Annotated in this window: 57 protein-coding genes and 1 riboswitch (2 of these 58 only partly in view); of the genes, 42 read left to right on the top strand and 15 right to left on the bottom strand. The window is 35.7% G+C overall.

Features of this window, described 5'->3' with window-relative positions:
* Positions 1-282 carry the 3' portion of a teichoic acid glycerol-phosphate primase TarB gene (gene tarB, locus KM149_RS10690; protein ID WP_214971582.1) on the top strand. The gene continues 810 nt to the left of window position 1, outside the view, so only the last 282 of its 1,092 coding nucleotides appear in the window; the start codon falls outside the window, past its left edge; the stop codon is at positions 280-282.
* 95 nt (positions 283-377) lie between these two features.
* Positions 378-776 carry a glycerol-3-phosphate cytidylyltransferase gene (gene tagD / locus KM149_RS10685; protein WP_050331692.1) on the top strand — a complete coding sequence of 133 codons (399 nt, stop codon included), beginning with the start codon at positions 378-380 and terminating at the stop codon, positions 774-776.
* Positions 777-882: 106 nt separating this feature from the next.
* Here tagD and pbp4 read toward each other — a convergent pair whose 3' ends face one another.
* Positions 883-2,160: a penicillin-binding protein PBP4 gene (gene pbp4 / locus KM149_RS10680; RefSeq protein WP_050332003.1), complete on the bottom strand. Its 1,278-nt coding sequence runs from the start codon at positions 2,158-2,160 to the stop codon at positions 883-885.
* Positions 2,161-2,443: 283 nt separating this feature from the next.
* On the opposite strand from pbp4, the gene KM149_RS10675 reads away from it, so the two are divergent.
* A complete protein-coding gene (locus KM149_RS10675) occupies positions 2,444-4,189 on the top strand; it encodes an ABC transporter ATP-binding protein (RefSeq protein WP_165545113.1) in 1,746 nt (581 codons plus the stop codon).
* 172 nt (positions 4,190-4,361) lie between these two features.
* Here the strand turns inward: KM149_RS10675 and KM149_RS10670 are convergent, their stop codons facing one another.
* From KM149_RS10670 to KM149_RS10660, 3 genes are read right to left on the bottom strand one after another with little or no spacing between them, the layout of a single operon-like run.
* Positions 4,362-4,520 carry a FeoB-associated Cys-rich membrane protein gene (locus KM149_RS10670; RefSeq protein ID WP_050331690.1) on the bottom strand — a complete coding sequence of 53 codons (159 nt, stop codon included), beginning with the start codon at positions 4,518-4,520 and terminating at the stop codon, positions 4,362-4,364.
* A 14-nt stretch (positions 4,521-4,534) separates the two neighbouring features.
* A complete protein-coding gene (gene feoB, locus KM149_RS10665; protein WP_215021675.1) occupies positions 4,535-6,529 on the bottom strand; it encodes a ferrous iron transport protein B in 1,995 nt (664 codons plus the stop codon).
* The gene (locus KM149_RS10660; RefSeq protein WP_050331688.1) at positions 6,522-6,758 is read right to left on the bottom strand and encodes a FeoA family protein; all 237 of its coding nucleotides are present in this window, start codon (positions 6,756-6,758) and stop codon (positions 6,522-6,524) included. The genes feoB and KM149_RS10660 overlap by 8 nt, the downstream gene beginning before the upstream one ends.
* 469 nt (positions 6,759-7,227) lie before the next feature.
* On the opposite strand from KM149_RS10660, the gene KM149_RS10655 reads away from it, so the two are divergent.
* The 8 genes from KM149_RS10655 to KM149_RS10620 all read left to right on the top strand — a co-directional run bounded on the left by KM149_RS10655 (position 7,228) and on the right by KM149_RS10620 (position 16,293).
* On the top strand, positions 7,228-8,454 hold the full coding sequence (locus KM149_RS10655; protein ID WP_060830323.1) for a NupC/NupG family nucleoside CNT transporter: 1,227 nt from the start codon (positions 7,228-7,230) through the stop codon (positions 8,452-8,454).
* Positions 8,455-8,945: 491 nt separating this feature from the next.
* Positions 8,946-9,779, top strand: a complete 834-nt coding sequence (locus KM149_RS10650) for a YitT family protein (RefSeq protein WP_016424395.1) — start codon at positions 8,946-8,948, stop codon at positions 9,777-9,779.
* A 353-nt stretch (positions 9,780-10,132) separates the two neighbouring features.
* Positions 10,133-10,936: an ABC transporter ATP-binding protein gene (locus tag KM149_RS10645; protein WP_016424396.1), complete on the top strand. Its 804-nt coding sequence runs from the start codon at positions 10,133-10,135 to the stop codon at positions 10,934-10,936.
* 24 nt (positions 10,937-10,960) lie between these two features.
* The gene (locus tag KM149_RS10640; RefSeq protein ID WP_214971592.1) at positions 10,961-11,965 is read left to right on the top strand and encodes a FecCD family ABC transporter permease; all 1,005 of its coding nucleotides are present in this window, start codon (positions 10,961-10,963) and stop codon (positions 11,963-11,965) included.
* Positions 11,962-12,978 carry a FecCD family ABC transporter permease gene (locus KM149_RS10635; RefSeq protein WP_165545108.1) on the top strand — a complete coding sequence of 339 codons (1,017 nt, stop codon included), beginning with the start codon at positions 11,962-11,964 and terminating at the stop codon, positions 12,976-12,978. Before KM149_RS10640 ends, KM149_RS10635 begins: the two co-directional genes overlap by 4 nt.
* Before the next feature lie 166 nt (positions 12,979-13,144).
* Positions 13,145-13,642 carry a hypothetical protein gene (locus tag KM149_RS10630; protein WP_050331683.1) on the top strand — a complete coding sequence of 166 codons (498 nt, stop codon included), beginning with the start codon at positions 13,145-13,147 and terminating at the stop codon, positions 13,640-13,642.
* Between the two features lie 515 nt (positions 13,643-14,157).
* Complete coding sequence (locus tag KM149_RS10625; RefSeq protein ID WP_060830320.1) at positions 14,158-15,225, top strand: YkvI family membrane protein; 1,068 nt, start codon at positions 14,158-14,160, stop codon at positions 15,223-15,225.
* 42 nt (positions 15,226-15,267) lie between these two features.
* A complete protein-coding gene (locus tag KM149_RS10620) occupies positions 15,268-16,293 on the top strand; it encodes an alpha/beta hydrolase (RefSeq protein WP_214971596.1) in 1,026 nt (341 codons plus the stop codon).
* Positions 16,294-16,452: 159 nt separating this feature from the next.
* Here KM149_RS10620 and KM149_RS10615 read toward each other — a convergent pair whose 3' ends face one another.
* On the bottom strand, positions 16,453-16,980 hold the full coding sequence (locus KM149_RS10615; RefSeq protein WP_165545106.1) for a GNAT family N-acetyltransferase: 528 nt from the start codon (positions 16,978-16,980) through the stop codon (positions 16,453-16,455).
* Positions 16,981-17,124: 144 nt separating this feature from the next.
* Here KM149_RS10615 and KM149_RS10610 point away from each other — a divergent pair, with 144 nt between their 5' ends.
* The 7 genes from KM149_RS10610 (at position 17,125) to KM149_RS10580 (ending at position 24,810) form a co-directional block, all read left to right on the top strand.
* Positions 17,125-18,045 (top strand): NAD(P)H-binding protein, encoded by a 921-nt coding sequence (locus KM149_RS10610; protein WP_165545105.1) that lies wholly within the window; start codon positions 17,125-17,127, stop codon positions 18,043-18,045.
* A 5-nt stretch (positions 18,046-18,050) separates the two neighbouring features.
* Positions 18,051-18,731 (top strand): response regulator transcription factor, encoded by a 681-nt coding sequence (locus KM149_RS10605; RefSeq protein ID WP_050346017.1) that lies wholly within the window; start codon positions 18,051-18,053, stop codon positions 18,729-18,731.
* A complete protein-coding gene (locus KM149_RS10600; RefSeq protein WP_182281322.1) occupies positions 18,718-19,740 on the top strand; it encodes a sensor histidine kinase in 1,023 nt (340 codons plus the stop codon). The genes KM149_RS10605 and KM149_RS10600 overlap by 14 nt, the downstream gene beginning before the upstream one ends.
* Before the next feature lie 104 nt (positions 19,741-19,844).
* Positions 19,845-20,606 (top strand): ABC transporter ATP-binding protein, encoded by a 762-nt coding sequence (locus tag KM149_RS10595; protein WP_060830317.1) that lies wholly within the window; start codon positions 19,845-19,847, stop codon positions 20,604-20,606.
* A complete protein-coding gene (locus tag KM149_RS10590) occupies positions 20,596-22,494 on the top strand; it encodes an FtsX-like permease family protein (RefSeq protein ID WP_214971598.1) in 1,899 nt (632 codons plus the stop codon). Before KM149_RS10595 ends, KM149_RS10590 begins: the two co-directional genes overlap by 11 nt.
* A 682-nt stretch (positions 22,495-23,176) precedes the next feature.
* Positions 23,177-23,794 (top strand): DUF47 domain-containing protein, encoded by a 618-nt coding sequence (locus tag KM149_RS10585; RefSeq protein ID WP_016424409.1) that lies wholly within the window; start codon positions 23,177-23,179, stop codon positions 23,792-23,794.
* 14 nt (positions 23,795-23,808) lie between these two features.
* Complete coding sequence (locus KM149_RS10580) at positions 23,809-24,810, top strand: inorganic phosphate transporter (protein ID WP_050331674.1); 1,002 nt, start codon at positions 23,809-23,811, stop codon at positions 24,808-24,810.
* Between the two features lie 195 nt (positions 24,811-25,005).
* Here KM149_RS10580 and KM149_RS10575 read toward each other — a convergent pair whose 3' ends face one another.
* From KM149_RS10575 to KM149_RS10565, 3 genes are all read right to left on the bottom strand, one after another.
* On the bottom strand, positions 25,006-25,830 hold the full coding sequence (locus KM149_RS10575; protein ID WP_281060239.1) for a LysM peptidoglycan-binding domain-containing protein: 825 nt from the start codon (positions 25,828-25,830) through the stop codon (positions 25,006-25,008).
* Positions 25,831-26,327: 497 nt separating this feature from the next.
* Positions 26,328-27,572 carry an aminoacyltransferase gene (locus KM149_RS10570; protein WP_060830315.1) on the bottom strand — a complete coding sequence of 415 codons (1,245 nt, stop codon included), beginning with the start codon at positions 27,570-27,572 and terminating at the stop codon, positions 26,328-26,330.
* A gap of 651 nt (positions 27,573-28,223) precedes the next feature.
* Entirely contained in the window at positions 28,224-28,562 is a 339-nt protein-coding gene (locus KM149_RS10565; RefSeq protein ID WP_037559186.1) for a helix-turn-helix domain-containing protein, read from the bottom strand.
* A 78-nt stretch (positions 28,563-28,640) separates the two neighbouring features.
* Between KM149_RS10565 and KM149_RS10560 the strand changes: the two genes are divergently transcribed.
* The 4 genes from KM149_RS10560 to KM149_RS10545 all read left to right on the top strand — a co-directional run bounded on the left by KM149_RS10560 (position 28,641) and on the right by KM149_RS10545 (position 31,548).
* Positions 28,641-29,321, top strand: coding sequence for a type 1 glutamine amidotransferase domain-containing protein (locus KM149_RS10560; RefSeq protein ID WP_050346013.1), 681 nt, complete (start codon positions 28,641-28,643; stop codon positions 29,319-29,321).
* A 14-nt stretch (positions 29,322-29,335) separates the two neighbouring features.
* Positions 29,336-30,004 carry an SDR family oxidoreductase gene (locus KM149_RS10555; protein WP_241415389.1) on the top strand — a complete coding sequence of 223 codons (669 nt, stop codon included), beginning with the start codon at positions 29,336-29,338 and terminating at the stop codon, positions 30,002-30,004.
* Between the two features lie 137 nt (positions 30,005-30,141).
* A complete protein-coding gene (locus tag KM149_RS10550) occupies positions 30,142-31,146 on the top strand; it encodes an NADP-dependent oxidoreductase (protein ID WP_241415388.1) in 1,005 nt (334 codons plus the stop codon).
* Positions 31,147-31,188: 42 nt separating this feature from the next.
* Positions 31,189-31,548 carry a DoxX family protein gene (locus tag KM149_RS10545; RefSeq protein WP_050331668.1) on the top strand — a complete coding sequence of 120 codons (360 nt, stop codon included), beginning with the start codon at positions 31,189-31,191 and terminating at the stop codon, positions 31,546-31,548.
* A 91-nt stretch (positions 31,549-31,639) separates the two neighbouring features.
* On the opposite strand, the gene KM149_RS10540 is transcribed toward KM149_RS10545, so the two are convergent.
* Both KM149_RS10540 and KM149_RS10535 read right to left on the bottom strand, forming a co-directional pair.
* Positions 31,640-32,329, bottom strand: coding sequence for a response regulator transcription factor (locus tag KM149_RS10540; protein ID WP_050346010.1), 690 nt, complete (start codon positions 32,327-32,329; stop codon positions 31,640-31,642).
* Positions 32,330-32,350: 21 nt separating this feature from the next.
* Positions 32,351-34,966: a sensor histidine kinase gene (locus KM149_RS10535; protein ID WP_241415387.1), complete on the bottom strand. Its 2,616-nt coding sequence runs from the start codon at positions 34,964-34,966 to the stop codon at positions 32,351-32,353.
* Positions 34,967-35,133: 167 nt separating this feature from the next.
* Between KM149_RS10535 and kdpF the strand changes: the two genes are divergently transcribed.
* The 14 genes from kdpF (at position 35,134) to KM149_RS10470 (ending at position 47,997) form a co-directional block, all read left to right on the top strand.
* Positions 35,134-35,214, top strand: a complete 81-nt coding sequence (gene kdpF / locus KM149_RS12045) for a K(+)-transporting ATPase subunit F (RefSeq protein ID WP_081635118.1) — start codon at positions 35,134-35,136, stop codon at positions 35,212-35,214.
* A gap of 25 nt (positions 35,215-35,239) precedes the next feature.
* Positions 35,240-36,916, top strand: coding sequence for a potassium-transporting ATPase subunit KdpA (gene kdpA / locus KM149_RS10530; RefSeq protein ID WP_214971606.1), 1,677 nt, complete (start codon positions 35,240-35,242; stop codon positions 36,914-36,916).
* A 15-nt stretch (positions 36,917-36,931) separates the two neighbouring features.
* Positions 36,932-38,956, top strand: coding sequence for a potassium-transporting ATPase subunit KdpB (gene kdpB, locus KM149_RS10525; protein ID WP_182280961.1), 2,025 nt, complete (start codon positions 36,932-36,934; stop codon positions 38,954-38,956).
* A 10-nt stretch (positions 38,957-38,966) separates the two neighbouring features.
* Positions 38,967-39,530, top strand: a complete 564-nt coding sequence (gene kdpC, locus KM149_RS10520; protein ID WP_182280962.1) for a potassium-transporting ATPase subunit KdpC — start codon at positions 38,967-38,969, stop codon at positions 39,528-39,530.
* A 524-nt stretch (positions 39,531-40,054) separates the two neighbouring features.
* A complete protein-coding gene (locus tag KM149_RS10515; RefSeq protein WP_050331662.1) occupies positions 40,055-40,681 on the top strand; it encodes a Bax inhibitor-1 family protein in 627 nt (208 codons plus the stop codon).
* Between the two features lie 19 nt (positions 40,682-40,700).
* A riboswitch (TPP riboswitch) is annotated at positions 40,701-40,808 on the top strand.
* A gap of 74 nt (positions 40,809-40,882) precedes the next feature.
* Positions 40,883-41,467, top strand: a complete 585-nt coding sequence (locus KM149_RS10510) for a thiamine phosphate synthase (RefSeq protein WP_241415386.1) — start codon at positions 40,883-40,885, stop codon at positions 41,465-41,467.
* Positions 41,468-41,472: 5 nt separating this feature from the next.
* The gene (gene thiS, locus KM149_RS10505; RefSeq protein WP_016424425.1) at positions 41,473-41,673 is read left to right on the top strand and encodes a sulfur carrier protein ThiS; all 201 of its coding nucleotides are present in this window, start codon (positions 41,473-41,475) and stop codon (positions 41,671-41,673) included.
* 2 nt (positions 41,674-41,675) lie between these two features.
* On the top strand, positions 41,676-42,443 hold the full coding sequence (locus KM149_RS10500; RefSeq protein WP_241415600.1) for a thiazole synthase: 768 nt from the start codon (positions 41,676-41,678) through the stop codon (positions 42,441-42,443).
* Positions 42,443-43,450, top strand: a complete 1,008-nt coding sequence (locus KM149_RS10495; RefSeq protein WP_214971622.1) for a ThiF family adenylyltransferase — start codon at positions 42,443-42,445, stop codon at positions 43,448-43,450. The genes KM149_RS10500 and KM149_RS10495 overlap by 1 nt, the downstream gene beginning before the upstream one ends.
* A 75-nt stretch (positions 43,451-43,525) precedes the next feature.
* Positions 43,526-44,239 carry a YebC/PmpR family DNA-binding transcriptional regulator gene (locus tag KM149_RS10490; protein WP_050331999.1) on the top strand — a complete coding sequence of 238 codons (714 nt, stop codon included), beginning with the start codon at positions 43,526-43,528 and terminating at the stop codon, positions 44,237-44,239.
* A gap of 23 nt (positions 44,240-44,262) precedes the next feature.
* Complete coding sequence (locus tag KM149_RS10485) at positions 44,263-44,739, top strand: cupin domain-containing protein (RefSeq protein WP_165545093.1); 477 nt, start codon at positions 44,263-44,265, stop codon at positions 44,737-44,739.
* Positions 44,740-45,110: 371 nt separating this feature from the next.
* On the top strand, positions 45,111-45,674 hold the full coding sequence (locus tag KM149_RS10480; protein WP_165545092.1) for a ribonuclease FAU-1 family protein: 564 nt from the start codon (positions 45,111-45,113) through the stop codon (positions 45,672-45,674).
* 123 nt (positions 45,675-45,797) lie between these two features.
* Positions 45,798-46,664, top strand: coding sequence for a LysR family transcriptional regulator (locus KM149_RS10475; RefSeq protein ID WP_016424431.1), 867 nt, complete (start codon positions 45,798-45,800; stop codon positions 46,662-46,664).
* 127 nt (positions 46,665-46,791) lie between these two features.
* Positions 46,792-47,997, top strand: coding sequence for a sugar efflux transporter (locus KM149_RS10470; RefSeq protein WP_060830306.1), 1,206 nt, complete (start codon positions 46,792-46,794; stop codon positions 47,995-47,997).
* 254 nt (positions 47,998-48,251) lie between these two features.
* On the opposite strand, the gene KM149_RS10465 is transcribed toward KM149_RS10470, so the two are convergent.
* A complete protein-coding gene (locus KM149_RS10465; RefSeq protein WP_050346001.1) occupies positions 48,252-48,935 on the bottom strand; it encodes a DUF1129 family protein in 684 nt (227 codons plus the stop codon).
* Between the two features lie 97 nt (positions 48,936-49,032).
* Between KM149_RS10465 and KM149_RS10460 the strand changes: the two genes are divergently transcribed.
* From KM149_RS10460 to KM149_RS10445, 4 genes are all read left to right on the top strand, one after another.
* A complete protein-coding gene (locus KM149_RS10460; RefSeq protein ID WP_241415385.1) occupies positions 49,033-49,488 on the top strand; it encodes a GNAT family N-acetyltransferase in 456 nt (151 codons plus the stop codon).
* A 190-nt stretch (positions 49,489-49,678) separates the two neighbouring features.
* Entirely contained in the window at positions 49,679-50,059 is a 381-nt protein-coding gene (locus KM149_RS10455) for an SA0632 family lipoprotein (protein WP_207554664.1), read from the top strand.
* A 129-nt stretch (positions 50,060-50,188) separates the two neighbouring features.
* Complete coding sequence (locus KM149_RS10450) at positions 50,189-50,488, top strand: hypothetical protein (protein ID WP_016424436.1); 300 nt, start codon at positions 50,189-50,191, stop codon at positions 50,486-50,488.
* Positions 50,489-50,574: 86 nt separating this feature from the next.
* The gene (locus KM149_RS10445; RefSeq protein WP_050331655.1) at positions 50,575-51,150 is read left to right on the top strand and encodes a GNAT family N-acetyltransferase; all 576 of its coding nucleotides are present in this window, start codon (positions 50,575-50,577) and stop codon (positions 51,148-51,150) included.
* A gap of 126 nt (positions 51,151-51,276) precedes the next feature.
* On the opposite strand, the gene KM149_RS10440 is transcribed toward KM149_RS10445, so the two are convergent.
* The 4 genes from KM149_RS10440 to KM149_RS10425 form a co-directional block, all read right to left on the bottom strand.
* On the bottom strand, positions 51,277-51,843 hold the full coding sequence (locus tag KM149_RS10440; protein WP_165545152.1) for an LOG family protein: 567 nt from the start codon (positions 51,841-51,843) through the stop codon (positions 51,277-51,279).
* 151 nt (positions 51,844-51,994) lie between these two features.
* Positions 51,995-52,444 carry a YaiI/YqxD family protein gene (locus tag KM149_RS10435; RefSeq protein ID WP_165545090.1) on the bottom strand — a complete coding sequence of 150 codons (450 nt, stop codon included), beginning with the start codon at positions 52,442-52,444 and terminating at the stop codon, positions 51,995-51,997.
* Positions 52,445-52,447: 3 nt separating this feature from the next.
* Positions 52,448-53,164 carry a hypothetical protein gene (locus KM149_RS10430; RefSeq protein WP_060830302.1) on the bottom strand — a complete coding sequence of 239 codons (717 nt, stop codon included), beginning with the start codon at positions 53,162-53,164 and terminating at the stop codon, positions 52,448-52,450.
* A 190-nt stretch (positions 53,165-53,354) separates the two neighbouring features.
* Positions 53,355-54,206, bottom strand: a complete 852-nt coding sequence (locus KM149_RS10425; RefSeq protein WP_016424441.1) for an undecaprenyl-diphosphate phosphatase — start codon at positions 54,204-54,206, stop codon at positions 53,355-53,357.
* A gap of 366 nt (positions 54,207-54,572) precedes the next feature.
* Here KM149_RS10425 and KM149_RS10420 point away from each other — a divergent pair, with 366 nt between their 5' ends.
* Together KM149_RS10420 and cydC are read left to right on the top strand one after the other, a co-directional pair.
* Positions 54,573-56,207, top strand: coding sequence for an ABC transporter ATP-binding protein/permease (locus tag KM149_RS10420; protein WP_241415384.1), 1,635 nt, complete (start codon positions 54,573-54,575; stop codon positions 56,205-56,207).
* Positions 56,208-57,671, top strand: the 5' portion of a protein-coding gene (gene cydC, locus KM149_RS10415) for a thiol reductant ABC exporter subunit CydC (protein WP_241415383.1). 225 nt of this gene lie beyond the right edge of the window; 1,464 of the gene's 1,689 nt are visible here — the first part of the coding sequence; it begins with the start codon at positions 56,208-56,210; the stop codon falls past the right edge of the window.

Here is a 57,671-nt window from a genome sequence, read left to right as displayed (position 1 = left end):
TTAATTATTACAGATTATAGCTCACTTGCTATAGAAGCGAGTATCATCGATACGCCTGCACTCTTTTATGTCTATGATGAGGCTGAATATGATGAGGTCAGAGGGCTCAATGAATATTATCAAGCCATTCCACAAGATTACAAAGTTTATAATGAGCATGACTTATATGCACGTATTAGAAAAGGAAACTTAAAACCACTATTTGAAAAGTGGCACCAATTTAATACAAGAGAGAGTCTCAATCAGGTGGTCAATTATGTAGAAAAACTCGTGAGGATTTAAAATCTATATTCATATATTTTAGGAATTAAGAATTGTTTATGCTATAATTTTAACAAAATGTAAATATATTAATAGATTATTAAGGAGATGTAAAGATGAAACGTGTCATTACATATGGAACATACGATCTTTTACACTATGGACATATTGAATTACTACGACGTGCCCGTGAAATGGGAGATTATTTAGTTGTTGCGCTCTCAAGTGATGAATTCAATCGAATCAAAAATAAAAAGTCATATTACAATTTTGAACAACGTAAAATGATGTTAGAATCGATTCGTTATGTAGATCTTGTGATTCCTGAAAATGATTGGGGTCAAAAAGAAACTGACGTAGAAAAATATGAAATTGATACTTTCGTAATGGGTCATGACTGGGAAGGCGAATTTGATTTCTTAAAAGACAAATGTGAAGTGATTTATTTAAAACGTACAGAAGGCATTTCTACAACTCAAATTAAGAAAGAGTTGTATGGTAAAGATGCAAAATAGTCATAAATTAAAAAAGGCTTAGAAATTTTGAAGTTACCAAAATTTCTAAGCTTTTTTGATTGTCGCATAGGTTGCTTGAGACTCCGTGTAAAACAACGAGTTTATTTTATTTACGACGGAATCGGCTCATAAGACTGTAAAATACGATAGATAGAAAGACGACAATAACACCGAAAGCGAGGATTGTCATCCATGGATGTGTTTGCCAACTTGAAATGACGACAGATTTAGATTCATAAATAAATGGATTTTCTACCTCTACTTTAGGGGGGCCATCATGTTTTGTGATGAATTTACGATCATAATCAAGATGTACTTGGTTGTCATCAATTATAAAATGATAAGGTTTTTTTAGGTTTTTAGGAACGACGTCATATAAATCTTTTGTGACGTAATATGTTTTACCATCGATTTTATGCTTTCCTTTAGAGAGGACTTTTTTATAGTCATATAATGCAAAACTATAATTAATCGCACTCGCGCTCATCATATTCCGTTGTTTTTCGCCACCGAGATGTTTGTAATCGCCAGCCCCCATAATGATGTGAAATATACGAAATTTCCCACGTTTTGTTGTTAAGGAATTATTATAATCTGCAATATCACTGGAACCTGTTTTTAACCCATCCGTGCCTTCTAAGCTCATATTGCCACCTTCTAGTAAATCATTAAAAGTATAATAGGTTACGCCGTGTTGAGTAGGCGCAATTTGCTTAGTGAAATGTAAAATTTTAGGTGTATCTTGAACGGTATGTTGCGCTAAAATGGCGTAATCATGGGCTGTTGAAGTAGAGGAAGACTCATTTTGGTATCTTTTAGGAACAAATTCTAATAATAGTCGATTTTCTGCACCAGTTGGATTCACGTAATGCGTGTGATTCATACCTAAAGATTTTGCAGTCTGGTTCATTTTATCTACAAAATCAGATGTATTGTCAGAAACTTGATTAGCCAAAATAAGTGCAGCCGCATTACTTGAAGCAGAAACAGTAATTTGAAGTAACTCTGCTATTGTATAAGTCTCACCCGGATAAAGCTTTGTATTACTTAATTCCGGTAGTGTTGACATTCTATAATGCTCAGGTGTGATTTTAACTGTGTCATTTAATGATAATTTTTTCTCTTTTACCGCTTGAAGTGTTAAATACATTGTCATAAGTTTTGTCATTGAGGCTGGATACCATTCTTTTTGACTATTATAGTCGTATAAAATTTGGCCAGTTTGACTGATATTGATGACACCTTCAGGTTGGAACGGCAAAGTCACCGGATAACCACTTTGTTGTGCAAGTTCAACAGGTGAAGGTGTATATGCACGCGCGAAAGGTGTTATAATTGTGGTAGCGAAGAATACAACCACGATAGATAGTATTAATTTTTTCATTTGCATACAGACTCCTCAATCTAAAACTATAAATAGATAAACAACAAACGTCATTTTATCATAAAGCTTGTTGTTAATAAATCGGTACTTTGGCTGATTTTTTGCAAAGGTGCCCTTGTTTTAGTTACGAGTCATAGACATTGTGGTTTAACAAAAAATACCGATTTTAATCATGGTAGGTAAAAATGACTAAAATTTAATGAGGTAGACTGCACGCACAAAGAAGGAAGACTCACGGATTACTTATTGCGAAGAAAATTACGAATAAATGAGGTATGTCACTATGAGAAAAGATAACCCACTCCTATATTTATTGAAAAAGATTTCATGGCCGGTGGGTCTCATTATTATCGCTGTGATTATCGCTTCATTAGGAAGCCTTAGCGGCCTGCTCGTTCCACTCTTTACTGGGAAGATGGTAGATAAATTCACAGTTGCATCAATTAATCCTATTTTCATTGTTATATTGCTCGTCGTGTTTATCTTAAACGCATTATTAAGTGGTATCGGATATTATTTGTTGAATAAAATTGGTGAAAAAATCATTTACGCTATCCGTTCAGTGTTGTGGCAGCATATTATTCATTTAAAAATGCCATTTTTTGACAAAAATGAAAGTGGCCAATTGATGAGTCGTTTAACTGATGATACGAAAGTGATTAATGATTTTATATCGCAAAAATTGCCTAACTTTTTCCCATCCATTATTACGTTGATTGGTTCTTTAATTTTATTGTTTGTTTTAGATTGGCAAATGACGTTATTAACATTTATAACAATACCTATATTTGTATTGATTATGATACCACTCGGTAAGATTATGCAAAAAATCTCAACGAATACGCAAACCGAGATTGCCAATTTTAGTGGGTTATTGGGACGTGTTTTAACTGAAATGCGCTTAGTGAAAGTAGCAAACACAGAAAAGCGAGAATTAAATCTTGCACATGATAATTTACTTAAAATTTACGGATTAGGATTGAAACAAGCCAAGATAGCAGCAATTGTTCAACCTGTTTCTGGCATTATAATGTTATTAACAATTGGGATTATTTTAGGTTTTGGTGGCTTGCGTATTGCTTCTGGTGCCATTTCTGCTGGGACACTTGTAGCCATGATATTTTATGTATTAAATTTATCAGTGCCACTTATCAATTTATCCACACTTATCACGGATTATAAAAAAGCAGTAGGGGCAAGTAGTCGAATTTATGAAATACTACAAGAGCCAATGGAAGTCATTGATGATCCGAGTGAGACACATCTAATTGAATCAGGAGATTTATCATTTGAACACGTTGATTTTAGCTACGATGTTGCGCCTGTTTTAAAAGACGTCTCATTTAATGTCGTTCGAGGTGAAGTGACAGCGTTCGTTGGACCATCAGGTTCAGGGAAAAGTACAATCTTTAGTTTGATTGAGCGTATGTATGATGTTAACGGTGGCGATATTACATATCATAATCGATCTATTTACGATCTTTCCCTAACGGATTGGAGAAGAAAAATAGGTTACGTTATGCAAAGTAATGCGATGATGAATGGAACGATTAAAGACAATATTTTATATGGTATTGATCGCGAAGTTTCTGATGAAGAGCTTATCCATTATGCACGACTTGCACATTGTCATGACTTTATTATGGAATTTGAGCAAGGATACGATACTATTGTGGGTGAACGTGGTTTGAAATTATCAGGAGGTCAACGTCAACGTATTGACATTGCACGTAGTTTTGTAAAAAATCCAGATATTTTATTACTGGATGAAGCAACGGCGAATTTAGACAGTGAAAGTGAGCGTAAGATTCAGGAAGCATTAGATGTATTAATGGAAAATCGCACTACGATTGTCATTGCACACCGTCTATCTACAATTAAAAAAGCAGGACAAATCATCTTTTTAGATCAAGGACGTGTTACAGGTAAAGGCCGACATGAAGTACTAATGCAGACCCATAAAAAATATCAACAATTTGTAGAAACACAAAATTTAACTGATTATAAAACAACAAAGCGTGATGCGTAATTTTGTGGAGGGTTTTATCCATCAAGCGTTTTTATGGCATACCCTTGTTGCAATTGACGTGCTTCGTGGCGAGATGTTGTTGGGTGGTATGTTGTTTCGTTTCAACGTTTCACCTCATCAATTGTTAGATCAATAAAGGAGAATTTCAGCGAATGAAATTCTCCTTTTTGTATTACTGCAAATGTTTTGGTAACTGTTTAGTAGAACAAGATTTGTTGACCTCACAAGCGCTACATTGTCCTTGCTTAGATTTTTTAATATATCGTATCGTTACTAAGACAACGTAACAAAAAATAAGTGCAATGAGTAGTAAGTTTAAAAGTAATGCCATTAATGATTTCCCCCTTAAAAGAAAACTGAACCGATTTGATAAACTGCGAGTGACAAGACATAAGCAATTGTAATTGGGTAAACGAGTGCGAGTAAGGTCCATTTCCATGATGTTGTTTCTTTACGAATCGCCGCGACAGTAGCTAGACAAGGTGTATATAGCAAAATAAAAACCATAAATGAATAAGCGGATAAAGCTGTAAAATGTGATGAAATCATTGAAACAAGGGCGTTTTCATCTACTGAATAAATAATCGCCATAGCACTGACTACGACTTCCTTGGCTAAAAATCCTGGTATTAATGTAGCAGCCGTTTGCCATGAACTAAAACCTAAAGGGGCGATAAGAGGTGCAATAGCAGCCCCGATTAAATGCAAGAAGCTTTGTTCTACCGGTATATGAAACCCTGATGGTCCAGAATAATTGAGCAACCAAATGATAACAGAACCAGCAAAAATAAATGTTCCTGCTTTTTTAACAAATCCTTTTCCTTTTTCCCAAGTGCTTCTCCATAAAGTTTTAATAGATGGCAAGCGATATGGAGGTAATTCGACTACAAAAATAGAGGTGTCTTTTTTCAAAATTGTTTTTGAAAGGCCCCAGCTGACAAATAGAGCTACGATGATACCAAGCACATAAAGACTTAAAACAACGAGTGCTTGATGTTGCGCGAAAAATATAGCGACAAACAATCCATATACAGGAAGCCTTGCCGAACAAGACATAAAAGGGGCAATCAGAATTGTTGTTAAACGTTCCTTTTCTTCTTCGATACTTCTTGCGGCCATAATTCCAGGTACATTACAACCAAACCCGATAATCATAGGGATAAAAGACTTTCCGTTTAGTCCAAATTTTTCCATAATTCGATCCATTATGACTGCAATTCGTGCCATATAGCCAGAATCTTCTAACAAAGATATGAAGAAAAACAAGACAAGAATCTGAGGAACAAAGACAAGCACACCTCCGACACCAGCGATAATTCCGTCTGTGACTAAATCTTGAAGTGCTGGATATATACCGAGATGTGTCATAGCATCTCGTGCAGAGTCAGTTAAAGGACCACCGAAAAACTCATCTAGTTGATCTGATAAGGGTGTGCCTATCCATGTAAATGTGGTTTGAAAAATCAGCCACATGATACCAAGAAAGATAGGAATCCCTAAAATTTTATGTGTCAGTAACGCATCTATGCGTTCTGTAACATAGTGTCGTTGCGTATCTGGATATTGAACAATGTCAGCCAATATAGCGTCAATGTAGGATTGTCTACACTGAACAATATGATGTTCAATGTCTATTGTATGTGTAGACATAAATGCATTTTTAATGTTATTTAATGCGTCGCACGTTTGAGAATCTAAGTACGTTAAAACAGATGGATTTTTGAGTAAATATTGAATCGCTAAAAATCGATATTGTGCCTTTTCTAATTTCAATTGAGAAGGCATTGCATGTTGTAATTGTTGAAGCAAGTTTTCAATCGCTTCACCATAGTTGATTTTTAAAGGACGTTGCTTTGAAATATGATGATCTGTCAGGGCGTTAAGCATATCATCGCTACCCTTTCCAGTTCTTGCAATGACAGGAATGACAGGGACGTGTAATTTCCTCATGAGTTTCTGATAGTCAATCCGAATGCCACGCTTATTAGCAACATCTATCATGTTTAAACCTATGAGAATCGGTGCGCCGAATTCTAACAATTGTATTGTTAAATTAAAATTACGTTTGACTTGTGCGGCATCTATAATATTAATCATGCCATCGAATGATTCATGTAATAAAAAGTCAGTTACAACAGTTTCGTCACGTGAAATAGGAACTAAATCGTAAATGCCGGGTAAATCAATTAAATGACCATTTTTCTTTTTTAATTGACCGACCTTTTTTTCAACGGTGACACCACTCCAATTGCCAACATAAGCATAAGAGCCGGTAAGTGCATTAAACAATGATGTTTTCCCGACATTAGGGTTTCCTAAAATACAATATGCATTACTCATAGGCTTGCTCCAATAGGATGTCACAAGCATCACAATTTCGTATACAAATTTGTTGGCCATTAATTTTTAAAGTACAAGGCCCTTTAAATAAACCTTTTTGATGAATAGATAAACAACAACCCTCCACACATCCAAGTGCGCGTAAACGATGCTTCAAATTAATGTTTTGCGTTTCTAAAGCTTTGACACGATAGTTTCTTCCAACCTCAGCATTTGCAACATGTAACATATTCCCACCTACTTATCGTTAATGATAATCATTTTCATTTAATTATAGAATACCTTGAATTATATTTGTAAGCAATAGTGATTTTAGAAAGAATATGTAAAATTATTGAATTTAATCAAAAATTTTGTTTGGGCTGGAACGACATTTAGCCGGACTTTAGAGTCTAAGTGACGTGAAATAGTCAAGTTTTACTCGTCATTTCATTTAAGGCGGATGCACAATCCGTTCAGTTTAACAATGTGCGAATCAGTTTGGATATGTGTGTGTGATAGGTAGCTAGGTCGGCATGACTCGATGAACCGCATTGTTCATCTCGACACATGAGAAAGTCGTTTGTCGTGGTCTATACATAATGGAAGAAAGAGGGGATTTTGACCTAAATATTATTAAAAAAACATATTCTCACTATCTCATACGCATGGTATACTTGTTGTGTTAAAAACAGTTGAAAGGTAAGAGGTAAATCCTTATGTATTTAATCATTAACATTATTGGTTTGTTTGTATTTTTGGGTGTTGCATATCTGTGTTCACGTGACCGTAAAAATATACAATGGGGTTCTATAGCTGTCTTAGTTGTATTGAACCTTATCTTAGCTTGGTTTTTCGTATACTTCCCTGCTGGAACTTTAGCCGTTAAAAAAGCAGCAGAAGGTATCTCTTGGGTAATAGATGCTGCATTTGCAGGTATAGGTTTTGCATTTAAGAGTTGGATAGAAGTCAAACAGTTAGATATGGCTGTTGCTGCGCTTTTCCCTATTTTATTAGTTGTGCCTTTGTTTGACATTTTAATGTATTTCCGTATTTTGCCATGGATTATGCGTGCAATTGGTTGGGTTTTAGCCAAAATTACACGTCAACCTAAATTTGAAGCATTCTTTGGTATTGAAATGATGTTTTTAGGTAACACTGAAGCACTTGCGGTTTCAAGTGAACAATTAAAGCGCATGAAAGAAACACGTGTGTTAACGATTGCAATGATGTCAATGAGTTCTGTTTCTGGTGCGATTGTTGGGGCTTACGTCACAATGATTCCAGGCGAATTAGTATTGACAGCCATCCCATTAAATATTGTTAATGCGATGATTGTAGCTTCAATTTTGAATCCAGTTAAAGTTGAAGTAGATGACGATGTTATTTATGACTTACGTGAAAATGAAGCGCGTCAACCGTTCTTCTCATTCTTGGGAGATTCAGTATTAAATGCTGGTAAGCTTGTATTAATTATTATTGCTTTCGTTATTAGTTTTGTTGCTTTAGCAGAATTGGCAGACCGTTTGATCCACCTTATCAGTAGTGGTATTGCACACTTATTCCACTTAAAAGGAAGCATTGGTCTAGATCAAGTTTTAGGTGTATTTATGTGGCCGTTTGCATTCTTATTAGGTTTACCGTCAGATGAAGTGTGGAAAGTTGCACAAAATATGGCGAAGAAAATTGTAACAAACGAATTTGTTGTAATGGGTGAAATTACTGGTGAAATTAATAGTTATACACCGCATCACCGCGCTGTTATTTCTACATTTTTAATTTCTTTCGCTAACTTCTCAACAATTGGTATGATTATCGGTACATTAAAAGGGATTGTTAATGAAAAGACGTCTGATTTTGTTTCTAAATATGTCCCAATGATGTTATTAGCGGGTATTTTAGTTTCGTTATTAACAGCAGGTTTTGTAGGTTTATTCGCTTGGTAATTGTGATTCCGGTGAGCGACGGAATGAAAAAAGAGGGAGCAGGACATGATTGTCCGCTCTCTTTTTTATGTGTAAGTGATTATGTTAAAAGATTAATGCCTTAAACTGTGAGTGATCCATATCAGCTTATCATCTTAAATGAAATTAGAGCATAAAAGAAGCAGCTCAGCGCTTGCTGAACTGCCTTAGACGGGAAATGAATAATTTAGATTGATATTCGAGCATGATATCAACCTCGAGCAAAAAATCTCTCTTACTATAAAAAACACAAAGGAGATGGCCTCTTGTTGACTAGTAAACTAGCAACAAATAAGGTAATTCATATTATACACACTTTTACACCACAAGTAAACTAAATATTCAGAAATTTAAAACTTTAATAAAATCTTTTACATTAACTCGGAATTCAAGGGTACGAATTGTCATAAAGTTGTGATAATATGGCTAATGACAATATAAAAAGACAATCTTAAGATGAAGGGAATGGTTTGGTGAGCAGAACAATTAGAGATTTAATTTTAGTCGTTTTAGGTGCGTTTATATTTTCAGCCGGTGTAAATGCATTTATTATCACTGCGGATCTTGGTGAAGGCGGTGTAACAGGGCTCGCAATCATTTTATACTATGCATTTCACTTATCTCCAGCCATCACTAACTTTGTGGTGAATGCGATTTTAATCGGTGTGGGGTATAAATTTTTAAGTAAAAGAAGTATGTATTTAACAATACTAGCGACGGTATTGATTTCTATTTTCCTTAGTTTAACTGAGTCATGGCATGTAAAAACAGATGATGTTATTATTAATGCGATATTCGGTGGTTTTTCTGTAGGATTAGGAATCGGTATTATTGTATTAGCGGGAGGTACGACTGCAGGGACAACCATTTTGGCACGTATCGCAAATAAATATTTAGATGTGAGCACACCTAATGCCTTACTCTTCTTCGATTTAATTGTTGTGCTAATCTCGTTGACAGTCATTCCTTTAGACCGTGCATTGTTAACAATTATTAGTTTGTACATAGGTACAAAAGTAATGGACTTTGTTATAGAAGGTTTAAATCCTAAAAAAGCTGTAACCATCATCTCTAAAGAGCCAGATCGCATTGCTAAAATGATTGATGAAGATATAGGTAGAGGTATCACTATACTCAACGGTCGCGGTTATTTTTCAAAAAAAGAAACAGATGTGTTGTATGCAGTGATTAGTAAAACGCAATTATCACGGACGAAGCGCATGATTCGAAAGATTGATGAAAACGCGTTTGTAGTCGTCCATGACGTTCGTGATGTATACGGCAATGGCTTTTTAGTAGAAGACTAATTTAAAAGAACATTTTTAAGAAAAGTGGATATAAGTAGTATGAGTGGGATAGTTATCAAATGGTTTGGACTATCCTGCTTTTTTATTTTTATTAAATAAAAGCATCTATCGTTTAACAAACAGACGTTTTTCGTTTTGTTTAATGTATGTATATCAATTAAGTTTCAGTTAGAAATTTCTAGCAAAGAATGATATACTAACAAATATATGATAATGATTATCAATTGGATGAAATAGATCTACAAAATAGCGTGATATTAATAAATAACTGGTCACGTCTATCTCGTAAAGTACAAATAACGCTTTTCATAATATGAATTGAAGCGGAATCGTTTTAAGAAAGAAGGATGACGATGAACAGATTAATAGGTAAAGAAGTTTCTATCGGATATGGTGAACGTGTTATTGTGAACAACTTAGACGTTGCTATACCAGATGGGAAAATAACGTCCATTATAGGCCCAAATGGTTGTGGGAAGTCTACGTTACTGAAAGCCTTATCACGATTACTGAATACTAAAAGTGGCGAAATCTCTTTAGATGGTAAAAATATTCATACACAATCTACAAAAGAAATTGCGAAAAAAATCGCGATATTACCTCAATCACCAGATGTAGCAGATGGGCTAACTGCGGGTGAATTGGTTTCTTACGGTCGATTTCCACATCAAAAAGGGTTTGGTCGCCTTAATGAAGAAGATAAAAAAGAAATTGATTGGGCGATGCGTGTAACAGGAACAATTGATTTTAAACATCGTGCAGTCAATGATTTAAGTGGTGGTCAACGTCAACGCGTATGGATTGCGATGGCTTTGGCTCAAAAAACAGATATTATTTTTCTAGATGAACCGACAACTTATTTAGATATTTCACATCAACTTGAAATTTTAGAGCTCGTACAAGAACTGAATGCGAAACATGGGACAACGATTATTATGGTCTTACATGATATTAACCAAGCGATTCGTTTTTCTGACCATCTGATTGCGATGAAAAATGGTGATATTGTTAAGCAAGGTGAAACACATGAGGTGTTAACGAACGAGATTTTAGAAAAAGTATTTAATATTGATGCGGAACTAAGCACTGATCCTCGCACAGGTAAGCCGATGCTTGTGACTTATAATTTATTATGTAAGCACTATGAGAAAGCATAAAGCAGTAAGGCATGGCGTATTCAAATGTTAAATAAAAATAAATTTGTTAAATTAAATTATACATTCCAACTGATTTGTGCACTTGTAATACTCACATTTGTGTTTATTCTTTCTATTTTATTGGGAGAGGCGCAAGTGAATATGTCAACGATTGCTGCAGCCATATTTCATTATGATCCATCGATTCAAGCACATAATATTATTTCTGAAATTCGTATTCCGCGTAATATTGGAGCGGTATTAGTAGGGGTTGCTTTAGCCACATCGGGTGCAGTGATTCAAGGCGTCACAAAAAATGGATTAGCAGACCCCAGTTTAATTGGTTTAAACGCTGGGGCTGCTTTTGCGTTGGCAGTGACTTATGCCTTTATCCCCTCTGTGCCTTTTACGGTGCTTATTTTGGCCGGATTTATAGGCGCTATTTTTGGTGGTACAATCGTAATGATGATTGGCTCGTCAAGGCGTGATGGATTTAATCCAATGCGGCTGATTCTTGCGGGTGCCGCGGTTAGTGCCCTTTTGACTGCATTAAGTCAAGGGATTGCATTAATTTATCGTCTGAATCAGTCTATTAATTTTTGGAGTGCTGGCGGTGTGTCCGGTACAAACTGGCAACAAATTATGATTAGTGCGCCCATTGTGTTAGTTGTTTTAGCTTTATTTATTCTTATAAGTCGTCAACTGACGATTTTGAGTTTGGGTGAAACTTTGGCAACCAGTTTAGGACAAAATGTAAAATGGATTCGTACACTCGCTTTAGTGCTTTCAATGTTATTAGCGGGTATATCAGTGGCAATGGTAGGTCAGATTGCCTTTATAGGATTGATTGTGCCCCATATCGTACGTTATTTAGTAGGGACTGATTATATTAAAGTACTCCCAATGGCAGCAATCATGGGAGGAACGTTAGTCCTATTGGCAGATTTAGTTGCAAGATTACTGGGAGAAGCGCCTATGAGTGCTATTATTTCTTTTATAGGTGTCCCTTATTTCTTCTACCTCATTCGAAAAGGAGGTAGTACGATATGATCCATCCAAAATTGAAACGGAAGCAACGCATTGTTTTAGTGACTGCTATTATCGTGCTCTGTTTAGCTATAGTCTGGAATCTAACGACTGGAGAATATGCGATGTCCTATCGTCGTATTATTCAAACGTTTTTCGGCCAAGGCAATGCAGCAGATCAATTGATATTGATTGATTTCCGATTGCCGCGTATGTTGATTACACTTATGGCTGGTATCGCTTTAAGTTTGAGTGGCGTGATTTTACAAAGTGTGACTAATAATCCATTAGCAGAGCCTGGTATTTTAGGTATTAATGCAGGGAGTGGCTTTGCTATTGCATTGTTTATCTCAGTTGGTCAAATCCAAGCGGATCAGTTTGCTTATGTCTTACCTATCATCAGTATGATAGGTGGACTTTTGACAGCTTTTGCAATTTTTATCTTGAGTTACCAAGGGAATAAAGGTCTTTCTCCGGCAAGTATGGTATTGATTGGTGTCGGAATGTCGACTGCGTTGTCAGGTGCAGCACTTACGCTGATGTCGACATTTGACAAAGATCAATCTGAATTTATAGCCACTTGGTTGGCAGGCAATATTTGGGGTGATACATGGCCTTTTGTGTTCGCGTTTTTACCTTGGCTTATTATTTTAGTGCCCATTGTTATCTTTAAATCTGAAACTTTAAATATTTTAAATACCAGTGATACAATTGCTAAAAGTGTGGGGGTTCCGCTTAATAAAGCGCGTATTTTATTAATATTGATTGCTGTTCTCTTGTCTAGCGCTGCGGTGTCAGTGGCTGGTGCAATTGGATTTATCGGCTTAATGGGACCTCATATCGCGAAGTCAATGGTAGGGCCAAGACATCAATTATTTATACCTATTTCAATCGTCATCGGCGCTTTACTGCTGATTGTTTCAGATACATTAGGGAAAATTTTATTACAACCAAGCGGCGTACCAGCAGGTCTCGTCGTAGCTGTGATTGGTGCGCCTTACTTTTTATATTTAATGTATCGAACACGTTCTGTATGATTTCAATCCTTAGACTGAGCGTAAAAGATATAAAATATGTTAGAATATGAATATATGAGATGATACGATAAAAATATAACTTAATGTGGCAGGTCAAACTGCAATCTTAATGTAATTATGTTAAGATAGTGGTAAATGGACATAGGCACATTCAGGAGGACAAGCCATGCAAGATTTAATAAAGAAACATGTCTTAAACGGCGAATTTGAAGCGGTAAAAAACTTAATGTCTGCAACTGACTTTTTAGCTTTTGAAGAAGCGTATATCTCTAGTGCACATGAAGAAGAAAGTGTCATGTATTATACATGTTTGCTTGATATGATTAAAGCGGAAGAAACAGCAGAAATTCATGATTTAGCTTTCTTATTACTTGTATATCCGTTGAGTGATGTGCCAGGCGCATTAGATGCTGCATATTACCATGCTAAATCGTCAATTGATTTGACTGAAGGTAAAGAAGTAAAAAGTTTATTACAAATGTTACTGTTGCATGCAATTCCAGAGCCTGTTATTTCTGATAAAAAGGCTTTTAGTGTTGCAAAACAAATCTTAAAGCTTGATCCAAATAATAAAGTGGCTAGAAATGTATTGAAAGAAACAGCGAAACGTATGGATCAAGTGGTGGTTGATTTTGATCAGTTAAATAATTATAAAGATGCATAAAGCAATGTACGATCGCAAACGAATGTATGAACGAGACGGAAATTTTATCCAACAAGATTTCTGTCTCGTTTTTTATTTCATCACCTTGATTCAAAGTACGCATCATCAATATTGTTGAGTCTGCTTGATACATTTATAAATAGATTTTTTTACCTCAGGGTGAGTGAAGGTTAAATTTAAATCATAATCTTTGAAACCTAAAATGATTTAAAAATACTCTAAAAGTGTACATAAAAACTTTTAGGCTCAAAAAATACCTGTAAAATTTTAAGAATTCTATGAAATCTTTTGTTGAATCTATTCATAATTAGAATAAATATGCAAAAATGACAGCCTTTAACGTTTTTTTTATTCATAAAAAAGTATAAAAAACTGTAAGAAAATCATTTAATATTGCGCTTAGAGTTGTCATATCAAGCTTTTCAGATAGTTGATAGGTGTATCATAATTTGAAATTAATGAAGTAATATGTTTTAATGTTTAACGTGTTTTGCTAACGAGGAGGTCAAAACAGTATGCAAAAATATAGTGAAGCTATAAAAATAGCTTTTGCCTATGTAGGCGTTGTTGTAGGTGCCGGTTTTTCAACTGGACAAGAAGTCCTACAATTCTTTAGTAGATATGGTATCTATTCCTATATAGGTGTACTTATTTCAGGTTTAATCCTGACATTTATCGGGCGTCAAGTTGCAAAAATTGGAACAGCCTTTGATGCAGATAATCATGGATCGACACTTGAGTATTTATTTGGTAAAAAAATCGGTCTTGTCATCGATTATGTGTTAATTTTGTCACTTTATGCCGTAACAATTACGATGATTGCGGGTGCCGGCTCTACATTTGAAGAGAGCTTTGGTGTACCCACATGGTTAGGCGCGCTGCTTATGTGTATTGCCGTCTATATCACATTACTCATGGATTTTAATAAGATTGTAAGAGCTTTAGGGATTGTAACTCCTGTTTTAATTGTTTTAGTTGTATTGATTGCTATCACATTCTTATTCAAAGGCAGTATTCCTTTTTCAAAAATCAACAGTGTTGTTGAAACACCAAATATTGGTTTAGCAATTTGGAACGGCTTCAATTATGGTGGCCTTGCTTTTGCAGTAGGTTTTAGTACTTTAGTTGCAATCGGTGGAGACGCATCTAAAAGACTAGTTTCTGGTTTAGGAGGTCTTTTAGGTGGTGTTGTATATTTAGTATTATTAGGTTTAATTAACTTCGCTTTACATTCAGAATATACAGCGATAAAAGATTCTGCCATCCCAACACTAGTTTTAGCGGGTAAAATATCTCCAATTTTAACATTTGTATTATCTATCGTGATGTTAGCTGTAATGTATAACACAATTTTAGGTTTGTCTTATTCATTTGCAGCACGTTTTACAACACCTTATACAAAAGGTTATTATGTTATGATTTCAATACTTGTACCGTTGGCATACGGATTAAGTTTCGTAGGTTTTGAAGGACTCATTAAAGTGGTTTACCCAATTATGGGGGTTATTGGCCTCTTTATCGTACTTGCGGTCATTGTTAAATATCTCTATCGTAAATCTCAAGATAAGAAATTTATTGCTTAATTGATTAGATGTGTTACAATTTTTCCGAAAGGGAAGATTGGAATGACGAATCATAGAAAAAGATGGATTGTGATCACATCAATTATTTTACTCGTTATAGCCGGTCTGATAGCCGGCTATTTTTTTGAGCCTCGACTATCGAGACAGGAACAAAATAGAGTATCAATTCAAAATAAAAATGTTTCAGTATTTAAAGACATTACTTATATGGAAGGCTTACCGAATAGTCAACTCGATATTATTATGCCTAAGCATGTAAGCGCGGATGAACAGCTACCTGTGATTTTTTGGGCTCACGGTGGAGGATTTATCGCTGGGGATAAGCAATACAAAAACCCGCTACTTGCGAATATTGTTGAGCATGGCTACGTTGTAGTTAATGTCAATTATGCACTCGCACCAGAATATCAATATCCGACACCACTCATTCAAATGGATCGCGCGGTCACGTTTATTAAAAATCACGAAAGTAACTTACCTATTGATTTAAATCAAGTTATTATTGGTGGCGATTCAGCAGGTGCACAAATTAACAGTCAATTTACTGCAATTCAAACGAACCGCGCATTACGTGAAGAAATGAATTTTCGACAACAGTTTACACCTGAACAAATTAAAGCAGCTATTTTCTTTGGTGGTTTTTATGATATGAAAACCGTTCGCTCAACTGAATTTCCAAGAATTAATTTATTTATGAGAAGTTATTTAGGTGCGAAAAAATGGGAAATGAGTTCGAAAAATATTGCTGAAATGTCCACAGAGAATCAAATTACTAAAGATTTTCCATCAACATTTTTATCTGTAGGGGACGACGATCCTTTTATGAGTCAAAATGAAAGTTTTGCGAATGCCCTAGAAGAGAAAGGTGTCTCGGTGGATCGATTCTTCTTTGATGGTACACATCACTTGAAACATCAGTACCAGTTTCATCTCAATAAACCAGAATCTAAAGAGAATATTCAAAAAGTCTTAAGCTTTTTAAGTAGAAATACAACAGGCACACAAGTCGGTCCGGATAATAAAGATACGGATCACACTGAAATTAACTTAAATCCATACGATAACTAAGTAAAAGCACTGAAATCTTAACTGTCGATGTGCATTCCAAAAATTGGACTCAAAACTAACTTTATGGAATGTACATCATTTTAAAAGATTTCAGTGCTTTTAAATATAAAAAATGACGATTATGTGAGTCGAACTTCATAAAATGATAAAATGGAATTATTAAGGTGTTGGATTTGAAGAAGAGGATAGCAAATAAGCCATGACAAACGAGTTGTAGTAACGATTGTCAATTTTGAGCGTATGTCGAAGTTCACCCTCAATTTTAAATCCTGCCCGCTCATAGAATTGAACAGCTGCTTTATTTTCAGTAACAACGCTTAGAGAAAGGCGTGTAACCTCGTGTTGACGACACCATTCAATACATTGTTGGAGAAGTTGATAGCCAATGCCTGAATTTTGGTATTGTCGTAGCACACCAATAGATATTTCAGCAATATGTGCAATCCGATGAAGTGTTTTCGTTTTAACCGTTAAATAGCCGACAAGTAGCTCATCTTTTTGAGCAACAAAAATAGCCAAATGGGGGGAAGTGATGACTTCTTCCATTTTTGAAATAGCATTTTCAAATGAAGGCATATATTCACCTGGATCGTAAAGCATATATTCTGATTCTTCAAAGACTTGTTGCATGAGTGTGGTGAATGTATTGACATCGTTAATGCTGACTTCTCTTATTGTTACTGACATGCTTTCAACTCCATTTCATGTTTTAGTACGCCTCGTCATTAATAAAGATTCACATTTATTGTAACGTAAAATAAGATATTTAGGAAATTTCTCTAGCACTGATCAATTGTTAAATATTAGGTGTTGATAGGAAAGGAGTTTACGATGAAACCCAATGTATTGCTAGCTGGTGGTACAGGCTATATTGGCAAATCACTCATTCATACGCTTGCTGATCGCTGCTTTATTCATACGATATCTAAATATCCTAAAAAACAGGCACATTCAGCAGTGAACTGGATTGAAGCAGATATATATAATTATCTTGATGTTTTAAGAGCGATGCATGGTATAGATATCGCGATTTACTTTTTAGATCCAACGAAGCATTCGGCTAAAATGACAAGAGCTTTAGCGAAAGATTTGAACATCATTGCCGCTGATAATTTTGCACGTGCTGCTGCTCAGCAAGGTGTCAAAGAAATCATATATGTTAGAGGCAGTCAATTTGATAATGAAACAGTTCAACAATTGGGTAGATATGGTGTACCCGTGCGGTTTACTAGCAAAAAGGTGAACCGATCTCATATTTCTGTTGAATTCCAAGGCGCCAAATATAATGATATACGTCTTGTTCATCATATTCCGAAACCATTGAAGTGGTCTTTAGGTAGCTTTGTCCATCAAATGGGGATATGGTTGTCTCAAACACCAGGAACACGTACTTCGATTCGACATGTCGATCATCGAATTGAAGTATATGATAAAAAGCAAAAACGATTGTTGATGGTATTTGAACTTAATAAAATAGATGACACGCTCTATAGGCTTGAAATGGTCAAAGGGCGTTTGGCAAAAGTTAAAGGTGGCAATTGTGCCGTTATTGAATTTCGTTATATTCAACAATTAGATGCAGTTATTGTTCATTTATTTGATTATATTCCACGGGCATGGTGGCCAATTGCTTACTTTATTCAAGTCCCTTTTTTTCAAATGCTAGTGAGAGGATTTGATACGAAATGTCGGATTCAAAACTATTATGATCGCCAACAAAACGGTGAAGATTTGCACTATACGAAGGAGTGACGAATTTGGATATACTACTGGTAGAAGATGATCAAACATTATGTCAACAAATCACTGAGGCATTGATGTCATGGGATTATCATGTCACTTGTATTCAAAACTTTGATGAAGTTTTTCAAGAATATCAAAAAGCTGATCCTCATATTATTTTAATGGATATTACATTGCCCAAATTCGATGGCTTTCATTGGACACGACAAATTCGTCAACATGCGAATGTACCGATTGTATTTATATCATCACGTGATCATCCAATGGATCAAGTGATGAGTATGGAGATTGGCGCAGATGACTATATACAAAAACCGTTCCATATGCCCGTTCTGATTGCTAAGTTACAAGCGATTTTTCGACGTGTGTATCAATATAATCAAGAAGAACGACGGACAATTTTGTGGAGAGACAGTGTTGTAGATTTGTCTAAAGGTACGATAGCACGCGCAGAACAGACAGCAGTGTTATCTAAAACGGAAATGCTTATTTTAGAGGTTTTACTCAAGCATAAAAATCAAATTGTATCCCGTGATACGTTGATGACAGCGTTATGGGATGATGAATCATTTGTAAGTGATAATACGCTCACTGTAAATGTCAATCGTTTACGCAGAAAATTGGCAGATATAGGTTTGAATGGTGTAATAGAAACAAAAGTAGGGAAAGGTTATCTTGCACATGAGAACAATTAGGTGGGTATTTTATTTTTTAAGAGAACGTATCGCTTGGATTGGTTTACTCGTTGCGTTGGATTTACTTTTTTTGTTACTTGCTGCATTAGATGAAAAGATATCGCTTGGAAGCTTGTGGTATTTCATAGGATTAAAATGGCTTGTGAGCATTGCGTTTTTGATACGTACTTATTTGAGAGAAACACGTTTTTATCAACGTTTAGAATCGTATGCTGAAGTCGAATCATTGCAGCATCGCTATTTAGCCGAATCCCCTTTTGAAAAGATGACCTTGGATTATTTACAAGTGAAAATTCAACAACTTCAACAATCTATTGGTGAACAACAACATTGGATTAATTTGAGTGAGCAAAATATGACGGAGTTTATTCATGACATTAAAACACCTGTGACGGCTTTAAAATTGTTAATCGAGAAAGAAGAGGATAGCAAGCGTCGACACCAATTGATGTTTGAATGGTCTCGCATTGATTATATGCTCGATCAACAATTATTTTTAGCGCGACTTAATCATCAATCCAATGATATGTATTTCGAAAGCGTCAAGTTGCGTGCCATTCTAATTGAAGAAATTCAACAAACACGTCATCTCTGCTTACAAAAAGGTGTTGGATTTGATTTGGCTGTGTCAGATACGTTAACGGTTTATACGGATAAGCGATGGATTCGTATGGTCATTCGTCAAATTATTTCAAATGCGATTAAATACTCTGACAATGCGTACATTTCGATTTATACGACGTTTGAAGATGATCAAGTGCATTTACACGTTCAAGATAGAGGAAGCGGTATAGCAGCACATGATTTACCACGTATTTTTCAACGCGGATATACAGGTAAAAATGAGCGTTATCAAACGGTCTCTTCAGGCATGGGGCTTTATTTAGTCGACGCTGTACGTGATGCTTTACGTATTCAAGTGACTGTAGACTCTCAACTGGGTGAAGGCACAACGGTTTCAATTCATTTTCCAATGCAAAATGAAAATATTGCGCGCATGTCAAAGTGACAAAAATGTCACATAAGGCATGCGTTTTGTCACATGATACGCACGATTTATCATTGTATTCACTATAAAATAACATTATAAATTTGATGAAGGAGTGAGGAATCGTGTCCATTTTAAATGTGAGTCATGTTAGTAAAATATATGGGAATAAAAAACAAAGCTTTGAAGTTTTAAAAGACATTAATTTCAAAGTTGAAGAAGGTGCATTTGTAGCGATTATGGGGCCCTCTGGTTCAGGTAAGACGACATTATTAAATGTTTTAAGTTCAATTGATTACGTATCAAGAGGAACGATTGAAGTGAACAAACAAGACATCACGCGTATGTCGAACAAACAACTCTCTCATTTCAGAAAACAAAATGTCGGTTTTATTTTTCAAGATTATAATGTTTTAGACACTTTGACTGTACGTGAAAATATCATGTTGCCTTTGTCTATTGGAAATATTAATAAGACTGAAGCAGAGCAACGCTATCAAGAAGTGACAGATGCACTTGGAATCACAGATTTAAGCCATAAATATCCAAATGAAATATCAGGCGGTCAAAAACAGAGAACAGCAGCGGCACGTGCATTAATTAGTAAACCTGCGATTATTTTTGCAGATGAACCTACAGGGGCGTTAGATTCTAAAAGTGCACAAGATTTATTGAAACGATTAGATATGATTAATCGTCACATGAAAACAACAATTGTGATGGTGACACATGATCCGGTAGCAGCAAGTTATGCGCATCGCGTGATTATGTTGAAAGATGGTCAAATTCATACAGAATTGTATCAAGGGGACAAACCCGCTTCACACTTTTACCAAGAAATCATTCAAAATCAAAGTGTGTTAGGTGGTGTACAGCATGCGTTTTAGTCACATTGTACTTAAAAATTTCCGCCAAAATTTGCGCCATTATGCGATATATTTGTTTTCTTTGCTACTCAGTATCTCGTTGTATTTTAGTTTTGTGACATTAAAATATACAGATGATATTGCACATTCAGAGTCAGCAGAATTATTGAATAAAGCAGCAGGAATTGGAGAAAAATTTCTTTTTATAATCATCATCGTCTTTTTGCTTTATGCGAATCGATTATTTATTAAGAGACGTACACAAGATTTTGCATTATTTCAATTGATAGGACTGTCGCGTAAAGATTTAATGCGCATGCTTGGTATAGAGCAAACAGTCATCTTTATTTCTACAACATTTGTGGGAGTAATACTTGGATTATTTGGTTCTCGCTTATTGTTATTAATTATTAAAAATGTTGCACACCTACCAATTGAAATCAAAATTGCATTCGAACCTCAAGCATTACTCATTACTTTGATACTTGTGGTTTTATCGTTTTTATTAATTATGATGCAAAGTTTTCTTTTTATAAAACGACGTTCGATTATACAAATGATGAATGATATTAAACAAACTGAAGCCCCGCAAGCACACATTACCAAAAGAGATGTTATGTTAGGCGTACTCGGTATTTTAATGATAGGTGTCGGTTATTACTTATCAGTTATTATGTTAAAAGATGTAAGATTATTGATCATATTAGTACCTACAATTTTATTTACAACGGTTTTAGGGGCATACCTTTTCTTCAGAAGTTCTGTTTCATTGATTTTCAAGACACTGAAGCGGAGTAAAAGAGGCTATGTCAATGTTACAGATGTGGTATTCACCTCATCAATTATGCATAGAATGAAGAAAAATGCGTTTTCTTTAACTGTTATTGGTATAATATCTGCTATTACGATAACAGTTTTATCATTTGCAACGATAGGTCAAGCCAATATCGAAAATAATGTTGACATGATGACTCCAAATGAATTCACCTATATGAAAATGAAAACTGCGCAACAGTTCGAAGATAAATTAAAGGAAAATAATATACCTTATCAAAAGAAAACATTGCACATGATAGATGTACCAATTTTAACAGAAAGCAGTGATGTTAATAAGGATTTCGATGTGACACCCGTTATAAGTGCTTCAGAAATTGATGATGTAAAGGTAAATAAAGGTGAAGTCGTATTTGTGAATGGTTATGGAGTAGCAAACAACATCTCTGGATTAAAAGAAGGTATCCAGTTAAGTCTCGGGGATCAAAAGAAGCACGTTCAATTAAAAGTTACCGAAATCTCAAGTCAGTTTTATGTTGCCAATCGAATTATATTAGGTCAATCTCTTGCAGTTGTGAATCAACAAGATTTTAAGGCGCTACAATCAACACAACTTAATGATAAACACAATGGTCCTACAACGCAGATTGGTTTTGACTTGAAAGATAAGAAAAATTTAAAAAAAGCTGAAAAGTGGAATCACCAATTGAATCAAGAGATTCCGCAAAATCGAACGGCTCTACTTGAGCAACAACTTCAATTTTCAGGGATGTTTTTATTTGTAAGTAGCTTCTTGGGTATAGCATTTCTTATTGCAGCAGGGTGTATTATCTATATTAAACAAATGGATGAGACAGAGGATGAGATGCAAAACTATCGTATCTTACGTAAAATGGGTTACACACACCAAGATATGTTTAAAGGATTGGCATTTAAAGTATTATTTAACTTTGGTTTACCTTTAGTTATCGGCTTGCTTCATGCGGGTTTTGCTGCTAGAGCTTTTAATGAATTAATGAATGGTAAGAACTTCATACCTGTATTCATTGCGATGGGCGTGTATACAATCATCTACTTTATCTTTGCAATACTCGCTTACATGCATTCACGACGTAGCATTAAATATTCGATTTAAAATAGTAAAATTTAATCCGATATCATGACGTAATGAAACATGTCAATATTTTAAATTGTTTTAAAGGCATGATAGAAATCTTGAAATATAAAGGTTTCTATCGTGCTTTTTGGTATATAAAACGTGGCAGTTACATTTGAAAAAGATAAGCACACAGCTTTATATATTATATGATGATAGATATTTTTAGTTCTAAAAGGAATACATATTTTATAAATATAACAATAAATCATTTGAATGATAACAAAAACTTATCATATTTTTGGGTGACTGATAGGGTAAATCTTTTAAATTAAACTTTAAAAATATTTTCAAATTCTTTAAAAAGTTTATAATAACCCTACATTAGAGATTAATAATACCTTAATAGTTACAGAATTTTCGAAAATAAACACACATTTAATAAAATATGTTGATAATTTTAAGGGGCAAAATACCTTAACAAAATAAAATGTTAAGGTTTTGTAAATTTAATTGTAGCGCTTTAAAATATATGCTATTTTCAAATAGGAATTGTGAAAAAGGTTGAAAGCATGTAACAACAATGAAATAAGAAAATCAAAAGGTGATATGACCCTATCAAGCATCTTATGAGTTAACAAAGGTTTAACATTATCTTATAATTAAAGTAATAAAACTTTTACAAAAGTGATTGGGTAATCGCTGAATGGAGGATTTTAAGATGATTAGGAAGAAAAAGGATAAGTTCATGGAACGCCTAGAGGATATGATTTTCAATTTAGACCGTGCAGCAATTGAGTTCGGTAAAATGGATTTCAATACACACCTAGACTTACGAGCTTATGCTGATAATATCAAGACGTATGAATCACATGGTGACGACTTAATGCACCAAGTCATAACAGATTTAAACCAAACATTCATTACGCCAATCGAACGTGAAGATATTATGTCATTGTGTAATGCGATTGATGATGTCTTGGATGCAATGGAAGAAACATCGGGTATGTTTGAAATGTATTCGATTGAATATACAGATGAGTATATGCTTGAGTTTGTGGATAATATTCAAAAAGCAATTGGCGAGATGAAATTGGCCATTGGTTTAATGACAGAGAAAAAACTTTCACATATGCGTGTACACTCTATCAATATTAAAGAATATGAGACAAATTGTGATGGCATTTTACGTCAGTCTATTAAACATATTTTTAATAGTGAAACAGACCCTGTTACTTTAATTAAAATTAAAGACATCTATGAAAGTTTAGAAAATATTGCCGACCGCTGTCAGGCTGTTGCAAATAATTTTGAAACAATCATAATGAAAAATAGCTAAGGGAGTCCTTATTTATGGAGTTTTTGTTGCTTATTACGGTAGCTATCATTATCTTTTCGTTATTATTTGATTTTATCAACGGGTTTCATGATACAGCCAATGCAGTTGCGACGGCAGTATCAACGCGTGCGTTATCACCGAGACAAGCCATTTTGTTGGCAGCATTTATGAACTTTATCGGGGCACTGACTTTTACGGGTGTAGCCTCAACAATTACAAAAGAAATAGTCGATCCATTTACATTAGAAAATGGGCTTGTTGTTGTGTTAGCAGCGATTTTGGCGGCTATTGTATGGAATTTAGTGACTTGGTATTATGGGATACCGAGCTCATCTTCACACGCGTTAATCGGTGCAATTGCAGGTGCGGCAATTGCTTCTGCGGGTTCTTTTAATGTGTTACACTATCAAGGCTTTACGAAAATTGTGTTAGTGTTACTGTTATCACCCGTGATTGCATTTATCGTTGGTTTTATTATTTATACGATTGTCAAAACGATTTTTAGAAATGCGAATTTAACAAAAACCAATCGTAATTTTCGTATCTTTCAAATATTCACAGCGTCTTTACAATCTTTTTCTCACGGTACAAACGATGCCCAGAAATCAATGGGGATTATTACATTAGCGTTAATTGTCGCGAATTTACAAACAAGTGTTGAGCCTGCATTATGGGTTAAGGTCTCTTGTGCAACGGCAATGGGATTAGGAACAGCCATTGGGGGCTGGAAGATTATTAAAACAGTGGGCGGTAACATTATGAAAATTCGTCCAGCAAATGGTGCGTCAGCTGATTTAGCTTCAGCATTGACAATATTTGTCGCATCATCACTTCACTTTCCATTATCAACAACACATGTCGTTTCTTCATCTATCTTAGGGGTAGGTTCTTCAAATCGGATTAAAGGTGTGCATTGGAACACAGCGAAACGTATGATTGTGACTTGGGTCATTACATTGCCAATTTCAGCTGTTATTGCTGCAGTTTTTTATTTGATTTTAAACTTATTCTTATAATAGAGAAGCATCTATAGCCTAAGCGACTCTGTCTATTATAAGAAGAGTGTGCAATGCAATGGTAAGAGTAAAAGGACAAGTATGCGCTGTATTATTACAGCACGCTATAAAAATTGATGATTTGAAACAATAAAAAAGCCATTAGAAGTGAAAAGCTTCTAATGGCTTTTTTAATGACATATGCTTCAAAATGAATTAGTGAATATAATTATATTGAGATGCAACTGAAGCAGGAATTGTACGATAATCAACAACACCTGGAGGCGTATTGTAATTCATTTCTGAAATAAGAATGCTACCATCTGGATTTGTACGTTCAACATAGGCTACGTGACCGACTGGACCTTCAAAGTTTTGTAAAATAGAACCAACAGTAGGATTGTGATCTACTCTGTAACCATCAGTTGCTGCATTGCTAGCCCAATGATCGGCATTCCACCAATATGTACTGATGGGTTGGCCTGTTTCAGCACGACGGTTGAAAACGTGCCATGTACATTGACCCCAGTCGTATAAATTTTGATGATTAAATGTAGGAGATGTATAGCCTCCGTTACCTGTTGATGAACCATTTGAGCCCCCGATTTGAGGCGCTTGTGCACCACCAGAACCACCAGCTCCACCAGGGATTTTTAAAGTTTGTTGTGGATGGATTAAATAACTATTTAAGCCATTTGCACGCATCAAATCTTGGACACTGACACCATATTGTGCGGCAATAACATTTAAAGATTCGCCTGCTTGTACAACGTGTGAACCATTATTGGATGATTGTGCTGTTGCAGCACCGCCAGCACCGCTACCTCCACCGATTGAGAGGACTTGACCAGGGAATACCATGTTATTGTCTAACTGATTCGCTTGTTTAATTTGATCAACAGATGTGCCGTATTGTTGTGCGATTGACCATAATGACTCTCCAGATTGAACCGTATGTTGCGTTGAAGCTTCAGCATCTTGATGCGTTAATAATGCAGCTGCGCCAGATGCCATCGTAAATGCAAATGCGAATTTTTTCAATGTATTTCCTCCTTAGTGACACTTAGATTTTTAATCTCTATCATTTATGAGTGTTCTAATTTGTTATGAATACACTACCCATGATAACAAAGAATAAATCATATAGGGCACATGTTACGAATTTGTAATGTTGTGGAAAATTTTATTTAATTTGACGGATGGCTTTAAACATTGTAGTGCTCGAATTGTTGCATTCATTTTAACGGACAGAAAATTTTGTTTTGTAAGATGATTTTAATATAACGATACCTCATTTACCTGTTAATAAAGATGAACATCTTATGAAGAAATGTGGGTGGTAATTAATGAGTAAGGAGGTGGGCAATTAGATGGATGATAAGGGCATAATGATAAAATGCAGTGGCTAGCTGGATTGCACAGGGGCTGTTGTAAGCTTTGTGCAATCCGAGTAGTCATCTCCATGCCTTAAACGGAAGACAGATACGAATTGACGGTAAAAAAGGTGAGGGAACCGTCATAAAACGGAAGGCTATTAATTAACGATCTCGATTGAGTAATTTGTAAATGAAATACCAGTTTTTCTTAATAGGCTTAACGAAATCACCGATATATTCTTCAACGTGTGCATTAAATCCTTTTTTAAATTGTTGAACACCGTAGTCTTCAGCATCTTTTGAAAAATCGCCTGTTACGCCATAAAAATTGTAACGATCAATATGATGATCTAGGCTAAATTTAATCATTTCCCATTGTAATTTATAAGCACCCATAAATTCATTATATTTCGGATTGGATCCGCTAGATAAATAGTACATTTCATGATTGTTATAGATGTATAAAGCAGCGGCTAAATCAAGCACTTCACCATCACTTTCGATGAGCGATTGAATTCTTTCAATTTTTTTATTTGAGCTTTGAAGTCGTTGACGTAAATCTTGGACTTTTGATTTCTGTTTTTTAGAATTAGGGTTTTCTTCTAATTTTTCTTCTGCTAAAGTCAACGTTTCTGTGATGGACTGTTGTTGCGTTGTTAATGTGCTCAAATAATCTTTCAAATTAATGGTCGCAATTTTTAAAGCAGAATTTTTATAGATTTTTTGCATTTCTTTAAAATAGTCTAAATCTCTAAATGAAAATCCATGTTTTTCTTCAGCCATTTTAAAAAGTTTGAAGAAGCGTTCTGTTTCATCAATACTTAATTCTTCAACTTGTACATGCATTTCTTCGGTCTTTTTAATATTTCTACGTGTTTGGTATTGCATTGCTTTTAATAAGTCTGCTTCTGTTTTATCTTTTAAATCAAGGACTGACAGCCATCTAATTTGGCTCAATGGATGATAGCCAATCGAATAGCCTTGATGTTTATAGCCAAGCCCTTCAAGTGTTGTTTTAAATGTTTCATAATGATGCGACGCAATGATTTCACCATCTGCATTATATTCGTTGATGACCATATAAGGATCAACTAATGTAAATAAGCAGTTTTGTTTTTTTAAATATTGTGTGAGATTTTCAAAGAAAAATGTTACTAACTCAGTGTTATGAAAATCCATCACTGGTCCTCTATGTGAGTAAAAGTATTTAAAGAATTTCATAACACGAGCTTCTGTAAATAAACAACCTGCAATTACTTTACCCTTATCGTTTTTAACCCCGACAATATGAACGTCTTGGCTTTTATTATCTCTATATTCGAAGAGATCTTTACTTTGCGTGTAATGCGAAAAATTCTCTTGAGTAAATGAATCAAATTCTTGTTCGGTTAAATTTAAAAATTGCATAATTTCGTCCTTTCAGTAAGCAAGATATATTCGTGATATTAAAATTTGGGGCTAATAAGCGAGTTTCAATAAATAAGCGCTGCGCTCTCATCCTATTTCATTAAATCCACATCAACCTACATATCATGTAAGCGATAACAAAAAATGACATCATATTAATATGTAAGGGGCGCGCCGTCTCACATAAAGTTAATGCGTAGCAACTATTTTGATACACTTAATGATTTTAAAATCATCATTGCGTTCACAATGCATTTCCCCACCACAATGCTGATGTTGCATTTGTTACATAAAAGTGTAACTGCATCAATGACGATGATATGGAAAGTTTCAGTACTAATAAGCTTAATTAGAGCGTGCAAATATGAATTGTTTAAAGGTTTAGAAACGAACAGATACGGACTATTTAAAATAAAAAGTAATTTAATCGTAGGTGTTATAGCTATGTTTTTTATTGGATATGCTGATTACTTTAATTGCACTTACTTGTTAAGGATATAACAATATTTTGCGGTTTTCAAGCGAGGTTGAAAACAAGAATATAGACCGCAATATATAATGAAACAGCGTATCTAGTGGGAAAAAGAATGTTTAAGTTCAACTTATTTATTAATCGATGTTAAGTTGCACATATTAATGAAAGAATGAGGCTTATATTTGTTTGAGTTCCTTTTCGAGAATGTTAATTTGTTTCGTTAGCGATGCTTTCTTTGTATTAAGGACCTCTAAATGTAACGTTAAAATTGTTTTAACGTCTGTTTTCTTTTCATAGAGCATATTGGTATTTTTCTTAATTTCTTTCAAAGTCATATTTAACGTACTTAAGCATTTGATAAACTTAATCATTTCAATATCATCTTTTGAATATAATCGTTTATTATTCGAATCTCTTTCTATAAATTTTAGAATCTCTTTTTTTTCATAAAATCTTAATCTACTTTTGGATATATTACATATTTCTGCAACATAATCGATATAATATTTTTCCAATGTGAGCATATCCCTTCTCTTAAAGTAAGGTTTAACTGTTATCTTATTATATATAATCATTTCATAGGAGGAAATACAATGAAAAAAGCTTTAATTGTAATGACAAATGTATCTAAATATGAAAATTTAAAAAGAGCAACAGGTGCTTGGTTTTCTGAAGTAACGCATTTTGCGAAAGACTTTTACGATGCGGGTTACGAAGTAGATTACATGAGTCCAAAAGGTGGCTATGTACCACTTGATCCCGTAAGTCTTACACCAGATATGATGTCTGATGATGATTGGGCATACTATACGGATGATAACTATATGAAGAACTTTGGCCATACATTATCTCCAGATGAAGTAAACCCGGAAGATTACAGTATTATTTATTTTGCGGGTGGTCACGGTGTAATTTGGGATTTAAGAAATAATGAAGCAATCAATAACATTGCGGTTAAAATCTATGAAAATAACGGAATCGTTTCTTCTGTATGTCACGGGGCAGTTGGCCTGTTAGACATTCCATTTGAAAATGGCTTCTTAGTGAATGGTAAAGAAGTGACAGGTTTTACAAATAGTGAAGAAGAAGCAAATGGGACAACTCAAAGTATCCCTTACTTATTAGAAGATGAGTTTGTAAGCAAAGGGGCAAAATTTAAAAAAGATGCAGATTGGCACCCATTTGCGGTCGTAGATGGTCGTATTATTACAGGTCAAAACCCACAATCAGGCCATGCTGTAGCTGAAAAAGCATTAGCGTTATTAAAAAAATAAAGGAGTGAATGACATTGTCTCAATTAATTATTGGTGCAAATGGTGGCGTAGGTAAACATCTCGTCAATAAACTGAAAGCGCAAAACGTTGAATTTACTGCAGGTGTAAGAAAAGAATCGCAAGTTGATGCATTAAAAAATGATAATGTCTCAGCGATTTATGTAGATGTTGAAAATCAATCTATAGATGAATTGAGTGAAACATTTAAAAATTTTGATCAAGTTCTTTTTTCAGTCGGCTCAGGGCCTAATACTGGCGATGATAAAACAATCATTGTTGATTTAGACGGGGCAGTTAAAGCGATTAAAGCGAGTGAGCAAGCTGACGTTAAGCATTTCATTATGGTATCTACGTTTGATTCACGTAGAGAAGCATTTGATGAATCAGGAGACTTAAAACCATATACGATTGCAAAACATTATGCTGACGACTATTTACGTCGTACGAACCTTAAATATACAATTGTACATCCAGGTGGTTTAACAAATGACAAAGGGACATCAAAATTTATTATTGCTTCTAATGTAAGAGGTAAAGGTCCTATTAAAATCACAAGAGAAGACGTTGCTGAAGTATTAGCAGAAGTGGTTGTTAATGATGCGCTTCATGGTAAAGAGTTCCAAATCATTAATGGTGATGCATCACTTTCAGATGCAGTTGCAAAATTTCTAGAAGAAAAATAAAGCGAATGTGAGCCTATAATAATGGTTCACGTCACGCGATTGATAGGGCATCATATCGTTTTTAAAAGCGAGCATCTCAAGTTGTTGAATTCAATACGACGAGATGTATCTCAATCTATTAAGAACGGAGGCTAATTATGCAAAATGAACAAATTGTTTTAGCAAAAAGACCTAAAGGTGTACCAAAAGATGATACTTTTAGATATGAAGAGATAGAAACTGTTGAGCCAAAGCAAGGTGAAGTTCAACTAGAAGCAATTTATATTTCAGTTGATCCGTACATGCGTGGCAGAATGAATGATTCGAAAAGTTATGTTAAACCTTATGAAATTGATGCGCCTATTCACGGCCATATCGTGGCGAAGGTTATTAAATCTGAAGCGGATAATTTTAATGTAGGTGATTATGTTACAGGTGTCTTACCTTGGCAAAAAATCATTACCGTAGATGCACAAAAAGTAGATCCGATTCCTTCAAAAGAAGTTCCATTGTATTTGTATTTAAGTGTTCTCGGCATGCCTGGTATGACGGCTTATACAGGTTTATTAGAAATTGGAAAACCAAAACAAGGTGAAACCGTCGTTGTATCAGCAGCTTCTGGTGCTGTAGGTTCTGTTGTAGGACAAATCGCTAAAATTAAAGGCGCTAGAGTTGTTGGTATTGCGGGTGGCGACGAGAAAACATCATATTTAACAGATACACTTGGCTTCGATGTTGCAGTTGACTATAAACGTGATGACTTTGCAGAGAAACTTGAACAAGCTGTTCCAGACGGTATTGATGTTTATTACGAAAATGTGGGCGGCGCACTATCAGATGAAGTATTCAAACATCTCAATCAGTTTGCGCGTGTCCCGGTGTGTGGCGCCATCTCAACATATAATAATACAGAGGCTGAACTGGGACCAAGAATTCAAGAAACTTTAGTGAAGAGCCAAGCATTGATGCAAGGCTTTGTGGTAGCTCAATTTTCTGATCATTTTAAAGAAGCAAGCGAACAACTTGCAAAATGGGTCTCTGAGGGTAAAATAAAATCAGAAGTAACAATTGATAACGGTTTTAATCAATTGCCTACAGCTTTTAGAAAATTATTCTCAGGTGATAACTTTGGTAAGCAAGTCGTGCAAGTATCTGAAGAATAATTGAAACTAAACACAAACTTTAAAGTCAGCAAAGGAGAAAATATGAAACAACTTATCGCAAAATTATTATTTAGCACTATGTTTTTCCGAAGTGGACAAGCCCATTTTAAAAACAAAGAAATGTTTTTAAGAATTGTCCCATCTTATTTGCCTTTTAAAGAAGCAATTGTGAAATACTCAGGTATCGCAGAATTTGTACTTTCTGCCTACATTTTATTAGGCAAAAACAGAAATCGTGTAAGAAAAATTGTAAGTGGCTTTTTATGGCTCGTCTTTCCAGCAAACATTTACGCTGCAAGAAAGAAAATTTCATATGCAGACAGTGAACGTAAGACAGTGAAAGAGCATGTGATTCGATTACCATTGCAATTTGTGTTTGCATTCCTAACTAAATTTTTATAAAATCGTCGCAAAAAATTGAATGAAGCCGGCGCCAAAACTAAGTTGTTATTTCTTAGTTTTGGCGCCGGCTTTTTGATGATTTAAGTTGAAATCAATGCCAATATTGCATTTGATAACCGATACGAGGACGGGTAATAATGAGTTGTTTAGATGAAGGATGCGCTTGGTTAAGCTTGTTGCGCAATGATGTCATATGGACTCGTAGGCTCGGCATCTCTGATTTATTCACATAACCATAAATAGATTTGAGTATCGTATCGTACGTGAGTACTTTTCCTACGTGACGGCATAATAATTCTAATAAAGCAAACTCATTAGGGGTTAAACTTAACGTCTCGTTATTAATACATGCTGTTTTAGACTGATAAGACACGACTAAAGGCCCATTTTCGAAGACGATATCTTTATGATCTTGCATATTTTTCAACCGTTGTACGACTCTAATGCGTGCGCGTAATTCATCAACATTAAAAGGCTTTGTCATGTAATCGTTCGCGCCGTTATCCAATGCCTCAACAATCGTTTGTTCATCTAATCGTGCACTAATCACAATAATAGGGATATCAAAAGTTTGACGTATCATTTTAATGAGGTCCAAACCATCCATATCGGGCAATCCTAAATCCAACAAAATAATATCGGGTGCTTTTGAACGAATTTGAAAATTAGCGTCTTTGCCATTAGTCGCAGTGAGCACTTCATAATAATCAAGGGTTAATGAGACGTCGAGTAAGTGTGTAATCGCATCATCATCTTCTACAACGAGTATTTTAACATTCACTGCACTTCCTCCTTAATTTTTTTAATATTCATAAGGTAGGTTGAAATAAAATATACTACCATGTGGCTCGTTTTGTCGATATTTTAACTGACTGTCATGTTTCTCTAAAATAGACTGAACAAGATAAAGACCGAGCCCCATACTGTCTTTTTTATTATCTTTGAAAAGTTGATGTTTATGAAAAGGTTGGAAAATTGTATGTTGCTCTTCATCAGTCAAGCCAGGACCATGATCAATGACCTCAAACAAAATCTGCTGTTCATTTTTACTGATGACTAGCGTGATTTTAGTTTCAGGAGGTGTATGTTTTAAAGCATTTTCTATCAAATTGAATATGGCTTGTAAAATGAGTTTGCTATCAATATTAACAAAACAAATATCATGAAATGCCATGACCTTAACTTGATGATTTAATCTTCTACGCTCTAATACTGATTCTATTTCTTCAACTAATTCTTCAATGAGGTAAAGTTGACGATTTAATTTCACATTTGAATGTTCGAGTTTCGTAAGTGACAAAATATTTGAAACTAACATGTGTAAATATTGAGCTTCATCGAAAGAGCGTGAAACCAACTGATGTTGTTCTTGTTGAGACATCTCTTTGCCGTAAAGTAATAATACATCTAAATTACCGATAATTGATGTTAAAGGTGTTCGGATATCATGAGAGATCGAACGTAGAAAGTTTGAACGTGTCATTTCTCGCTCAGCACGCAACATCGATTCACGGGTTTGACGTAATAAGCTCAAGTTTTCTACCGCAAGTGAAATTTCATTAAGCATAGACTCTAAAATAGAATTATCATAGGAATCAATGACTTGTGTTTCTGAAAAATGTATAGACACAATCGCTTTGACAGGATTTGTGCCTATTGGAATTAATAAATATTGAATCCCTGGAAAAGTATCCGTCGTGGCACCAGCACGTTTTTGGTTTTTGATAATCCAACTCAACGCTTGCTGATGTCGTGAATAGTCGGCATGCGGAACCTCGATAGGAATCGTTTTTGAAATCTTTTCATCTTCAACTAAGTAAATCGTAACTTCTTGATTTAAAAGATGTTGGATTTGATGTCTTGCATTAACTAATAAATCAGGAATGGTATACGTTTGTTTAATTGAATCATTAAATTGTAACAGGATATCTGTACGATAGAGTTGATGTTTCGTTACAATGTACTGATGCTTAATTTGTTTTAATAGTCCACTTGTCACGATGCTGACGATAATACTAATGGTGAATGTAATAGGGTAATCAAAACGATAAACTTCGAAAGTAAATCTTGGCACGGTAAAAAAGAAATTAAAGACAAATACGTTTAAAATCGCTGCGAAAAAACCGATGAGGTACGACTGTGTCCACATACTTAAAACAATAATCCCTAATAAAAATAATAGGAGAATAATGGTATCTTGTTCCCCTTTATCTGCGTTATAAACCCATAGGCCCAAAAGGACACATATGGCTTGAATGGTGATCATTTTAAAAATATCCACGGCCCAACGTTTCTGCTCTACCTTTTGACTGTGTCGTTCATGCTTCGCTTTCATTTGAATATGCTTTATTGGCACGATTTCAATTTTATAATGATGCTTTAAATCCAGTAATTGGTCAATCAGCGGGCGTTTGAAAATATCGTTCCATCTGTCACTAATATGTTGTCCAATAAAAAGTTTAGTGACTTTTTGGGATTTGCACCAGTCGTCGAGACCCGATGCAATTTGATTATCATAAATCACTTTTACGGATGCCCCTAATGATTGTGCAAGCATTAAATTTTGATGGACTTGACTTTCATTAGCGTAGTGTCTGCCTTCATGATCAAAAACGTCAATATAAACAGCTGTAAATTGAGCATGTTCACGATTGGCGATACGCCGCGCTTCTCGAATAACCGTCTCATTGCTGATGCTCCCACTAATTGCGACGGCAATATGAGGTGTAATATCAATATTTTTCTTATAGAGGTGCTCTTTTTGGCTCATAATATCTGCGGCTGTTCTGAGTGTTAATTCCCTTAGTTCTGAAAGGTTCTCGTAAGTGAAAAAATGAGTAAATGCCGTATCGAGTCGTTCTTTTTTATATACTTTTCCTGCTTTAAGACGATTGATGAGCTGTTTAGGTGAAATATCAATCACTTCTATGGCATCACTCGACATAATAAATTGATCTGGCACCCGTTCTTTAACTTTGACACCTGTCATTAATGATACTTGCTCGCTCAAACTTTCGATATGTTGAATATTTAACGTGGTATGTACATCAATTCCGTGGGAAAGAATTTCTTCAATGTCCATATATCTTTTTTCATGACGCTCTTTTGAAATATTCGTGTGTGCTAATTCATCTATAAGAATGATATCAGGCGCATCATCAATGATTTGATCAACATCTAAATACTGGAATGTATGACTCCCATGATTTTTAGATTTAGTTTGTATGACGGGTAGTTTTTCAGCTAGCGCATGGGTTTCTTTACGTTGATGTGGCTCTATGTAACCAATTTTAATATCAGCGCCTTCTTGATATGAATCTATAGCATTAGATAACATTTCATAAGTTTTACCCACACCCGGAGAATAACCAAGGTATATTGTCAGGGACCCTCTTTTTATCGTTGGATTACGCTCCATATTTTTCACCTCTTTTAATTCATCATAAACTTCAAACCTTATATTTTCTATAAAAAAATACGTTTTTCTTTATCTTAATAACTTCTTAATAAAACGGTACAAATATTAATAATCTCCTTATAAAAATTTTTATATAATAATTCCTGCAATAAGGAGGAGGTCAAGAGATGATTATCGTATTGGGTCTCATTGTCATCGTATTAATTGGCTATTTAGTATACGCCTTAATTTACAGTGAAAAGTTTTAAATTCGATTATTGATGGAGGGAAAACATGGAAGTCGTTATCTTTTTAATCATCTTTCTTTTATGCGCATTTTTATTAAGTCGATACTTATATAGTGTTGCATTATTAATCCCTACACCGGCAGATAAGGTGTTTTTAGGTGTGGAAGAAGGGATTTACAAAGTGTTAGGCACAAAGTTAGAGCACATGTCGGGTAAGACATATCTGAAACATTTTCTACTATTTAATGGACTAATGGGAATCGTGTCATTCCTATTGTTACTGATTCAACAATGGCTCTTTTTAAATCCGAATCATAGTTTAAATCAATCGGTTTCATTGGCGTTTAATACGGTCGCTTCATTCTTAACGAATACGAACTTACAGCATTACGCTGGAGAATCTGGACTCACTTATTTAACACAGATGATTGTCATCACTTATTTGATGTTTACGTCTAGTGCTTCAGGTTATGCGGTTTGTATTGCGATGTTGCGTCGACTAACGGGGATGACAGATGTCATTGGCAACTTTTATCAAGATGTTGTACGGTTTATCGTTCGCGTTTTAATACCGCTATCATTTCTTGTGAGTATTCTTTTGACGAGTCAAGGCACACCACAAAATTTAAAAGGTAACCTAACGTTGCATACGATCACGGGAAAAATTCAACAAATCGCATATGGTCCTATCGCATCATTAGAGTCCATTAAACATATCGGTACAAACGGTGGCGGCTTTTTAGGCGCCAACTCATCAACACCATTTGAAAATCCGACTGTATGGTCGAACTATATTGAAATGTTGAGTATGATGTTGATTCCTGGTGCGCTTGTCTTCCTATTTGGAAGAATGTTGACAAAAAGTGGTAAACAAATTCATGCGCACGCTTATGTCATATTTGGAACAATGTTGCTATTTTTTTTAGTTTTCTTCACGATTGCCATTATTTCAGAGTACAAAGGTAACGTTGTGTTGTCGCATTTAGGTGTGGTTGGACCGAATATGGAAGGAAAAGAAGTGAGATTTGGCCCAGGGCTTTCAGCGCTCTTCACGACGATTACAACAGCATTTACGACAGGTACAGTTAATAATATGCATGATACGCTTACACCGTTTGGTGGTTTTGTACCTTTAATATTAATGATGCTTAATGCTATTTTCGGTGGTGAAGGTGTTGGATTAATGAATATGTTGATTTTCGTCTTATTAACAGTATTTATTTGTAGTTTGATGGTAGGGAAAACACCAAACTATTTAGGAATGAAAATAGAAGGACGAGAAATGAAGCTCATCGCATTGACATTTTTAATTCATCCGATATTGATTTTAGTTGCGACTGCATTCGCTTTTGTTATTCCTGGTGCGAGTGACGCATTAACGAATCCTTCATTTCATGGTATCTCACAAGCGCTTTACGAAATGGCATCATCATCAGCCAATAATGGTTCTGGGTTTGAAGGACTCGCAGATGATACGACGTTCTGGAATGTCTCAACCGGTATCGTCATGTTGATTGCGCGTTATATACCTATCATTTTACAAATTATGATTGCTTCAAGCTTAGTTAATAAAAAAGCATATCAAAAAGATGATCAGACCGTGGCTATCGACAAACCTTTCTTTGGTGTATCACTCACAATTTTTATTATTTTATTGAGTGGTTTGACATTTTTACCAGTGTTATTACTTGGACCTATTGGAGAATTTTTATCATTAAAATAAAGGAGGATATGTTGAATGAATCAATCATCTCATGTCTTGAATGGCGCGATAGTCAAACAAGCCGTCAAAGAGAGTTTTATAAAATTAAACCCTGCATATCTCATTAAAAATCCAATTATGTTTGTTGTAGAAGTAGGGATGGTTTTAACATTAATTATGACGATCGTCCCACAAATTTTTACAGATGATGCGATGTCACGGCTTTATTTATTTACAATTTTTGTGATTTTATTATTGACGATTCTATTCTCTAATTTTTCAGAAGCCATTGCTGAAGGACGAGGTAAAGCACAGGCGAATAGTCTTCGTGAAACAAAATCAAATATGGTTGCACGTCGAATTATAGGCGATGAAAAATATGAAACGATTGATGGTTCTGCGTTAAAACGTGGAGATCGCATCCTTGTTAAAGCCGGGGAAACTATCCCATCAGACGGAACGATTATTGAAGGGATTGCAACGGTTGATGAATCTGCAATTACAGGGGAATCAGCACCAGTGATTAAAGAATCAGGTGGTGATTTTTCAGGTGTTATTGGTGGCACAACGGTAACATCGGATTGGCTCGTTATTGAAGTTGATAGTGAGGAAGGGGCTACGTTTTTAGATAAAATGATTGCCTTAGTCGAAGGTGCACAACGTAAAAAAACGCCGAATGAAATTGCACTTTTCACCTTACTTATTACTTTAACGATTATCTTTTTAGTTGTTATCTTAACGTTTTATCCTATTGCACAGTACTTAAAACTGAATGTGCCCATTGCAACGTTGATCGCATTAACAGTATGTTTAATACCGACAACGATTGGGGGATTACTTTCAGCTATTGGTATTGCTGGGATGGACCGCGTTACACAATTTAATATTTTAGCTAAAAGTGGACGCTCTGTAGAAACATGCGGAGACGTAGACGTATTAATTTTGGATAAAACCGGCACAATTACTTATGGTAACCGTTTAGCGGAATCATTGATGCCCGTGCATGAAGAATGGTATGACAGATTGCTCGTCGCAGCTTATGAAACTTCTGTTTATGATGATACACCTGAAGGTAAAAGTATTGTTGCTTTGGCGCAAGCTTCATCGGTTCAATTACCGGACGAAGTCAAAGGTGACTACCAACCATTTAAAGCAGAAACACGTATGAGCGGTATTATCATAGGAGATCGCACAGTCTTTAAAGGGGCGCCTAATAGTATGATTAAATATGTTAAACAAAAAGGTGGCATGGTACCTTCTAATATTGAATCGCTGGTTACTGAAGTCTCTAGTAAAGGCGGAACACCTTTAATCGTCGTTGAAGATCAAACAATTTTAGGCGTCATTTACTTAAAAGATGTCATTAAAGAAGGATTGGTCGAACGTTTTCAAGAGTTACGTCAAATGGGCATCGAAACAGTTATGTGTACAGGTGATAACGAATTAACTGCCGCGACTATTGCGAAAGAAGCGGGTGTGGATCGTTTTATCGCAGAATGTAAACCAGAAGATAAAATAAAAGTCATTAAAGAAGAACAAGAAAAAGGGCATATCGTCGCAATGACAGGAGACGGAACAAACGACGCGCCTGCATTAGCACAAGCCAACGTTGGATTAGCTATGAACTCAGGTACATTAAGTGCAAAAGAAGCAGCAAATTTAATTGATTTGGATTCAAATCCAACGAAACTGATGGAAGTTGTTAAAATCGGTAAACAATTATTGATGACGAGAGGTGCGTTGACAACATTTAGTATTGCGAATGATATCGCGAAGTATTTTGCGATTTTACCTGCAATGATGATGGTCACTGTACCGGAAATGAGTATTTTAAATATTATGCGTTTGCATTCTCCTGAATCTGCAATTGTTTCAGCGTTAATATTTAATGCACTGATTATTGCATTACTAATTCCAATTGCGATGAAAGGTGTGCGCATTAAAGGTGCTTCAACTGAGACCATCCTCATGAAAAATATGTTGGTCTATGGATTGGGTGGTATGATTATTCCATTTATTGGAATTAAACTCATCGATCTCATTGTTCAATGGTGGATATAGGAGGGTGTATATGAAAGCGATAAGAAGTAGCATGGGACTCGTTGTAATGACAATGGTTTTGTGTGGTGTCCTCTTTCCATTGGCTGTAACGGCAGTTGGACAGACGTTGTTTCACCACCAAGCTAACGGAAGTCTTGTGACACAGAATGGTAAGGTAGTAGGTTCGAATCTCATTGGACAGCAGTGGAATGAACCGCAATATTTTCACGGAAGAACGAGTGCTGTCAAATATAATATGGATAAAGCGACATTGAAAGAAAAAGGGGTGGCTTCTGGTAGTGATAACTATTCAAATGGCAATCCTGAACTTAAAAAGAGAGTAGAAGATTTAAAACAAGACGATGGACACCATACACCGATTGATGCAGTGACAGAATCTGGTTCAGGTTTAGATCCGGATATTACGGTGGATAATGCAAAACAACAGGTGGCACGTATTGCAAAACAACGAAATCTCTCACCACAACAAATTGATCAATTAATTACAAAGCAAGCACATAAAGGAACGATGTATGATGACTATGTGAATGTGTTGGCGTTAAATATGGCTTTAGATCATCTGTCAGCACATTAATTATTGATTGTACAATGGCCGTTGTAGGGGCTATGATGATATGATAGAAGAGATGAGGCTGGGGTTATTTCCTCAATTCAAACGCTCTAAGATTGTTTTTAATGAAACTGTCTTAGAGCGTTTTTGGTGTTGTTTGCTTATATGGATGGCTTCGCTTTCCGAGGGGACAGCCTCAGCCTGTAGTCTTCGTCTTGTCCTGTTCCCTCAGGCGTCTTGCCATCCATCTGTCGTTAAAAATAAAAGACGATTCATTGTAACAATGAGTCATTGAACAAGGTCCAACGGCTAATGGCTTCATAAGTCAGTGGAAAGTATTCTATAGATTGATGGCTAATTTGTGCAACTGAATATAACATAAAGAAACGCCACAATGATAGTGAACATAAGATGTGGATTACACGGCGTGAAAACTAAGATGAATGAGGTCTAAAAAGGGTATTTTCTGGTACAGGACAAGAGACTTTATTTTATTCGTGACACAATCTATCGTAAAATATAACAACCAAAAAGAAAGGAGAGAAAAGATGTCATCATCAACACATCAAGCCGCTAGTAAGGCTTATGGAAAAGTTTGGCTCTTTTTTGTTTATTATTGGCTTATTTTTGGCATTTCAACTTATTTAGGTCAATTTTTACCAGAAGCATGGCGCCAACCGTTATCGATAGGATTACTTATCCTTATCCTTACTTCGATGGTTGTACAACGTGTACGTTTTAGTGGTCCTATCATTTCACATATTTATACCATTGTTGCAGGCTTATTATCCTATGCCACATTTATGTATACGTTAGAAGATTTGGGGCCAAGTGTATTTTTTAATACTGTTTTATTAGCAATTGCGGCGTTTCTTATCTTTGGCTTTTTAGGTTATTTTTTGATAAAAGATGCTTCAAGTATCGGAAAATATTTATTCGTAACACTTATCGCTTTAATTTTAGCAAGTCTACTCGGATGGTTTATCCATAATCCGATTTACCATACGCTTATTGCTGTGGTGGGTTTGTTATTATTCTTATTGTATACCCTTTACGACTTTAATCGAATGAAACGAGGACAATTTTCACCTAGAGAGATGGGTTTCAATTTGTTCTTAAACCTTTTCCGTATTATTCGTTATGTGTTAGAATTAACACGTATGGTAAAACGTTAACGCAATTGAATAGATAAAACGATTCCACTGGAAGTGCCATTGCGAATGGCTGAGATTGAAATGCGATTTCAAAATTCCTGAACCTGATCCAGTTCGTACTGGCGTAGGAAAGTGGCTGAATTCGTGGGAATAACACGCTACTTTTCTTAATTTGATTTATGAAAAGTAGCTTTTTTTGTTGCGTTAAGGAGGATGGATACGATGATTGTAGTGGTTACACCTTATCAAAGGCTTGATCATACGCATATTCAACGCTTGTGCGCAATTGAACCTGATATTAATGGCGTCATTTTCAGGACGCCTATGAGAAAGCCTGAACTAGAAAAATGGATTTTAAAGTTGCATGATGAAGGTTTTCCAAAATCTAAAATGATTGTACATACGGATGTGCAGCTTGCCGAGCAATTGGGCATTCATCGCCTTCATTTCAGAGAAGGTGATGTTGGAGCTGAATATATCAAACAGAAGTCGCCGGATTATCGTATTAGTATGTCTACACATTCTGAAAACAGTATTCGCTATGCGCAAGCTCAACGTTTTGATTTTGTGTTGTTTGGTCATCTCTTTCCTACACCCTCTAAGCCCAATCAGCCACCGCGATCGTCTAGTGAAATTGCATCAGTGTTGTCTATTGACTTTCCTATTATTGCAATTGGAGGCATTCGTCTTGAGACAATCCAAAACGTTCCTACAGGTTTTTCGGGGATCGCATGTATCGGAAGTGCGTTTTCAAACGAAATCCATCAGTTTAAACAAATGATCACTTATTGGCATGCAAAGGAGTGAAGGTAATGCAAGTATATGTTAATGGTGAAAGGCAACTTTTCGATGAAGGTACTACGATTCGTGATATATTGAATCACTTTGGTATTGAGTCAAAACGCATGGCAGTCGAACGTAACGAAGAAGTTGTAAAACGCTCAGAGTGGGATACAACTGAAGTGCGTGAAGACGATCAGTTAGAACTTTTAGAATTTGTTGGAGGCGGTTAATGATGTTTAAAATTGGTAATTTAAGTTTCAATTCAAGATTATTTTTAGGAACAGGTAAATTCGAAAATGAAGAGATTCAATCTCGTGCGATAGACGCATCTGAAACAGAAGTACTTACATTTGCGGTACGCCGAATGAGTTTGTATGATGAAAAGTTGCCTAATCCTTTAGCCAATGTGGATTTATCTCAATTTACGACATTTCCAAATACCGCAGGTGCGAAAACGGCTGATGAAGCAGTACGTATTGCTGAATTGGCAAATGAAGCGGGTGTATGTGACATGATTAAAGTAGAGGTGATTGGTGACGATGAAACTTTATTACCTGATCCCCTCGAAACTTATAAAGCATGTGAAATTTTATTAGAAAAAGGCTACATTGTCTGTCCATATATTTCAGATGATGTTGTGTTAGCGAAACGTTTGGAAGCGCTTGGTGTACATGCCGTGATGCCACTTGCTTCGCCAATTGGTACAGGAAGAGGTATTAGCAATCCTTTAAACTTGCGATACATTATAGAAAAAAGTCAAGTTCCTGTTATTGTCGATGCGGGCATAGGTTCGGCAAAAGACTGTGCGGAAGCGATGGAACTTGGGGCAGATGCGATATTATTAAATTCTGCGGTATCACGTGCTAAAGATCCTGTGAAAATGGCAGAAGCAATGAAAAAAGGAATTGAAGCGGGTCGTTTGAGCTATGAAGCGGGTCGTATTCCTATTCGCTATAATGCTGTTCAATCAAGTCCATCAGAGGGGTTAGGGTTCTTATAATGACCCGCTATAACAGACAAGAGAAATTTAAACCTTTTGGTCAACAAGGACAACTCCAACTGCAGCAATTACATGTGATGGTTATCGGTGTTGGTGCGCTAGGAAGTGGTATCGCAGAACAATTGACGCGAAGTGGTGTCGGCCGTTTAACAATCGTTGATAAAGATGTGGTGTCCTTATCTAATTTACATCGTCAAAGTGGTTATACTGAAGCGGATGCACAAGCCATGATGCCGAAAGTATTTGCATTACAACAACATCTATCAGCAATGAACCATGAGGTGACGATAGAACCATTGAATGAGGAAATCACCGCAAGAAACATATTGGGCATCCTCAATGAAACGCAACCCGACATGATTTTAGATGGACTCGATCGATTTGAAACACGTTATTTAGTTAATGAAGCCTCTAGAAAGTTAAATATACCTTATATTTATGGGGCTGTAGTGGGGAGCCAAGTGAGTGTTTTTCCAATTCATCAAGATGGTCCATGCTTACATTGTGTAATGCCAGATGTGCCAGATACAATGGAAAGTTGTGATATTAATGGTGTTCTTCCACCCGCTGTTCATATGGCGAGTAGTCTGGTTGTAGCAGAAGTCTTTCATTATTTGATGCATGGTGATTTTTCTTATCGTATGACGACAATGGATATTTATCGTGGCAAAATGAAAACATTGTCTATCACAGCATTGAAAGAAGAAGATTGTAAAGTTTGTGCTCAACATCAATATGATCGATTAAATCATAAGCAACTCGAACAAACACAATTACTGTGTGGTGGCGTTTATCAATATAGACTCTCTCCAGAGCAGTTTTCAGCAAAAATCCATCCAAGTGTGACATGTTTAATCGAAAATCATTTTATTAAACGATTACAATATAAAGACTATGAAATGACATTATATCAAGATGGACGGTTGTTGATTTATCATGCGTCAGATCAGCAAACGGCGCATGAATTAGTACAACGATTATTCGTACAACCTGTTCACATTGAGTAGAATGTTGCCAGACTGTAAAATTTCCATGTATAATAAAGAGTATTCAAAAAAGCATGTGAAAGCGAGATGGAAGTAATGGGACGTAAATGGAATAACATTAAAGAAAAGAAAGCACAAAAAGATAAGAATACAAGTCGTATTTATGCAAAATTTGGTAAAGAAATCTATGTGGCTGCAAAATCAGGAGAGCCAGATCCAGAGTCAAACCAAGCGTTAAAACTTGTACTTGAACGTGCTAAAACTTATTCTGTACCCAACCATATTATTGAAAGAGCAATCGACAAAGCTAAAGGTGGCGGCGAAGAAAATTTCGATGCGTTACGTTATGAAGGTTTTGGTCCAAGTGGCTCCATGGTCATCGTTGACGCTTTAACAAACAATGTTAATCGTACGGCATCTGATGTAAGAGCCGCATTTGGTAAAAATGGAGGAAATATGGGCGTTTCTGGTTCAGTTGCTTATATGTTCGATCACACAGCGACATTTGCCTTTGAAGGTTTTGATGCAGATACCGTACTTGAAGCATTAATGGAAAACGATGTAGATGTTCGTGACGTGGTTGAAGAAAGTGATTTGACAATCGTCTATGCTGAACCTGACCAGTTTGCTACAGTTCAACAAGCTTTACGTGACATGGGCGTTGCTGACTTTGAAGTTGCAGAATTTGAAATGTTACCGCAAACAGAAGTGCAACTTTCTGGTGAAGACCAAGCGACTTTTGAAAAACTGATTGACGTATTAGAAGACCTTGAAGATGTACAACGTGTCTTCCATAATGTTGAACTATAATAAATCTCTGGGAGGCATTTATTATGGATGTTCAAGAATGGATACAGCATCTTAATTTAACCCCTCATCCTGAAGGGGGATATTATCGTGAAACAATATTAAGTCCAAATCAGGCAGAAGGCCGTCCAAATTATTCAAGCATTTATTTTTTATTAGAAGACGCAAACATTTCTCATTTTCATCGCATTGATGCTGATGAAATATGGTACTTTCATGCTGGGCATACACTCACGATTCATATGATACACCCTGATCACACATATGAAACTGTGCAACTCGGTCCGGATGTAGCAAATGGTGACGTATTACAATTTGTTGTGCCTAAAAATACCATTTTTGCATCTTCTATTGAACAAGAAAATAGTTTTGCGGTAGTGGGTTGTATGGTACAACCGGCATTTCAATTTGAACATTTTGAATTATTCACACAAGATGAGCTTATAAAAACTTATCCTGAGCATAAAACAATCATTCAAAAATATGCGAAAAAGAATGTGTAAATGAAAGGGAATGAGGAATGACCTCATTACGTCAATCCCATAACATATAGGGCGATGATGGGAGACAGTGGTTGTGATTTTAAACATACTAAGGTGGATGTTAAGGTGATGAGAACCTAACGATTGTATACACTTTAGTATGTTTTTTGTTTCATATTAAGATGTATGAAATCGTACGATGTTCTCACCTTTCAGAAAATCAACGTCTACGCTTAAATTGACGTATAAAAAATATTGCACATCACATAGCTTTAGACAGACTGACATCTATCATCGAGGTGTAGATGAGCAAAGTTCAAGTGGGTTAGAAACTGAGAGAAGTGACATATAACGCTGATTTATATATAATGTACGAAAGGGGGTTGGTGGCTGTGAAAGTGAAATATATTGATAAACGTCACTGGCGTCGCCTCTTAGACCATGATTATATCGAAGTTAAAGTAAACAATAACAAATTTAAAGGCATCATAGGTTTAATTACAATTAAAAAGGTGAGAGAGCCTTTAGAGGTGACCGTTGTAGGTAAGAAGATAGTCGTGGCTGATGATAACTATCAGTGGTTGCAAATATTACCAGAAAAAAAGCGTTACAGTATGACTGTCATGTTTAATGATAAAGGACAACCATTGCAATATTATTTTGATATTAATTTAAAAAATATAACGCAAAAAGGTAAGGCACGTACGTTAGACTTGTGCTTAGATGTGCTCGCACTACCCAATGGTCAATATGAACTTGTTGATCAAGATGACTTGGAATATGCACTGAAAACGAAGCAAATTACAAGAAAGCAATACCATGAAGCTTATGTGATCGCACACCAACTCATGATCCAGATTGATGAGGATTTTGAAGGTATTGAAAGACGGGCAATGTACTGTTATCAGAAAATCAAGCATAAGTATCAGAAAAAAGAAAAGCATAAACAGTATTAGTGATTAAAAGAAATGTTTTTCACACACCGTTACAACCAACCCAGCGTGTGCTGTGAAAGTATACATGCACACTGGACAATGTTCTGTTTGTCTAGTGTTCTTTTATTTTGAGGAGGCGCTACGATGAAAATTGATGATTATCGGTTGTTAATTACTTTAGATGAGACACGTACGTTGAGAAAAGCAGCTGAAAGACTATATATTTCTCAACCTGCAGTCACGCAACGTCTTAAATCTATAGAAAGACATTTTGGTGTTGAGATTTTCATCCGAACAAAAAAGCAGTTAATTACGACAACTGAAGGTGCGATGGTTATAGCGCATGCAAAATCAATGTTAAAGCAAGAGCGCTTGTTTCAAGATAAAATTAAGGCACATGTGGGTGCGATTAACGGGACACTATCGATCGGTTGTTCATCACTTGTGGGTCAAACAGTGTTACCTGAAGTGTTAAATCGTTATACAACTGAATTTCCAAATGTTGAAATTGAATTACAAGTCGGGTCAAGTGAACATATTAAAGCGAATCATAATGATTATCATATAATGATTGTTCGCGGAAATCCTTTATTAAATATGCATAATGATCATTTAATGGACGATAAACACTATTTTATTTATCCTAAAAATAAAAAAGATGAGTTGCATAAATTACCTTTCATCGAATTTCAGGCTGATCCAGTTTACATTAATCAAATTAAAACGTGGTATCAACAACATATGTCTCAAGATTATCATGCAAGAATCAAGGTGGATCAAGTTGCTACATGTAAAGCGTTACTTTTGAGTGGTGTTGGCGTGACCATATTACCAGAAATTATGGTGAAAGACTTAGATATTACACAATTCGAGATGTTAAAAGTTGACATAGAAGCACATTCGCTCGTGCGTTCTACATATTTAAGTTATGACATGAGTATGATGCAATTACCGCAAGTGAGCTCATTTATTAATGTTTTCAAAGAATATCTACATCTTGATCAGATGTGACGTATACCATTGCGCGTTTACGTCCGATGGTTTAAGGGTGTGCTTTTTTAGGTAAACAGAAGAAAAAGTAAAGGATGATGTAAAGTCATTTAAGAAAGAAGATAATTACGTATTAAGGAGAAAACAAATGTTTCGGGAATTATTAACTATTAAAAATTATAAGCTCTTTTTAGTCAACATGATGCTGATTGGCATGGGGATTGCCATTACAGTACCTTTTTTTGTGCTATTTGCAACAAACCAACTCGGGATGACTACCAATCAGTTTGGATTATTATTAGCACTTGCGGCAATTAGTCAATTCACAATGAACAGTATTGTCGCGCGTTTTTCAGACACACATGCTGTGAATCGCAAGTTATTAATTATTATTGGGTTATTTATGGGCGCTATTAGCTTTGCACTCCCCTTTTTTATTCATTCTATAACGCTATTTATTATTTTATATGCCATTTTTCAAGGGCTGTTCGCACCTGCAATGCCACAACTTTATGCATCTGCGAGAGAGTCTATTGATCAGTCAACTTCAAGCAGTCGCGCCGTTTTTGCAAATTCTGTGCTGCGGTCTATGTTTTCATTTGGTTTCTTATTTGGACCTTTAGTGGGTAACATTCTTAATCAGTCATGGGGCTATAGTGGACTTTTCGGAGGCACTGTCGCGATTATTTTGACAACACTACTCTTACAAGTCTTCTTTTTCAAAGATATCAAGACGAAACAACCCACGCGTACAGCGACACATACTGAACAAAATGCACCTTCTATGTTGAGACATCGTTATCTTATCGTGCCATTTGTTGCTTTTGTGTTATTACATATTGGGCAATGGATGTACACACTCAATATGCCCCTTTTTGTCACGAAATATCTTGGTGAAGAAGAGAAATATGTAGGTCATTTAGCAAGTTTATGTGCAGGTTTAGAAGTGCCTTTTATGATTATTTTAGGCATTGTTGCGAGTAAGGTTCAAACTCGAACGCTGTTGGCTATTGCAGCTGTTTGTGGAAGCCTCTTTTTTGGAAGTATAGGCGTGTTTGAAAGTGTGAGAATGATGTTAATTGGTCAAGTCTTACTTGCAGCATTTTTAGCTGTTTTATTAGGTATAGGGATTAGCTACTTTCAAGATATTTTGCCACAATTTCCAGGGTATGCTTCAACATTATTTGCAAATGCAATGGTTGTCGGCCAGTTGTTAGGAAACCTTCTAGGCGGTGCTATGAGTGACTGGATTGGTTTAGGTAATGTCTTCTATGTCTCTGCATTATCATTATCATTAGGTTTTGTATTAATTTTATTTACTAAAAAAAGTCCAAAAACAGTTGAAGTAAGCTAAATTCGATACAGGAAATAGACTGTACAACTGAGGAGATAAATAGGGCTTCATTTATGTAATGATTTAAATAGTAACTAAAAAACGAGGCTAGGATATGATCCTAGCCCCGTTTTTAATCATTTAAGCGCAAATTAAGGGCGCGAAGAAGTTTTATTTTTTACATGTACCTTCAAGCACCTCATTACTTTTGAAGATTCATTTATTATATAGGAAATCGTCTTCGTTTTGCTTTGGACGATGGCCGTGCTTTAACTTTAACGCCATGAAGGTCCGGTCTGTTTCTGTTTATGATTCTGTAAATAAGCACCTACAGGTACAATAATGAATGATGCGACAATAAAAGCCCAATTGCTGATATGAATATAAGGGCCAAATTGTAAAAAGTTTTGTGGGAAGAAGAAAACAATAAAAATGATCACCACTAAAGCGATTAAAACGATGTAACCTAAAAGCCAAGCAATTCGGGAATAGCTAAAAGCTTGTAACTGTACCATTTTAAAGCAAGCCCATACAAACAAAAATGTAATAAAAATACCTAAAATAAAAGTGAACGGGAAAGTATAAAGATAAATTCGGGTATCATTGATAAAGAAGCCTAAAAAACCTTTTAAAAAGCAAAAGAGGCCTAATAAAAAAATAATATGTTGGAAAATATAACGAAATATATTGATAAATGTATGGTTGGGTAACTCTTTAATCGTTTGTATCGCATGTTTTTTTGGATCATGATTAAAAAAATCCATCGCATGCATCCCTTTATTTTCAGCATTAAGCAAATGCGTCAAAATACGTTGTAGAACAATTTCTGAATCATGTGCATTGACCCGCATATCTGCGCGTACATATGTCATATAGCTTTCAAATATTTGACGGTCTGTATTATTTAAGCGCAATGACTTAACATTATTTTCTTTCATGAGTTCGTTAGTTGTCTTCATTGGTCATGCACCTCCTTTTATTCGGTTCAACATTAAACTGTCACTATTATGACGATTTTATAGAAATAAATCAATACTTAAGAGAGAGGTATCACGTATGCTTTTACTGAAATCAAAAAATCACCACTATATACATCAAGTGGCATCAATACATGTACAAATGTTGTATGAACAGCGTCATAGCAATAAAAAGGCTGTGAGTCAGATGGAAATTGCACTGTACGAAGAAATGATTGATCGCCGGTTACGCTATACACAAGACTGGCTAGGTGTGATGAGGGGTGACGACGATAGAGTTCAAGCGTATGGATGGGCGCATTTTGATAGTACTTCTCAAACAGTGACGATTGAATCTCTTTATGCAGCACCTGCTTATCGTCAACAAGGCTATGCAGAGCAACTCAAAAAAGAGATTGAGCAGTGGGCAATCAAACAAGAGGCACATCAGTTGATTGGGACAGTGGATAAAAATAATGAAGCCATGATAGCATTGAACCAAAAGTTAGGTTATCAAGTCGAAAAGTATACGATGGTTAAAAATCTTGAGCATTAAGGCGATAGAGAAGTACGAATCTAGATGTTTTTCGAAGATTGTCTATATTTTTGTGATATGGAAAAGAAAGCTAAAGAGGGCACGAATGAATTCAGATTTTTTATCATGATGCGCATAGCCTTGTTATGCTAGAAGCGTAAAACCATGATAGAATAAAAGAGAAGTATTTTTTGATATGGGAGAAAGAAAAATGAAAAAATGGCTAATTATACTTGTGACACTCACATTTGTTTTGTCTGGTTGTGGGAAGAGTGAAAAAGATAAACTGCAAAATGAAATTCAATCGCTAGAAAAAGAGCAAAAAACACTCCAACAAGAAAATGAGAAGTTAAAAAAGCAAGGTGATGATTTAGATCATCAAATTAAAGATGTAGAAAAGTCCATTGATGAAGGTAAATCAACGGATACAGAAAAGAAAAAAGATAAACCGCAAGAAAAAGAAAAAAACCATGAAAAAGCCAAGCATACAAAAGAACCAACAAACGCTAATGAAAAGGCGTCTACACATAAAAAGACGAATGAAGTGCATAAAGAACAAGCAACTTCAGATTCAAACGACAAGCAACATTAACCATACGCAAATTATAAAAGGCACGCAACAGAAAGCTTTCATTCATTGACTACATCTCAAGCGTTTGATGTTAAAATGGAGAGGGTATTAAAAACACATATATGAACGTACAGAAAAGAGGGATTGCACATGTATGAAAAGGAATTTGAGTTATTAGAAGGTCGCGACATGTCTTTAATTGAACTCGGACGTGAGCTTGAAAATATTACAGGTTATTCAATTATAGATGCAACAGGTGAGTTGAAACGTGTAATTGCATTAAAACCTAATTTTGATCATGATTGGGAAACGTATGTCGCAACATATCGTTTGAACCATAAAAATGATTTTGTCGATGCGACATTTACTACAAGTAAAGGTCAAAATCCAAATCGCATAAAAGAAGTACCCGTTAAAATCCAACTGATTAGCTACATTTCTAAGGCATAATGGATATGGCATCACTTTTGCAGCTCTATGGCTATTGTAGCTATAGAGTCTATTTTTTATGAGCGGTAACAATGGGGGGATCATCAATGACAGTATATATAGAGACAGCACGATTAAAGCTAAGAGATTGGCAAGAGGAAGATTTACTACCTTTGCAACGATTAAATGCAAATCGCCAAGTCAGACAATACTTTCCAAGTCTGTTAAGCTATGAAAAATCAAGACTTGATTTTGAAGCGATGAAAGCTTACCTATCTAAAAATAAAATCGGTTTATTTGCGGTTGAATTGAAAGCGACAAAAGAATGGATTGGTTTTATCGGTGTGAATTACATACCTAAAACGAGCGACTATCCTTTTGATAATTTACCTTTTTACGAAATTGGTTGGCGTTTATCACCAGAAGTGTGGGACAACGGGATTGCTACTGAAGGGGCGGAAGCGGTTTTAAATTATATTAAACAGCGAGGTGTTTCAGAAGTATATGCCATCGCTGCTCACATTAATCGTCCTTCTATTCGTGTAATGGAGAAAATTGGAATGTCTTTTTATGATAAATTTGAAAAAAGAGAGCTAAGCCCGCATCATGTCTTAAAGCAACAAGTCAGATATCATAAAACGCTTTATGATGACGTGGCAGAGACACATAAAAAGTCGTCGTAATTAAATAAAAGAAATGTCCGATAACGATACATTGAAAAAGGGAGTGGCATCAATCCCTAACATGGGCTTTATCATACCAGCTCCCTTGTATTATACGGTGTAACACGCTATCTTAAACGATTACGATTAATCATATGTTCGTGTCGAGATAGGTTTTGCATTTTTAAGGCCTTCTAGTAAGCTTTCGGGCGTTTCATAGAGGTGTGCGAGGTGCGTATATTTTTCATCAATAAATCCTTCTTTGATCATATGTTCAATTAAATTTTGAAGTGGATTAAAAAATTGTTTCGTATTATAAATACCAATTGGTTTTTGATGTAACCCAATTTGTGCCCAACTATAAATTTCAAAGAATTCTTCTAAAGATCCTGCACCGCCAGGAGCCATCACAAAAGCATCAGCTAAATCTGACATTTTTTGTTTTCGCTCATGCATCGAATCCACTAAGATTAATTCTGATACTTTTTGGCTTGTGATTTCTCGTTCATCTAGAAACTTTGGCATAACGCCTATCACGCGTCCGCCATAATCTAAGACACCTTCTTGTATGGCACCCATGATACCAACGGAACCTGCACCAAAAACTAACTCAATTTGATGTTCTGCGAGGTGTTTTCCTAGAGCGTATGCTTCTTTTACATATGTATCATCGTGACCTTTACTTGCGCCACAAAAGACAGCAATTCTTTTAATCATATTGCCTCCTCCTTAATATTGACGAATCTACTTGATTATATTCTTCCAACGACCTGGTTTAGGTGACGAACGTAAAATTAAAGGCGTCTACGCAATCGCGTCACTTTTTTAATCATTGATTTAAAAAATGATGAAATCAGGTCATCTGTTACTGCTGTGTCTCAATTAATTTTAACAATTGCGATTCAAAAGATAAACGTTGATCTTGATTAAAAGCTTTTGGCCCTTTTGGATAACGCTTTGATTTTCGACGCTCTTGTTGATGATAATAACGTTGTGTAAGCAAACGTTCTATATTTTCAGACGTATATAAATGCCCGGTATGATGCAAAACATACTTGACCTTATTTAAAAGTAAACTCGCTAAACCATAGTCTTGTGTGACAACAATATCGTCGGGTTGAGCATATTGAAGTATCATAAAGTCAACGGCATCTCGACCACCATCGATATATTTCACTTCAACGTGTGCGGGAAATGATTGAACAGAAAAATGGTCGTATGTGCGAAAGAGATATACAAAGATGCCTGTCTCAGACGTCAAACGAATAATCGAATCTACGACTGGACAAGCATCGCCATCTATCAATATACGCATTGATTAATCCTGCTTGTGACGTGCATTTAGAGATGTGTCATTTAACTGTTCATCTTTTTGTAAGGATTTCATATTTGCTTTCAATGCTTTTTCACGTGCTTTTGTATTTTTTTCTTCTTCTTTACGCAGTGCTTCTTGATGTTTTTTTAACTTTTTATTCATTTTTTCGATTTCTTTTTTATTTTGTTGCTCGATTTTATCGCCACGTTGCTTTGTTTTCAAATCTATGTTTCCAGGTGTATGACCGACTTTTTCTTCATACTTTTGCATTTTTTCCATATTTTTAATTAAGTTTTTTTGACGTTGGGCTAACGCTTTATCTTCTTCTTTATGGCGTTTTGAAATGTGTTTGTCTAATTTCTTTGAAAGTTTATCGATTTCTTTTCGGTTTTCTTTCGCTAAGTCTTCACCACGCGCGCGTACATTTTCAGGACGCATATAGCGTTGTTTTTCCGCTTCTTTTTTCATCGCTTTATTATAATCATGACGTTGTTTTTTAGTTTGAACACGATTTTTTAAATGGCTTGAACCAGAGACGACAGAGTCTTTAACATACCCAGCAGCATGTCCCGCTTTATGCGCTACTTTTTGAGATGTATGCACGGTCGTTTGTGTCACTTTTTGGACATCTGGATGAGCCTTGAACTTTTTACGTTCAACAATGAGTGGGACGAGAAAGACAGGTAAGATGTTTATAATTGTTTTGATAGTTTTGTTCATGAACGTTGCCTCCATTTGTGAGTATACTTATGTGTTATTACCCTTTCGCGCTTGGAAATAAACGCTTAGAGGTCGAGGTGAGAAAACATATGTAAAAGAGGGCGCCTTTAATCTTTAAGTCAACTGCTAGAGATTAAAGCACGCCCTCAATTTGACCCCTCACTGAGATGCTGATTGTGCGTGAGCTTTTTTATAAGATACCGTAGTATACGACTGCGATAACGACGACGAGCACAATTCGATAAATAGCAAAAGGTAGTAACTTCACGTTTTGAATTAATTTTAAGAAAAGTTTAATTGAAATAAAACCAAAGATAAATGCAGCTAAAAAGCCTAAAATGTAAAACGGGATATGCGCAAATTGAATATAATTATAATGCTTTACGATGGATAGACCACTTGCCGCAAGCATAATAGGCACAGCCATCATAAAAGTGAAATCTGAGGCTGATTTATGGTCTAACTTCATCAAGACCCCTGTAGAAATTGTTGATCCTGAACGAGAGAAACCCGGCCACATTGCAATAGCTTGAGAAAGCCCGATAACAAAAGCTTGGAAATAGTTTATCTCATCAACAGTTTTTGGATTTCGAACGTTGCGACTATATTTATCAGCTAAAATCATATAAATTGCGCCAAGGAAAAGTCCAATGAGAACAGTTGGTACACTGAATAAATACTTTTCAATTAAATCATCAAATAAAAATCCTAGTATACCAGCAGGAATCATACCGACAATAATATGTGATAATTTCAAACGTCGTGGCTTAGAACGTCGACCTTCTTGACGTTCAGGTGCATACTTACCAATATGTAACATTTCGAAATATTTATGACGGAATACCCATGCTGCAGCAAAAATGGAACCTAGCTGTATGACAACCTTAAATGTAAAAGCAGATTGTGAGCCTAAAAATTCAGTCGACTTGAGCCACATATCATCGACGAGAATCATATGCCCAGTGGAAGAAACAGGTGCAAACTCTGTAAGACCTTCCACAATACCGAGAATGATTGCTTTGATCAATTCAAAAAATAACATACAAGTACCCTCTATTCATTTTTGTTTATTTGTAAATATAATATAGCATATGATAGCACAAGAACCCCTCACATGTCTTTAGTTAACCTATATTCTAGGACCAAAGTATGAAAACAAACTGGATAAGATGATGAGGTATCTAAAAGGGTAGGTTATCCTATTCTAGTAAAAAGCATTAAGTGCAGATATCAAAAGGTTAAGGATATTCGAAAATCTGTCACATCTTCGAAAAGAGCCCAGGCGCATTGATTCAGCGTATGAATGTCATGAAAATCGTTTGAAAATGTCAATTTAATTTTTAGCTTTCTGCCTCATAAACAATGTAAAATAGAAAAAATAACGCATCCAAAATGGAGGCACGAAAAAATGAAACAATTGCATTCATGGGCAAAGAAATTTTACTTATATCCATTATTAATGGCGGTTGTTTGCTTAGCTTTGGCAATCACAGTCGTGACACAAAATATTACGATTGGTGTGATATTAGACCGTCTACTTACAAATAAATCCACCCACTGGTTACCTTTAGTGACGCTTTTAGCAGTGGCACTTTTAATGAGGGCAAGCTTAGATTATTTGAATTCATGGTTAGGTGAAAAACTTTCGCATCGTGTTCGGACGACGATTCGACACCGTTTATTGAAGCAAGTGAATCAACAAGCAGTTGGTGAAAGATTAACAACGGCTACTGAGACACTAGCCGATATGCTACCATTTTATCGAAATTATTTACCTCAAGTTTTTAAATCTACGTTTATTCCATTTGTGATTATTGTCGTTATGTTTAAAATCCATATTCCTGCAGCACTGATCATGTTAGTGACTGCACCTTTTATTCCAGTCTTTTACATCGTGTTTGGGTTGAAAACACGAGATGATGCCAAAGACCAAATGACTTTTTTAAACCATTTCAGTCAACGTTTTCTCAGCTTGACTAAAGGATTAGTCACTTTAAAATTATTTAATCGTTCAGAGCAAGCGGTGGAGACTGTTTCACGAGAGAGTACACAATTTCGTGACAAGACGATGGTCATTTTAAGAAGTGCTTTTCTTTCAGGATTGATGCTTGAATTTATCAGTATGCTAGGCATTGGACTGGTCGCTTTAGAAGTGGGGTTGAGTTTGATTGTCTTTAAATCTATTCATTTCTACACAGCAGCTATTGCGTTAATTATGGCACCTGAATTTTATAATGCGATTAAAGATTTGGGGCAAGCATTTCATACTGGAAAAGAGAGTGAAGGCGCAAGTGATATTATTCATGAAGCGCTCGATAATAAATTGCCGAATCATCCGTTACCTGTGATAGATACAACACAGACTTCTCTTATCCAAGTTCGAGATCTGTCATTTTGTTATGAAGGTATGGCGAAAGCGGTTCTGAGTGATATCCAATTTGATATTAATAAAGGGGACAAAATTGCGCTGGTAGGCCCTAGTGGTGCTGGTAAATCTACATTGATTCAAATCTTACTTGGAGAATTGGTGCCACAAAAAGGATATGTTTCTTATCAAAACGCACACCTAAAGATGGGTTATTTATCACAAAATCCATATATTTTCAATGCAACGATTGCCGAAAACGTGAGTGTGTTCAATACAGTTCCGCGTGAAAAAATGATGACTGTCCTGCAAGCGGTCAATTTGTGGGATAAAGTCAATGCTTTACACGATGGTATAGACACGCTTATTGGAGAGGGTGGCGAGATGATGTCAGGTGGAGAAATGCGTCGAATTGAATTGGCACGTCTGTTGTTGATGCAGCCAGACTTTGTCGTTTTAGATGAGCCTGTTGCTGGATTAGACCGAGCAACTGAACAATTGATTCAACAAACGTTGGATACCTATTTTACTGAGACGACGCGATTGACGATTGCACACAGACAACAAACGATAGCACATGCGAACCGTCGAATTTATTTACAAGACGGAAAGATACGCTCTGATGATACCCAGATTCAAATTGATTTCAAGGCGGATCCACAGGATGGTGATGTTTAAATGAATAAATACAATCAAAAATTAAATCAAACCATTAATATTAAATGGAACAAAGATATTTTAATGGCCATCTTCATAGGTGTCGTAGGGAGTGCGGTTGCTTTAGGCATGTTTTTCTTAAGTGGTTATATGATCACACAAAGTGCGCTAGGTGCGCCTCTCTTTGCATTAATGGGGCTTATTGTTACAGTGAAATTATTCGGTTTTACTCGTGCAATTACACGTTATTATGAAAGACTACGTTCTCATCGGGCCACATTTACGATGTTACGAGATGTACGTGTACAACTCTACCGCGCTTTAATTCCAATCGTACCGGATGTATTTCGTAAATTTCGTTCAAGTGATTTATTAGGCCGTATGGTGACGCAAGTGGAATCTTTGCAAAATGTGTATTTACGTGTCTATTATCCGCCTATTGTGATAGGAATAACGACTTTATTAACAGCAGACGTCCTATTTTATTTTTCATGGACACATGCCCTATTAATCCTATTCACGATGGTGTTAACGTTGTTGGTTTTGCCTTGGCTTCAAGCACAACAAGCTAAGCAGGTTCAGACGACTGTTAATCAATCTCAACAACAATTTATGCATGAGTATCACGACAGAATTTTAGGTCACAATGAACTGCGACGCTTCAATAGTTCTGAAAAATATGATGCCAAACTTTCCGAAAGTGAAACACACTTTAATTTAGCAGAACATCATTCACAACGGGGACATTTGAAGTATGCATATGTGAGAAATATCATAAGTATGGTTGCACTATTGGTCAGTGTCATCCTAATCATTGTGATGGTCGAAAAACAATATGTTGATGTCGTTTATGCGACAAGTATTATTTTAATGATTCTGACATTACTTGAGCAAGCTGTGCCAATGAGTCAAGTGGCTTATTATAAGAGCGAGACAGAACTTGCACAAGAAAGCTTATCAGAAGTGATGCGTGAACAAGGTAGTGAAGAGGGTCATCGAAAAGTAAATATTTCAGACATTGAGCACGGCGAACCGATGTTCAATTTGAAAGAAGTGTCATTACGTTATGAACATCAACAAAGACCCATTTTATCTCATTTGAATTTAACGATTTATCAAGGCGAACATGTGGCGATTGTTGGAGAATCAGGTGCAGGAAAATCAACCCTATTGTATCTTTTAATGGGCTTGTACGATACCACAGAAGGTCAAATAATGATAAATCAGATGCCTATTGGTCAACTCGATACGTCGCATTTTCATGCGCAAATCGATACATTATTACAACAACCGCATTTTTTCGACGGTACAGTGTATGATAATTTATTGACCCACGCGTCAGAGGCGAAATGTCGTAAGGTGTTAGATCAATTGCAGTTAGCGCATATTCCATTAGAACGACCGATTACGATGATGAGAACAGCGCTTTCTGGTGGGGAATTTCAACGATTAGCCATTGCACGTATGCTACTTCGTCAACAACCA

The organism is Staphylococcus coagulans, assembly GCF_022557135.1.
Lineage (GTDB): Bacteria > Bacillota > Bacilli > Staphylococcales > Staphylococcaceae > Staphylococcus > Staphylococcus coagulans.
Note: the sequence above shows the minus strand (reverse complement) of the source record. Positions and strands in the feature narration are given on the sequence as shown.

Bases quoted from the DNA above. Each gene is read 5' to 3' on its own strand.
- tagD (WP_050331692.1), top strand. From the start codon at position 378: ATGAAACGTGTCATTACATATGGAACATACGATCTTTTACACTATGGA.
- pbp4 (WP_050332003.1), bottom strand. From the start codon at position 2,160: ATGAAAAAATTAATACTATCTATCGTGGTTGTATTCTTCGCTACCACA.
- KM149_RS10675 (WP_165545113.1), top strand. From the start codon at position 2,444: ATGAGAAAAGATAACCCACTCCTATATTTATTGAAAAAGATTTCATGG.
- KM149_RS10670 (WP_050331690.1), bottom strand. From the start codon at position 4,520: ATGGCATTACTTTTAAACTTACTACTCATTGCACTTATTTTTTGTTAC.
- feoB (WP_215021675.1), bottom strand. From the start codon at position 6,529: ATGAGTAATGCATATTGTATTTTAGGAAACCCTAATGTCGGGAAAACA.
- KM149_RS10660 (WP_050331688.1), bottom strand. From the start codon at position 6,758: ATGTTACATGTTGCAAATGCTGAGGTTGGAAGAAACTATCGTGTCAAA.
- KM149_RS10655 (WP_060830323.1), top strand. From the start codon at position 7,228: ATGTATTTAATCATTAACATTATTGGTTTGTTTGTATTTTTGGGTGTT.
- KM149_RS10645 (WP_016424396.1), top strand. From the start codon at position 10,133: ATGAACAGATTAATAGGTAAAGAAGTTTCTATCGGATATGGTGAACGT.
- KM149_RS10640 (WP_214971592.1), top strand. From the start codon at position 10,961: ATGTTAAATAAAAATAAATTTGTTAAATTAAATTATACATTCCAACTG.
- KM149_RS10635 (WP_165545108.1), top strand. From the start codon at position 11,962: ATGATCCATCCAAAATTGAAACGGAAGCAACGCATTGTTTTAGTGACT.
- KM149_RS10630 (WP_050331683.1), top strand. From the start codon at position 13,145: ATGCAAGATTTAATAAAGAAACATGTCTTAAACGGCGAATTTGAAGCG.
- KM149_RS10625 (WP_060830320.1), top strand. From the start codon at position 14,158: ATGCAAAAATATAGTGAAGCTATAAAAATAGCTTTTGCCTATGTAGGC.
- KM149_RS10620 (WP_214971596.1), top strand. From the start codon at position 15,268: ATGACGAATCATAGAAAAAGATGGATTGTGATCACATCAATTATTTTA.
- KM149_RS10615 (WP_165545106.1), bottom strand. From the start codon at position 16,980: ATGTCAGTAACAATAAGAGAAGTCAGCATTAACGATGTCAATACATTC.
- KM149_RS10610 (WP_165545105.1), top strand. From the start codon at position 17,125: ATGAAACCCAATGTATTGCTAGCTGGTGGTACAGGCTATATTGGCAAA.
- KM149_RS10600 (WP_182281322.1), top strand. From the start codon at position 18,718: ATGAGAACAATTAGGTGGGTATTTTATTTTTTAAGAGAACGTATCGCT.
- KM149_RS10590 (WP_214971598.1), top strand. From the start codon at position 20,596: ATGCGTTTTAGTCACATTGTACTTAAAAATTTCCGCCAAAATTTGCGC.
- KM149_RS10585 (WP_016424409.1), top strand. From the start codon at position 23,177: ATGATTAGGAAGAAAAAGGATAAGTTCATGGAACGCCTAGAGGATATG.
- KM149_RS10580 (WP_050331674.1), top strand. From the start codon at position 23,809: ATGGAGTTTTTGTTGCTTATTACGGTAGCTATCATTATCTTTTCGTTA.
- KM149_RS10570 (WP_060830315.1), bottom strand. From the start codon at position 27,572: ATGCAATTTTTAAATTTAACCGAACAAGAATTTGATTCATTTACTCAA.
- KM149_RS10560 (WP_050346013.1), top strand. From the start codon at position 28,641: ATGAAAAAAGCTTTAATTGTAATGACAAATGTATCTAAATATGAAAAT.
- KM149_RS10550 (WP_241415388.1), top strand. From the start codon at position 30,142: ATGCAAAATGAACAAATTGTTTTAGCAAAAAGACCTAAAGGTGTACCA.
- KM149_RS10545 (WP_050331668.1), top strand. From the start codon at position 31,189: ATGAAACAACTTATCGCAAAATTATTATTTAGCACTATGTTTTTCCGA.
- KM149_RS10535 (WP_241415387.1), bottom strand. From the start codon at position 34,966: ATGGAGCGTAATCCAACGATAAAAAGAGGGTCCCTGACAATATACCTT.
- kdpF (WP_081635118.1), top strand. From the start codon at position 35,134: ATGATTATCGTATTGGGTCTCATTGTCATCGTATTAATTGGCTATTTA.
- kdpA (WP_214971606.1), top strand. From the start codon at position 35,240: ATGGAAGTCGTTATCTTTTTAATCATCTTTCTTTTATGCGCATTTTTA.
- kdpB (WP_182280961.1), top strand. From the start codon at position 36,932: ATGAATCAATCATCTCATGTCTTGAATGGCGCGATAGTCAAACAAGCC.
- kdpC (WP_182280962.1), top strand. From the start codon at position 38,967: ATGAAAGCGATAAGAAGTAGCATGGGACTCGTTGTAATGACAATGGTT.
- KM149_RS10515 (WP_050331662.1), top strand. From the start codon at position 40,055: ATGTCATCATCAACACATCAAGCCGCTAGTAAGGCTTATGGAAAAGTT.
- KM149_RS10510 (WP_241415386.1), top strand. From the start codon at position 40,883: ATGATTGTAGTGGTTACACCTTATCAAAGGCTTGATCATACGCATATT.
- thiS (WP_016424425.1), top strand. From the start codon at position 41,473: ATGCAAGTATATGTTAATGGTGAAAGGCAACTTTTCGATGAAGGTACT.
- KM149_RS10500 (WP_241415600.1), top strand. From the start codon at position 41,676: ATGTTTAAAATTGGTAATTTAAGTTTCAATTCAAGATTATTTTTAGGA.
- KM149_RS10495 (WP_214971622.1), top strand. From the start codon at position 42,443: ATGACCCGCTATAACAGACAAGAGAAATTTAAACCTTTTGGTCAACAA.
- KM149_RS10490 (WP_050331999.1), top strand. From the start codon at position 43,526: ATGGGACGTAAATGGAATAACATTAAAGAAAAGAAAGCACAAAAAGAT.
- KM149_RS10485 (WP_165545093.1), top strand. From the start codon at position 44,263: ATGGATGTTCAAGAATGGATACAGCATCTTAATTTAACCCCTCATCCT.
- KM149_RS10475 (WP_016424431.1), top strand. From the start codon at position 45,798: ATGAAAATTGATGATTATCGGTTGTTAATTACTTTAGATGAGACACGT.
- KM149_RS10470 (WP_060830306.1), top strand. From the start codon at position 46,792: ATGTTTCGGGAATTATTAACTATTAAAAATTATAAGCTCTTTTTAGTC.
- KM149_RS10465 (WP_050346001.1), bottom strand. From the start codon at position 48,935: ATGAAGACAACTAACGAACTCATGAAAGAAAATAATGTTAAGTCATTG.
- KM149_RS10460 (WP_241415385.1), top strand. From the start codon at position 49,033: ATGCTTTTACTGAAATCAAAAAATCACCACTATATACATCAAGTGGCA.
- KM149_RS10455 (WP_207554664.1), top strand. From the start codon at position 49,679: ATGAAAAAATGGCTAATTATACTTGTGACACTCACATTTGTTTTGTCT.
- KM149_RS10450 (WP_016424436.1), top strand. From the start codon at position 50,189: ATGTATGAAAAGGAATTTGAGTTATTAGAAGGTCGCGACATGTCTTTA.
- KM149_RS10445 (WP_050331655.1), top strand. From the start codon at position 50,575: ATGACAGTATATATAGAGACAGCACGATTAAAGCTAAGAGATTGGCAA.
- KM149_RS10435 (WP_165545090.1), bottom strand. From the start codon at position 52,444: ATGCGTATATTGATAGATGGCGATGCTTGTCCAGTCGTAGATTCGATT.
- KM149_RS10430 (WP_060830302.1), bottom strand. From the start codon at position 53,164: ATGAACAAAACTATCAAAACAATTATAAACATCTTACCTGTCTTTCTC.
- KM149_RS10425 (WP_016424441.1), bottom strand. From the start codon at position 54,206: ATGTTATTTTTTGAATTGATCAAAGCAATCATTCTCGGTATTGTGGAA.
- KM149_RS10420 (WP_241415384.1), top strand. From the start codon at position 54,573: ATGAAACAATTGCATTCATGGGCAAAGAAATTTTACTTATATCCATTA.